The 57,671-nt window shown below is 37.1% G+C and carries 55 protein-coding genes, 1 tRNA gene, 3 pseudogenes and 1 riboswitch (1 of these 60 running past the window's edge); of the genes and pseudogenes, 45 read left to right on the top strand and 14 right to left on the bottom strand.

From position 1 onward, the window contains the following. Window positions 1–1,181, bottom strand: the 5' portion of a protein-coding gene (locus EJK17_RS02605; protein WP_103661531.1) for a uracil-xanthine permease family protein. 154 nt of this gene lie to the left of the window's left edge; the window shows 1,181 of its 1,335 coding nt (coding positions 1–1,181); it begins with the start codon at window positions 1,179–1,181; the stop codon falls past the left edge of the window. A gap of 195 nt (window positions 1,182–1,376) precedes the next feature. After that, on the bottom strand, window positions 1,377–2,588 hold the full coding sequence (locus EJK17_RS02600) for a multidrug efflux MFS transporter (protein ID WP_127796167.1): 1,212 nt from the start codon (window positions 2,586–2,588) through the stop codon (window positions 1,377–1,379). 60 nt (window positions 2,589–2,648) lie between these two features. On the opposite strand from EJK17_RS02600, the gene EJK17_RS02595 reads away from it, so the two are divergent. The 5 genes and pseudogenes from EJK17_RS02595 (at window position 2,649) to EJK17_RS02575 (ending at window position 8,244) form a co-directional block, all read left to right on the top strand. Next, complete coding sequence (locus EJK17_RS02595; protein ID WP_103661529.1) at window positions 2,649–3,731, top strand: M42 family metallopeptidase; 1,083 nt, start codon at window positions 2,649–2,651, stop codon at window positions 3,729–3,731. A 118-nt stretch (window positions 3,732–3,849) separates the two neighbouring features. Further along, window positions 3,850–4,299 (top strand): MarR family winged helix-turn-helix transcriptional regulator, encoded by a 450-nt coding sequence (locus tag EJK17_RS02590; RefSeq protein WP_103661528.1) that lies wholly within the window; start codon window positions 3,850–3,852, stop codon window positions 4,297–4,299. Then, window positions 4,292–6,013, top strand: a pseudogene (locus tag EJK17_RS11965) (ABC transporter ATP-binding protein). The gene EJK17_RS02590 and the pseudogene EJK17_RS11965 overlap by 8 nt, the downstream one beginning before the upstream one ends. Before the next feature lie 30 nt (window positions 6,014–6,043). Further along, window positions 6,044–6,134: riboswitch (TPP riboswitch) on the top strand. 50 nt (window positions 6,135–6,184) lie between these two features. Then, complete coding sequence (locus tag EJK17_RS02580) at window positions 6,185–6,763, top strand: ECF transporter S component (protein WP_103661527.1); 579 nt, start codon at window positions 6,185–6,187, stop codon at window positions 6,761–6,763. A gap of 122 nt (window positions 6,764–6,885) precedes the next feature. Further along, on the top strand, window positions 6,886–8,244 hold the full coding sequence (locus EJK17_RS02575) for an MFS transporter (protein ID WP_127796166.1): 1,359 nt from the start codon (window positions 6,886–6,888) through the stop codon (window positions 8,242–8,244). Window positions 8,245–8,301: 57 nt separating this feature from the next. Here the strand turns inward: EJK17_RS02575 and udk are convergent, their stop codons facing one another. Then, the gene (udk, locus tag EJK17_RS02570) at window positions 8,302–8,931 is read right to left on the bottom strand and encodes a uridine kinase (protein ID WP_103661525.1); all 630 of its coding nucleotides are present in this window, start codon (window positions 8,929–8,931) and stop codon (window positions 8,302–8,304) included. Between the two features lie 264 nt (window positions 8,932–9,195). On the opposite strand from udk, the gene EJK17_RS02565 reads away from it, so the two are divergent. The 9 genes and pseudogenes from EJK17_RS02565 to EJK17_RS02525 all read left to right on the top strand — a co-directional run bounded on the left by EJK17_RS02565 (window position 9,196) and on the right by EJK17_RS02525 (window position 16,157). Next, window positions 9,196–9,936, top strand: coding sequence for an amino acid ABC transporter ATP-binding protein (locus EJK17_RS02565; protein WP_103661524.1), 741 nt, complete (start codon window positions 9,196–9,198; stop codon window positions 9,934–9,936). A gap of 9 nt (window positions 9,937–9,945) precedes the next feature. After that, window positions 9,946–10,758, top strand: a complete 813-nt coding sequence (locus EJK17_RS02560; protein WP_103661523.1) for a transporter substrate-binding domain-containing protein — start codon at window positions 9,946–9,948, stop codon at window positions 10,756–10,758. Between the two features lie 2 nt (window positions 10,759–10,760). Further along, the gene (locus EJK17_RS02555) at window positions 10,761–11,402 is read left to right on the top strand and encodes an amino acid ABC transporter permease (RefSeq protein WP_103661522.1); all 642 of its coding nucleotides are present in this window, start codon (window positions 10,761–10,763) and stop codon (window positions 11,400–11,402) included. 18 nt (window positions 11,403–11,420) lie between these two features. Continuing rightward, on the top strand, window positions 11,421–12,083 hold the full coding sequence (locus tag EJK17_RS02550) for an amino acid ABC transporter permease (RefSeq protein WP_103661521.1): 663 nt from the start codon (window positions 11,421–11,423) through the stop codon (window positions 12,081–12,083). Window positions 12,084–12,145: 62 nt separating this feature from the next. Further along, on the top strand, window positions 12,146–13,072 hold the full coding sequence (locus EJK17_RS02545) for an alpha/beta fold hydrolase (protein WP_103661520.1): 927 nt from the start codon (window positions 12,146–12,148) through the stop codon (window positions 13,070–13,072). A gap of 65 nt (window positions 13,073–13,137) precedes the next feature. Beyond that, on the top strand, window positions 13,138–13,605 hold the full coding sequence (locus EJK17_RS02540; protein ID WP_127796165.1) for a Dps family protein: 468 nt from the start codon (window positions 13,138–13,140) through the stop codon (window positions 13,603–13,605). A 98-nt stretch (window positions 13,606–13,703) separates the two neighbouring features. Continuing rightward, a complete protein-coding gene (gene rpiA / locus EJK17_RS02535; protein ID WP_103661518.1) occupies window positions 13,704–14,399 on the top strand; it encodes a ribose-5-phosphate isomerase RpiA in 696 nt (231 codons plus the stop codon). A gap of 108 nt (window positions 14,400–14,507) precedes the next feature. Beyond that, window positions 14,508–15,431 carry a nucleoside hydrolase gene (locus EJK17_RS02530; RefSeq protein WP_103661517.1) on the top strand — a complete coding sequence of 308 codons (924 nt, stop codon included), beginning with the start codon at window positions 14,508–14,510 and terminating at the stop codon, window positions 15,429–15,431. Beyond that, a pseudogene (locus EJK17_RS02525) lies at window positions 15,431–16,157 on the top strand (GntR family transcriptional regulator). The gene EJK17_RS02530 and the pseudogene EJK17_RS02525 overlap by 1 nt, the downstream one beginning before the upstream one ends. A 31-nt stretch (window positions 16,158–16,188) precedes the next feature. On the opposite strand, the gene EJK17_RS02520 reads toward EJK17_RS02525, so the two are convergent. Together EJK17_RS02520 and EJK17_RS02515 are read right to left on the bottom strand one after the other, a co-directional pair. Beyond that, complete coding sequence (locus EJK17_RS02520; RefSeq protein WP_103661516.1) at window positions 16,189–16,548, bottom strand: bacteriocin immunity protein; 360 nt, start codon at window positions 16,546–16,548, stop codon at window positions 16,189–16,191. Next, window positions 16,541–17,317, bottom strand: a complete 777-nt coding sequence (locus tag EJK17_RS02515) for a DeoR/GlpR family DNA-binding transcription regulator (RefSeq protein ID WP_103661515.1) — start codon at window positions 17,315–17,317, stop codon at window positions 16,541–16,543. The genes EJK17_RS02520 and EJK17_RS02515 overlap by 8 nt, the downstream gene beginning before the upstream one ends. Window positions 17,318–17,609: 292 nt before the next feature. Here EJK17_RS02515 and EJK17_RS02510 point away from each other — a divergent pair, with 292 nt between their 5' ends. The 10 genes from EJK17_RS02510 (at window position 17,610) to EJK17_RS02465 (ending at window position 28,653) form a co-directional block, all read left to right on the top strand. After that, the gene (locus tag EJK17_RS02510; RefSeq protein WP_103661514.1) at window positions 17,610–20,006 is read left to right on the top strand and encodes a phosphoketolase family protein; all 2,397 of its coding nucleotides are present in this window, start codon (window positions 17,610–17,612) and stop codon (window positions 20,004–20,006) included. Window positions 20,007–20,157: 151 nt separating this feature from the next. Continuing rightward, a complete protein-coding gene (locus EJK17_RS02505) occupies window positions 20,158–20,649 on the top strand; it encodes a PTS sugar transporter subunit IIA (RefSeq protein ID WP_103661513.1) in 492 nt (163 codons plus the stop codon). A gap of 96 nt (window positions 20,650–20,745) precedes the next feature. Beyond that, window positions 20,746–21,591 carry a patatin-like phospholipase family protein gene (locus EJK17_RS02500; protein ID WP_103661512.1) on the top strand — a complete coding sequence of 282 codons (846 nt, stop codon included), beginning with the start codon at window positions 20,746–20,748 and terminating at the stop codon, window positions 21,589–21,591. 8 nt (window positions 21,592–21,599) lie between these two features. Then, on the top strand, window positions 21,600–21,863 hold the full coding sequence (locus EJK17_RS02495; protein WP_103661511.1) for a hypothetical protein: 264 nt from the start codon (window positions 21,600–21,602) through the stop codon (window positions 21,861–21,863). A gap of 93 nt (window positions 21,864–21,956) precedes the next feature. Beyond that, complete coding sequence (locus tag EJK17_RS02490; protein ID WP_103661510.1) at window positions 21,957–22,613, top strand: nitroreductase; 657 nt, start codon at window positions 21,957–21,959, stop codon at window positions 22,611–22,613. 70 nt (window positions 22,614–22,683) lie between these two features. Next, window positions 22,684–24,039, top strand: coding sequence for a hemolysin family protein (locus EJK17_RS02485; protein WP_103661509.1), 1,356 nt, complete (start codon window positions 22,684–22,686; stop codon window positions 24,037–24,039). A gap of 97 nt (window positions 24,040–24,136) precedes the next feature. Further along, complete coding sequence (hpt, locus tag EJK17_RS02480; protein WP_127796164.1) at window positions 24,137–24,706, top strand: hypoxanthine phosphoribosyltransferase; 570 nt, start codon at window positions 24,137–24,139, stop codon at window positions 24,704–24,706. A gap of 384 nt (window positions 24,707–25,090) precedes the next feature. Next, on the top strand, window positions 25,091–25,645 hold the full coding sequence (locus tag EJK17_RS02475; protein WP_103661507.1) for a histidine phosphatase family protein: 555 nt from the start codon (window positions 25,091–25,093) through the stop codon (window positions 25,643–25,645). A gap of 80 nt (window positions 25,646–25,725) precedes the next feature. After that, the gene (gene ppsA, locus EJK17_RS02470; protein WP_103661506.1) at window positions 25,726–28,107 is read left to right on the top strand and encodes a phosphoenolpyruvate synthase; all 2,382 of its coding nucleotides are present in this window, start codon (window positions 25,726–25,728) and stop codon (window positions 28,105–28,107) included. Between the two features lie 90 nt (window positions 28,108–28,197). Further along, window positions 28,198–28,653, top strand: coding sequence for a DUF441 domain-containing protein (locus EJK17_RS02465; protein ID WP_103661505.1), 456 nt, complete (start codon window positions 28,198–28,200; stop codon window positions 28,651–28,653). 52 nt (window positions 28,654–28,705) lie between these two features. On the opposite strand, the gene EJK17_RS02460 is transcribed toward EJK17_RS02465, so the two are convergent. Beyond that, complete coding sequence (locus tag EJK17_RS02460) at window positions 28,706–30,028, bottom strand: APC family permease (protein WP_127796163.1); 1,323 nt, start codon at window positions 30,026–30,028, stop codon at window positions 28,706–28,708. Window positions 30,029–30,135: 107 nt separating this feature from the next. On the opposite strand from EJK17_RS02460, the gene EJK17_RS02455 reads away from it, so the two are divergent. The 4 genes from EJK17_RS02455 to EJK17_RS02440 all read left to right on the top strand — a co-directional run bounded on the left by EJK17_RS02455 (window position 30,136) and on the right by EJK17_RS02440 (window position 33,523). Continuing rightward, window positions 30,136–30,843 carry a GH25 family lysozyme gene (locus tag EJK17_RS02455; protein ID WP_103661503.1) on the top strand — a complete coding sequence of 236 codons (708 nt, stop codon included), beginning with the start codon at window positions 30,136–30,138 and terminating at the stop codon, window positions 30,841–30,843. Beyond that, entirely contained in the window at window positions 30,843–32,075 is a 1,233-nt protein-coding gene (locus tag EJK17_RS02450) for a DEAD/DEAH box helicase (RefSeq protein ID WP_103661502.1), read from the top strand. The genes EJK17_RS02455 and EJK17_RS02450 overlap by 1 nt, the downstream gene beginning before the upstream one ends. Beyond that, the gene (locus EJK17_RS02445) at window positions 32,072–33,400 is read left to right on the top strand and encodes a PTS sugar transporter subunit IIC (RefSeq protein ID WP_103661501.1); all 1,329 of its coding nucleotides are present in this window, start codon (window positions 32,072–32,074) and stop codon (window positions 33,398–33,400) included. Before EJK17_RS02450 ends, EJK17_RS02445 begins: the two co-directional genes overlap by 4 nt. Window positions 33,401–33,449: 49 nt before the next feature. Then, window positions 33,450–33,523: transfer RNA gene (locus EJK17_RS02440), tRNA-Arg, on the top strand. Between the two features lie 47 nt (window positions 33,524–33,570). Here EJK17_RS02440 and EJK17_RS11720 read toward each other — a convergent pair. Further along, on the bottom strand, window positions 33,571–33,759 hold the full coding sequence (locus EJK17_RS11720; protein ID WP_103661500.1) for a hypothetical protein: 189 nt from the start codon (window positions 33,757–33,759) through the stop codon (window positions 33,571–33,573). 100 nt (window positions 33,760–33,859) lie between these two features. Here EJK17_RS11720 and wecB point away from each other — a divergent pair, with 100 nt between their 5' ends. Further along, window positions 33,860–35,008 carry a non-hydrolyzing UDP-N-acetylglucosamine 2-epimerase gene (gene wecB / locus EJK17_RS02430; RefSeq protein WP_103661499.1) on the top strand — a complete coding sequence of 383 codons (1,149 nt, stop codon included), beginning with the start codon at window positions 33,860–33,862 and terminating at the stop codon, window positions 35,006–35,008. Between the two features lie 18 nt (window positions 35,009–35,026). Here wecB and EJK17_RS02425 read toward each other — a convergent pair whose 3' ends face one another. Next, a complete protein-coding gene (locus EJK17_RS02425) occupies window positions 35,027–35,566 on the bottom strand; it encodes a GtrA family protein (RefSeq protein WP_103661498.1) in 540 nt (179 codons plus the stop codon). Then, a complete protein-coding gene (locus tag EJK17_RS02420; RefSeq protein WP_103661497.1) occupies window positions 35,559–36,005 on the bottom strand; it encodes a flavodoxin in 447 nt (148 codons plus the stop codon). Before EJK17_RS02420 ends, EJK17_RS02425 begins: the two co-directional genes overlap by 8 nt. A 142-nt stretch (window positions 36,006–36,147) precedes the next feature. Between EJK17_RS02420 and map the strand changes: the two genes are divergently transcribed. The 5 genes from map (at window position 36,148) to EJK17_RS02395 (ending at window position 41,546) form a co-directional block, all read left to right on the top strand. Then, on the top strand, window positions 36,148–36,975 hold the full coding sequence (gene map, locus EJK17_RS02415; RefSeq protein ID WP_127796162.1) for a type I methionyl aminopeptidase: 828 nt from the start codon (window positions 36,148–36,150) through the stop codon (window positions 36,973–36,975). 9 nt (window positions 36,976–36,984) lie between these two features. Beyond that, on the top strand, window positions 36,985–37,899 hold the full coding sequence (locus tag EJK17_RS02410) for a YihY/virulence factor BrkB family protein (protein ID WP_103661495.1): 915 nt from the start codon (window positions 36,985–36,987) through the stop codon (window positions 37,897–37,899). Window positions 37,900–37,999: 100 nt separating this feature from the next. After that, window positions 38,000–39,166 (top strand): thiolase family protein, encoded by a 1,167-nt coding sequence (locus EJK17_RS02405; protein WP_103661494.1) that lies wholly within the window; start codon window positions 38,000–38,002, stop codon window positions 39,164–39,166. Next, on the top strand, window positions 39,163–40,377 hold the full coding sequence (locus EJK17_RS02400) for a hydroxymethylglutaryl-CoA reductase (protein WP_127796161.1): 1,215 nt from the start codon (window positions 39,163–39,165) through the stop codon (window positions 40,375–40,377). Before EJK17_RS02405 ends, EJK17_RS02400 begins: the two co-directional genes overlap by 4 nt. Beyond that, complete coding sequence (locus EJK17_RS02395) at window positions 40,377–41,546, top strand: hydroxymethylglutaryl-CoA synthase (protein WP_103661492.1); 1,170 nt, start codon at window positions 40,377–40,379, stop codon at window positions 41,544–41,546. The genes EJK17_RS02400 and EJK17_RS02395 overlap by 1 nt, the downstream gene beginning before the upstream one ends. Here the strand turns inward: EJK17_RS02395 and EJK17_RS02390 are convergent, their stop codons facing one another. Continuing rightward, window positions 41,547–41,831 (bottom strand): hypothetical protein, encoded by a 285-nt coding sequence (locus tag EJK17_RS02390; protein WP_103661491.1) that lies wholly within the window; start codon window positions 41,829–41,831, stop codon window positions 41,547–41,549. Window positions 41,832–41,908: 77 nt separating this feature from the next. Between EJK17_RS02390 and EJK17_RS02385 the strand changes: the two genes are divergently transcribed. Beyond that, on the top strand, window positions 41,909–42,862 hold the full coding sequence (locus EJK17_RS02385) for an alpha/beta hydrolase (protein WP_369823597.1): 954 nt from the start codon (window positions 41,909–41,911) through the stop codon (window positions 42,860–42,862). A gap of 385 nt (window positions 42,863–43,247) precedes the next feature. On the opposite strand, the gene rlmD is transcribed toward EJK17_RS02385, so the two are convergent. Then, window positions 43,248–44,627 carry a 23S rRNA (uracil(1939)-C(5))-methyltransferase RlmD gene (rlmD, locus tag EJK17_RS02380; RefSeq protein ID WP_103661489.1) on the bottom strand — a complete coding sequence of 460 codons (1,380 nt, stop codon included), beginning with the start codon at window positions 44,625–44,627 and terminating at the stop codon, window positions 43,248–43,250. Window positions 44,628–44,752: 125 nt separating this feature from the next. Here rlmD and recX point away from each other — a divergent pair, with 125 nt between their 5' ends. Beyond that, the gene (gene recX / locus EJK17_RS02375) at window positions 44,753–45,568 is read left to right on the top strand and encodes a recombination regulator RecX (RefSeq protein WP_103661488.1); all 816 of its coding nucleotides are present in this window, start codon (window positions 44,753–44,755) and stop codon (window positions 45,566–45,568) included. Between the two features lie 13 nt (window positions 45,569–45,581). After that, window positions 45,582–46,061 carry a hypothetical protein gene (locus EJK17_RS02370; RefSeq protein ID WP_103661487.1) on the top strand — a complete coding sequence of 160 codons (480 nt, stop codon included), beginning with the start codon at window positions 45,582–45,584 and terminating at the stop codon, window positions 46,059–46,061. Window positions 46,062–46,070: 9 nt separating this feature from the next. Here EJK17_RS02370 and EJK17_RS02365 read toward each other — a convergent pair whose 3' ends face one another. Beyond that, window positions 46,071–46,532, bottom strand: coding sequence for a hypothetical protein (locus EJK17_RS02365; protein WP_103661486.1), 462 nt, complete (start codon window positions 46,530–46,532; stop codon window positions 46,071–46,073). A 105-nt stretch (window positions 46,533–46,637) separates the two neighbouring features. On the opposite strand from EJK17_RS02365, the gene EJK17_RS02360 reads away from it, so the two are divergent. Further along, window positions 46,638–47,507 carry a hemolysin family protein gene (locus EJK17_RS02360; RefSeq protein ID WP_103661485.1) on the top strand — a complete coding sequence of 290 codons (870 nt, stop codon included), beginning with the start codon at window positions 46,638–46,640 and terminating at the stop codon, window positions 47,505–47,507. Beyond that, entirely contained in the window at window positions 47,507–49,078 is a 1,572-nt protein-coding gene (locus tag EJK17_RS02355; RefSeq protein WP_103661484.1) for a peptide chain release factor 3, read from the top strand. Before EJK17_RS02360 ends, EJK17_RS02355 begins: the two co-directional genes overlap by 1 nt. A gap of 37 nt (window positions 49,079–49,115) precedes the next feature. Here the strand turns inward: EJK17_RS02355 and EJK17_RS02350 are convergent, their stop codons facing one another. Together EJK17_RS02350 and EJK17_RS02345 are read right to left on the bottom strand one after the other, a co-directional pair. Beyond that, complete coding sequence (locus EJK17_RS02350) at window positions 49,116–49,397, bottom strand: DUF1827 family protein (protein ID WP_103661483.1); 282 nt, start codon at window positions 49,395–49,397, stop codon at window positions 49,116–49,118. Between the two features lie 138 nt (window positions 49,398–49,535). Continuing rightward, window positions 49,536–51,767: an ATP-dependent Clp protease ATP-binding subunit gene (locus EJK17_RS02345; RefSeq protein WP_103661482.1), complete on the bottom strand. Its 2,232-nt coding sequence runs from the start codon at window positions 51,765–51,767 to the stop codon at window positions 49,536–49,538. Between the two features lie 177 nt (window positions 51,768–51,944). On the opposite strand from EJK17_RS02345, the gene EJK17_RS02340 reads away from it, so the two are divergent. The 6 genes and pseudogenes from EJK17_RS02340 (at window position 51,945) to EJK17_RS02315 (ending at window position 57,263) form a co-directional block, all read left to right on the top strand. After that, the gene (locus tag EJK17_RS02340) at window positions 51,945–52,127 is read left to right on the top strand and encodes a hypothetical protein (protein ID WP_103661481.1); all 183 of its coding nucleotides are present in this window, start codon (window positions 51,945–51,947) and stop codon (window positions 52,125–52,127) included. 114 nt (window positions 52,128–52,241) lie between these two features. Continuing rightward, complete coding sequence (locus EJK17_RS02335) at window positions 52,242–52,508, top strand: phosphocarrier protein HPr (protein ID WP_005718606.1); 267 nt, start codon at window positions 52,242–52,244, stop codon at window positions 52,506–52,508. Further along, complete coding sequence (gene ptsP / locus EJK17_RS02330) at window positions 52,508–54,241, top strand: phosphoenolpyruvate--protein phosphotransferase (RefSeq protein ID WP_103661480.1); 1,734 nt, start codon at window positions 52,508–52,510, stop codon at window positions 54,239–54,241. The genes EJK17_RS02335 and ptsP overlap by 1 nt, the downstream gene beginning before the upstream one ends. 236 nt (window positions 54,242–54,477) lie before the next feature. Beyond that, entirely contained in the window at window positions 54,478–54,876 is a 399-nt protein-coding gene (gene spxA / locus EJK17_RS02325; protein ID WP_103661479.1) for a transcriptional regulator SpxA, read from the top strand. Between the two features lie 105 nt (window positions 54,877–54,981). Then, window positions 54,982–55,677, top strand: a complete 696-nt coding sequence (locus EJK17_RS02320; RefSeq protein ID WP_103661478.1) for an adaptor protein MecA — start codon at window positions 54,982–54,984, stop codon at window positions 55,675–55,677. Between the two features lie 236 nt (window positions 55,678–55,913). Further along, window positions 55,914–57,263: pseudogene (locus EJK17_RS02315) on the top strand (IS4 family transposase). Window positions 57,264–57,671: the final 408 nt, after the last annotated feature.

Raw genomic sequence — 57,671 nt, 5'->3', positions numbered from 1 at the left:
GCACCACCGATACCGATAACTAAGATAACTGAGGCAATTAACATATTACGCTTTTCACCAAAGTCGATTTGATCATCAACTAAGATCTTTAAACCGTTAGAAGCAATTGTCCCAAAGAGTAAGAAGGAAATCCCACCAATAACTGGCATTGGAATTGATTCAATTAAAGCGGCTAATTTACCGACGAAACTGAAGATGATGGCACAAACTGCAGCTCCTGCAAGAACCCAAACTGAGTGAACCTTAGTCATAGCTAACACACCGATGTTTTCACCGTAAGAAGTGGTAGGAGGACCACCGATGAAACCGGCGATAATTGTGGAAATACCGTCCCCCATCATTGTTCTGTGCAAGCCTGGATTCTTGAAGAAGTTCCGTTTAGTTAATGAATTAAGCACCATGATGTGGCCCATGTGCTCTGTCATCGTTACGAAGGCGATCGGTGCCATGGCTAAAATAGCGGCTGGATACCATTTGAAGTGGTAACTAATGCCCATGACATCAAGAGGTGGAAGCGAGAACCAGGCAGCTTTTTCAACTCCAGAGAAGTCCACAATGCCGAGGCAGCAGGCTAAGATGTAACCACAAATGATGCCGAGCATGATGGAAACTAAACTAGTGAAGCCCTTGAAGCACATTTGGAAGATCAAAGTCATGACCAGAGTAAAAATGGCCACGCCGAAGTAGGTTAAGTCATACTTTTCATGGTTCATCATGGCGTCATTAGCAGCCGTAGTAGCAAGTGACAATCCAATAACGATAATAATCGGTCCGACCACGATTGGTGGTAAAACTTTGTTAACCCAGCCAGAACCAATCTTAGCGATGACTAAGGCCACAACTACATAAACTAAACCAGATGCAATTGCACCTTGAGCAACAGCTGGATAGCCGTCTGCTTTCATCAAGGCTTGCATGGTAGCAACAAAGGCAAAACTAGAACCAAGATATGCTGGAATCTTGAAGTGGGTCAAGAGCATGTGAACTAAAGTACCAACCCCTGAAGAAAGTAGGGCAATACTTGGACTAATTCCAATTAAAATTGGTACTAATACAGTAGAACCAAACATCGCAAACATGTGCTGCAATGATAGTAGTACTCCTTGGCCAAATTCTGGCTTTTCATAGACGTCTAGAATCGCGTCCGGATTACGAAAGTTTTCTTTCGCGTTTTTACTCATACTTCAAACTCCTAACTTTTTCTTAAAGGATGACCTAAGAAAAAGACCACCTTAGACGCGTAGTCTAAGATGGTCTCCTGGTTATGGTGTATGAAAAACACTAACGCAGACTTCCTTCTTAGCCTCACGGGACTAATTTAAAGGTCATCACATTTGTTGCTTTATATTTAACTAGCTTCTTGGTAGTTTGTCAACCTATTTTAAATTTTTGATGACATTAATCCTAAATAGAAGAAGGTTAATGACGACCAGCCCGGCAGTAACAATAAAGACCATGCTGTAACTAGAAAAGCCTGAAACGGTTGATCCTAACAGGGGTCCAATAATATTCCCAGTGTACATAGCCGATTGATTCCAAGAAAAAATTCTTCCTGTTACTTCAGCTGGAGAATTCTTCGAAAGTAAAGTCTGAACTTGTGGGAAAAGGCAAGCATCAGTAAAACCAACTGAGAAGCGTAAGATTCCAAGTTGCCAGGCATTTTGAACGAAGGCTGTCAGTAAGAAAAGTACCGTTGCACCTAAGAAACCAGCGATGATAATTTTGTGGGTTCCGATTTTGTCACCTAAGAGACCTAAACGAGAAGCTACTAAAAAAGTGGCAATTCCTGGTAAGGCGGCAATGATCCCGGAAATGAACGTAACACTGCCTTGGTTATGCATTAATTGCTTAACATAAAGCGAAACAATCGGATTAATGGAATTATTAGCTGCTTGAATAATTAGCGTGGTTAATAATAAACCAAAAATTAATCGAGGACTGCGTAAGGACTTAATAACACCGCTGGCTTTGTCCAATTTCTTTTCAGTGACAGGCTTAAAGTCATCTTCGTGGACAAAGAAAAGCGAGAGTAAAAATGAAATTAAAAGTAGACCACCAGTGATAAAGAAAGTTACTCGATATGAGAAAACTGAAGCCAAAAAACCGCCCAGCATTGGTCCAAGTAGTGTTCCCGCCGTAACGCTTGAGCTCATCGTTCCCAGAGCTTGTCCAGCATGATGCTTCGGTGTTTCAGTTGCAATTAAGGTATTAGCATTAGAAACAAAGCCAGCGAAGACTCCCTGCAACATCCGCAAGAAGAATAACTGCCAGACATTAGTAACTAAGCTCATAGCACCAATGACAAAAGCCATCCCGAAAGAAGCATGTAAAATCATGAGCTTGCGGCCTTTTTTGTCGGCTAATTTACCCCACCAAGGAGAGATAATGGCCGAGACAAAGAAAGTACCTGAATAAATAAAGCCTGACCAAAAGTTAAGTTCTTGATGGCTAAAGTTTCCTAAAGTCCCGATATATAGCGGTAAAAATGGCATTACTTCAGAGAAAGCAATCCCAGCAATAAAGACAGCAATTGATAAAACAAATAAATTTCTTTTCCAAATTGGTTTAGTAGTTGAATTAGTTTTCATAATACATATATTTTAATACAATAGAAGGTAAAATTAGTTCTGTTTTTGAAAGGAAAAAAGATGCAAAAAGAGCAAGAAATTGAAATGTTAAAGGCATTTTCTGATGCAAATGCTACATCTGGCTTTGAAGAAGAATTCGTTAAATTATTTAAAAAGCAAGTTCAAGATACTGCTAATGTTGAAGTTGACGGGATGCTGAACGTTTATGCTAATAAGAAAGAAAATAAAGGTGATCGTCCAGTAATTCAGCTGGATGCACACTCAGACGCAGTTGGCTTTATTACGCAAGCTGTCCGGCCAAATGGTTTGATTAAATTTGTTCCCCTTGGCGGATGGGCTAAATATAATATTCCCGCATTAAAAGTTAAAGTTAGAAACCGTGATGGTGAATATGTTCCAGGAGTTGTTGCTACTAAACCACCACACTTTATGACGGCAGCAGAGCGCAATAGCGTGCCCGATGTGGCTGAGATGTCAATTGATGTTGGTTCTTTGAGCCGGGAAGAGACAATTAAGGACTTCAAGATTGATACTGGCTGTCCAATCTTTGTTGACGTTAAGTGTGAATATAACGAACGCACTGGACTCTTTTTTGGTAAAGACTTTGATGATCGATTCGGTGCAGCTGCAATGGCGGATGTACTCGACAACTTAAAGGGTGAAGAAACTAACTTTGATGTAGTCGCTGCTTTATCTAGCCAAGAAGAAGTTGGCCTGCGTGGTGCTTATGTGACTGCTAGAAAAGTTAAACCCGACGTTTGTTTAGTTTTAGAGAGTTGTCCAGCTGATGATACTTTTACTCCAGATTGGTTATCACAAACCGGTCTTAAACGTGGACCAATGCTAAGAGATATGGATACCACCTTTTTGCCTAATCCAAAATTCCAGCAATATGCATGTGATTTAGCTGATAAGAATGGCATTCCATATACCCGGTCAGTTCGTACTGGTGGCGGACAAGATGGAGCTGCAATTTATTATGAAAATGGGGCACCAACTATTGTTATCGGGATTCCAGTTCGCTATGAACATTCACCATACTGCTTCAGTAGTTATCATGACTTTAAAGCTTCTGTTAATTTAGCCACCGCAATCATCCGGGACTTAACTAAAGAAAAATTAGCTAGTTTTAGTCAATTCTAACCAACTGACAGGGATCAAATTAGTGTTAATCACTAGTTTGATCTTTTTTTGTTTTGACAATAGTCCGCATATGTACTATTATTATATTTAAGCAAATTAGTATCTGTGAGGACTAACTATGAAAATTTCAATTACGGAAAAAGTCACTACAGCCATTGTACGTGGTAGCAAGGGGTATGAACAATGGAATAACCAGCATCATTTGCCTGACTACTTAGCAATGATTCTCTATGAATTATTGATGCGGCAAGAATTGACGCAAAAAGAATTAACTAAACTTAGCGATATGCCAAAGCAATCAATTAATAAGGGGATAAAGCTTCTACAAAAGCAAGGATATTTGGCATTAAAAGTTAATCCTAAAGATAAGCGTGCTAAGTTGTGTCATTTAACACCTGAAGGGAAAAAGTATGCCCAAAAGAAGATGCAACCTTTATTTGATTTAGAAGAAAAAACCGCCCAAGAAATGGGAGCGGCTAAAATGAAACAATTACTTGACCTAACTGAAGAATGGAACCAGATCTTTTTTAAGTATTTAGCAATGCAAGAGGAGGAAGATAATGCGTAACTTTAAAATCTTAGTTCCACATCTAAAGCACTATAAAAAAGATGTCATTTGTGCTTTGCTAGCAATTATCGATTCAGCTTTTGCTAGTTTATATCAACCAAAATTATTGGAAAATATCCAAAAAGCCATTATGGCTGACCAAAAATAAATAGTAGTCCAGGATGGAATAATTTTGATAGCTTTAGGTCTGATTGCAATTGTGAGCGGAATTGTAAATGTTTATTATGCGGCTCGTATTGCTCAGGGTGTTACCAGTGATTTGCGTGCAGAAACTTATGCTAAAATTCAAAGTTTTTCTTTTGGTAATATTGAAGAATTTTCAGTAGGTTCGTTAACTACGCGGTTAATTAACGATATGAACCAGGTTATGAATATGATTATGCAGCTGTTCATGCAGCTTTTAAGAATGCCAATTTTAATTGTGGGTTCCTTTATCTTCTGCATAGTTATTATTCCTCGTTATTGGTGGGTCACGGTTTTGATGGTTGCTTTGATTGTCGAATTTGGTGTGATTGTGCTCAAGAAAATGAGAGCTTTATTTGGTAAATTTCAGGAAAAAATGGATCAAATTTTCAATCAAGCGCAAGAAACTTTACAAGGAGTTCGTGTCGTTAAGTCCTTTAATCAAGGTCCGCAAGAGGTTAAAAAATTCGATCAAACTTCTGATAAGTTAAACGACTACAATATTGTGATTGGTTACTGGTTCTCTTCAGTAATGCCAGCCTTTCAATTAATTGCTTATTTGGTAATTACCTTAGTTGTCTTTCTCATTGGACGGGCAATTGCCAGCCATCCTACAGATGTTACTGTGATCAGTCCATTTGTTAATTATATTTTGACCTTACTTTGGACAATTATGATTGCAGGGATGACAATGATGCAGTTTGCGCGGGCGCAAATATCTTTAGGCAGAATTGGCGAAGTCCTAGCAACTCAGCCAGCGGTAAAGTTTAATGAAGCAGCCAATAAAGATGAATTAGGTGGCAGTGTTGAGTTTGATCAAGTTACCTTCACTTACCCTGGCAGTAAGCAGCCAACTTTGGAAAATATTAGTTTTAAAGTTAAGCCTGGTCAGATGGTCGGAATTGTTGGTGCTACAGGGTCTGGGAAGACAACCATTATGAATTTACTTAATCGCTTCTATGATGTTGATGCAGGAAAAATTACCTTTGATGGGACTGATATTCGCCAAATTCAATTAAGTTCCTTACGCAGCAATGTAGGAATAGTTTTACAGGATTCTGTTTTGTTCAGTGGTACCATTGCAGATAATATTCGCTACGGAAAACCTAATGCCACAATGGATGAAGTTGTTGCTGCCGCTAAACAAGCTAATATTCATGATTTTATTATGAGTTTACCTCAAAAATATGACACCTGGGTTAGTGATAGTGGGTCAGTTTTCTCAACTGGGCAAAAACAGTTAATTTCGATTGCGCGGACTATTTTGACCAATCCGCCATTCTTGATTTTGGATGAGGCTACTTCAAATGTGGATACAGTAACCGAAGAAAAAATTCAAAAAGCGATGGCTGCGGTTATTGCCGGTAGAACTAGTTTTGTCATTGCTCACCGGCTAAAAATGATCCTTAATTCCGATAAAATTGTCATTTTAAAAGATAGAGAAGTTATTGAAGCTGGCAATCACCAACAGTTAATCAAAGAAAGAGGTTTTTATTACAAACTTTATACTGATCAAATGGCTTTTGATTAAGTGTGGTATACTTAACACATAAGTAAATATTTAAGTCACTAGGGGTGCTGGAAAGCTGAGATAAAACCCTTTGAACCTGAACAAGATAATACTTGCGCAAGGGAAGTGTTAAAATTTGAGTTTTAAACTACTCCTTTTGACTTATTAGATTAGTTAAAAAGGAGTTTTTTCATGTTTAAAAGATCTTCCAAATGGGATGTTAAAGCAATTATTTTAGTTGCTCTGATCGGAATTATTATGGGGGTTATCTACACTTACGGTTTTAATAATGTGTATAACTTAACCAAACTAGCGCTGTTACCCACAGGTTATGCACCAGTAATGGACATGGCTTTTTCTGGACTATGGTATATGGCGGCACCATTAGCAATGTATTTTGTGCCGACGATTGGTTCAGGTACTTTAGGTGAGTTACTTGCTTCGGTTGTTGAAATGGCAATCGGTGGTCAGTGGGGAGCCTTAACTATGCTTGAAGGTTTGATTCAAGGGGCCACTAATGAAATTGGCTTTTTCCCTAAAAAGAGTCGTTATCAAAACTTTTCTTGGGCAAGTGTCATGACTGGTGCCTTTTTTGCTAATTTAGGTGGATATATTCCACAGTATTTCTTATATGGCTGGTATAAGTATTCTGTTAATTTGCAAGTTGCCATGTTTATTGCAGGTGTGATCTCGGCGTTATTATTTGATGGTGTTTTAGTTAAGTTAATTACTAATTTGTTTGATCATGTCTTACGACCAGAAAGTAATTAGTGAAAGATTAGTGAAAAATAATAGTTATTTTAATTTCTCTGCGAAGCATTCAATAAGTGATAAAATTAAATATAACTATTCTGTTATCGCTTACAGTGTTGAATGATTGAAAGAAGGATTAGATGACTAAAGAAGAAAAAGAAGTCGTCCGACAGTGGAATCCTCGTTATAAAAGAAACGTCTATATTTATCTCTGTATTTACGGAATTTTAGGCGCAGTTACTGGGATTACTAATGATGCGGCTTTATCATATTATAAAATTGTCGCTCCTCATCTTATTTCGGGGTTAAATATTTTTAATGCAGCGACCGCTATTTTGATGTCACTGATGATCACGACCGTTCATAAATGGGGTTATCGTAAAATTTTATTAGTTTTACCACCAATGACCGCGATTTTTATGGCCTTGACTTGTGTAACAACTAACCAAGCAGTAATTATGATTGCTTATACCATTTCTTGGACTGCCATTGGAGTTTATGATCTGATGTATCCATTGATGTGGACGTCATATGTTCCAGGTAAGATTAGAACTAAGATGTTCTCAGTGGTCATGATCGTTAACTTGATCACGCAAACCATCTGTACTTTTTTGGGTGGGAAAGCCATCGTGCTTTTCTTCAGTATGATTAGAAAAATTAGTTATGGCGAAGCTTCAACTTTGTCTGCTAGACCTGAAACAATGGTAGGTCAAACTTTAGTTGACTATACTAATTCATATCGAATTTTATTGTTAATCACTGCTGCAGTTACGATGTTGGCTTTTATCTTGGCTTTATTTATTAAGGATATTCCAAGTGATTATCGTTCAGAAGGTACAGCTTCCAATACTAAAACCGATAAAAAGGCAATGTACAAGAAATTGCTTAACAAAAAAGCAGTTATGTGGATTGCTTATATTGCGGGAGTTCAATTAGGTGCACGATTAATTGCAGTTTATGTTCCAATTTATTTGAATAATTACTTACATATTCCGCGGGATGTAACTTCGACAATTAATACTTTTGTGCAAGCCGCAATGTTAATTGGTTATTTCTTTGCCCCATTCTTAGAAAAGAAATTAGGTGCGATCGTTTCCGTAGCGGCCGGAACTTTAACTTGTGTTCCAGTTATGTTGCTGTTAGCTAATGGCCGTCACCTCGGTAGTGGCATGGTATTATTCGTCATTGTTGGTATTTTGCTCTTCTTGAGAACTGGATTAGCCAATGCGACGATGCCAATTCAACAAGAAGTTCAAATGGTCATTGTTGATAAAGACTTGCGTCCAGCCTTTACAGCGGTAGTTCAAATTGCCTATGCCGTAGTTGGGGTAATCGATGGTTTGTTTACCGAATTTTACTTGTTCAATACGCAAGACGGCTATGCTAATGCTTATTACATTGCTGCAGTAATTTATGTTATTGCCAGTGTGGTATTACTTGTCTTCTTTGCTAAGAAATATAATCGAATTTTGGAAACTAGTCACCAGCAAGAAGAATGATCTTTTTCAAACATAAGAAAAAAGCGCTCAAACTTTAATCAGTTTGAACGCTTTTTGCTAACCTAAAATTGATTTAATTTTAGTGGTTAACATGTCGATGGCAACATTATTTGCTCCGCTTTCAGGAACAATAATATCAGCATACCGTTTAGTAGGCTCGATGAATTGATGATACATTGGCTTAACCGTACTTAAGTATTGGTTAATTACTGAATCAAGTGAACGGCCTCGTTCTTTCATATCACGTTCTAAACGGCGAATGAACCGAATATCATCGTCCGTATCAACATAAACTTTGATATTCATTAGATTACGAATTTCTTCGTTAAAGAGAACCAGAATTCCTTCTAAGATGATGATATCAGCTGGCTCAACATGAATGGTTTCATCACTACGAGTATGCGCAGTGAAATCATAAGTTGGCATTTCGATTGGCTTACAATGAAGCAGTTGATTTAATTGTGCTTCAAGTAATGGCATATCGAAGGCATCAGGATGATCGTAATTAATCTTCATGCGGTCTTGCATTGATACGCCAGTATTGTCTTTATAATACGAATCTTGCGTCATAATCATAATTCGATCATTATCATGAATTCGTGCAGCAATTTCATGAGCGATGGTAGTTTTACCACTACCAGACCCACCGGCAATCCCAATAATCACAGGCTTATCAAGTTTTTTCATTCTTTTCTCCTTTGTTTTCATCACCTAACATCTTAACGGTTAACTATAGTAAAAACAACACTTTCGCTGGAGTTTTCAGAAAAAATCGCTCGCCTAATCGATACGTACATTTTAAATAAAATACGCATAAACATCTAGCAAATAGCAGATCATTTATCGAATAAAGTTTAAAAATGTGTGTAATTGATTTGGTATAGCTTTTTAATATTAGCGAAAAAAGGTAAAATAATAATTAATTAATTTTAACAGAAAGGTTTATAGAGTATGACACCGATTATCGAATTTCGTGATGTAAATAAATATTATGGCAAGTTACACGCGTTAAAGAATATTAACTTAACAATCAATGAAGGTGAAGTTGTTTCAATTATTGGCCCATCTGGTTCAGGGAAAAGTACTTTGATTAGAACTATGAATGGTTTAGAAAGAATCAATAGCGGTCAATTAATTGTTACTGGCCATGATTTAGCTGATAAAGCAACTGATATTAATAAAATTCGTAAAAATGTAGGCATGGTTTTCCAGAATTTCAATCTATATGAAAATCACACTGTGCTTGAAAATGTCACTTTAGCACCAAAAATTGTGTTAAAACGTCCAGATGATGAAAATAAAGAAATTGCGATGCGTTATTTAGAAAAAGTTGGCATGGCCGATAAAGCCAACGCTTATCCACGACAGGTGTCAGGTGGGCAGAAGCAGCGAGTGGCAATTGCTCGTTCTTTAGCAATGCATCCTAAAGTGATTTTATTTGATGAACCAACTAGTGCTTTGGACCCAGAAATGATTCAGGATGTATTAGATGTCATGAAGTATGTTGCTGAACAAGGGATTACGATGGTTGTAGTAACTCACGAAATGGGCTTTGCACGTAAAGTGGGTACGCGTTTAATTTTCTTTGACAAAGGGGAAGTTTTAGAAGACCGCAAACCTGAAGAGTTTTTTGCTCATCCTGATACTGAACGTGCTCGTGATTTCTTGAGTAAAGTTATTTCCAAAGATTAGGTGATAACAATGAGAAAAAATAAACGAATTATTTTACTTGTTGTTAGTCTTTTGCTTGTTCTGACTTTGTCGGCATGTAAAAAGGATGAGGGCAATACTTATCAACAAGTTAAACGTGATGATGCGATTACTTGGGGGATTCGAGCAGATACGCGGTTATTTGGTTTGACTATCATTCGCACTGGTAAAATCGAAGGGTTTGAAGTTGATTTAGCCCAAGCATTAACGAAACAAATGTTAGGCAAAAAGGCCAAGGCTAACTTTGTAACGACTACAGCTAACACGCGAATTCCATTATTAAAGAATCACAATATTGATGCAGTATTAGCCACGATGACGATTACGCCTGAAAGAGAAAAACAGGTTACTTTTACTAAGCCATACTTTCCAGCTGGATCATCATTATTAGTCCCTAAATCTAGCAAGATTACTAGTGTACGACAATTAAATGATCAAACTGTCTTAGCAGTTAAGGGAACAACAGCTGTTGATGATGTGCATAAGTTTGCCCCTAAGGCTAGAGTTTTACAATATGATGATTATGGCCAAGCAATGTCAGCTTTAAAGGCTGGTCAAGGTGTTGCTTTGACTACTGATAATGGGATTTTAGCCGGAATTGCACAAGAAAATCCGGGTTATAAGTTAGTTGGTGGCGTTTATGTAAACGCACCATACGGGATTGCTGTTAATAAAGGGCAAAAACAAATGGTTGAACATTTAAATCAAGCTCTTGCAGAATTAAAAGCCAATGGCATTTATCAAAAATTGCTTGATAAATGGTTCAAAGGCATTCCTGGTTTTAACGTGAAGGAGATGAATTAAAAGTGTGGCAAATAATCACTAACAATTGGTCAGCCTTTCTAATGGGCTTTTGGAATACAATTTTGTGCAGCATTATTGCCTTATTCTTCAGTTTAATTCTTGGCGTAATTTTTGCCTTATTAGAAGTTGCACCACCTAAGTTCGGGCGTGTGATAGCTAGGATTTACGTTGAAATTTTTCGTAATATTCCCTTATTGGTTATCGTGATGATCTTTTATTTGATTGTTCCCCGCTTTATTGTTAAATTATCAGGCTTTCAAGCCGGAACAATTGGCTTAACGCTATACACTTCAGCTTTTATTGCTGAAACGGTTAAGTCAGGAATTAATTCGATTGGAGAAGGGCAAATGGAAGGTGCTCGCTCCAACGGCATGACCTATATTCAGGCGATGCGCTATGTCATTTTGCCGCAAGCAATGAAAATCGTAATTCCACCATTAGGTAATCAGTTTGTCAACTTGATTAAGAATTCATCTGTTTTAGCTTTTGTTGCCGGATTTGATTTAATGTATCAAGCGCAAATCATTGCCTTTGCAACGCTAAAGACGATTGATACCTATGTGGTTGTTGGTTTATTTTATTTGATTTTGACCATGCCACTTAGCTACTACATGCGTTACCTTGAAAAGAAATTTGCAAACTAGTGTAAGAAAGGAAGAAAAATGGAAACTTTTATTCATGCTTATTCATGGATTGACATTCGCTTCTTATTACAAGGTTTGTGGGTGACAATTTATGTTTCATTGATTTCAATTGCCTTGAGTTTTATTGTGGGGTTATTCTTAGGCTTGATCCGCTATATGGATATCAAAAAGTTTAGAATTTCCGCAATTGTCGGCTTTATCATTGACCTGATTCGTAATTTACCATTACTGTTAATTATTTTCTTTACCTACTTCGGTTTACCGCAATTAGGCATTGTTACTAATCCGGTTACGGCCTCAATTATTGCCCTGGTAATTTTTGAGGGAGCAATGCTGGCGGAAATCGTTCGAAGTGGGATTTCCTCAATTGATCCTGGACAAATGGAAGGTGCCAGATCTAATGGGATGACTTTTGGTCAAGCGATGTTTCATGTTGTGCTGCCACAAGCCTTACATAATATGATTCCAGCCTTGTTATCGCAATTTGTCTCTTTAGTCAAAGATACCTCTTTGGCAACAATCATCGTTTTGCCGGAATTGCTCTATCATGCGCAAATTATTTACAGTCAAAATACGACTTATTTAATTCCAATGTATGTCATTATTGCGATCATGTACTTCATTGTTTGTTTCTGCTTATCACTTACTGCTAGCTATTTGCAGAAGCGATTCCAAAATTAAGTTAAATACTAACTACATGGTAAAATGGACCTGTAGTTAGTATTTTTTTGTGGTAAATAAAGATGGATGTTAATAAGCAATTAACAGATTTAGAGAGAATAAAATTAACGCAAAAATCATATCAAGAATTAGCTTTAGGTGAGCGAATTACAATCGGTGATCATTTTATTGGGATTGTTAGTAATTCAGTGTACGCCAGTGACGGGATGCGAGCCTTTGTCATCACTAATCCTAATGAAGTGACTATTTTGTATAAGGGTTCCTATGGCTTAGTGAAAGGTAATCCTACAACTTGGCGAGATGAATGGCTAAATACTAATATTCCAATTTTATTAGCTTTATTAGCAAATGAGCGACGTGTTCCCAGTCAACTAAAGAGTGCAGCAGAGCTTTTAAACCGGACAATTAGCCAGTTTAAAGGACAACGGGTTTATCTTTATGGACATTCATTAGGAGCAATTAATGCTCAGTATGCCTTGGCTAATTGTCACCACCCAGAAGCTATTGCCGGTGCATATCTTTATGAAGGAACTAATATCTGGTTATTACTTGATCAAAAGCAGCGCCGCCGAGTAAGTGAAATGCGGTCCAAGATTTATAACTATGTTGATATTTATGATCCAGTAACTTTAGGCATTACAGCTTCGCCTCATATGGTAGGCAAGTTGTGCTATGTTGATAGTAAACAAATGAAGCCAATTAAGCAGCATATGTGGGGTGGTTACCAATTTGATGAGCAAGGAAATGTAAAACTTCGGGCAGTTGATGAGGCATTCTTAGAAGAAAGTCGAAATGAACACCGGATTCTAAGACGCTCAAACGATCTTGCTAATACTCTGGAAAGAATGGGACAAGGCGATTCAATTAGAAAAGTGGCCTTGGACAAGCTAAATACATTGCAACAAAAATTACCTGATCATCGTGGTATTGCCAAATTAACCTCTTTGATTGATAAAAGCTCTTTTATAAAAGATAACAAGCATTCTTGATGCAAATCAAATTTGAAACTGCCATCATGACATTAAACAAGTTGTTGTTGAAAAAGAGGTAAAATATGAAATATCCAGAAACAAAAAAGGTTTTAAATCAATTAGTCGCAGACTTAACGCAAATGCACATGGTTGTTCACCAACATCACTGGTATATGCGTGGTGAACGTTTTCTTAAGTTACACCCATACCTCGACCACGTTATGGATGAATTAGCTGACCAACTTGATCAAGTTTCAGAAAGATTAGTTACTTTGGATGGTTCACCTGTTTCAACTTTAGGTGAAATTGTCAAAATGACTAAGATTCCCGATGAAAAAGGTAACTGGGATGAAACAATTAATGAACGCTACGCCAAAATTATTGATGGTTACCACTATCTTGATAAATTATACGAAAAGGGAATTGAAGTTAGTGCTAAGGAAGGCGACGATTCAACTAACGATATGTTAATTGCCTTCCATACTGCTGTTGAAAAGCGGATTTGGATGATGTCAGCTGAAATCGGCAAAGCTCCAGAAATTGATCAATAATCGCCAACTTGTAATAGTAAAATGTCTAGGAAAATACTTTCCTAGGCTTTTTTGTTATAATTGAGTCAAAAAAGTGATTAAGCATTGTGGAGTCAAAAATGAACAAAGAAGAGCAAGATAAATTAAAAAAAGAAGCTGCTACTAAAGCTGCTCAAATGGTCAAAAATAACTCTGTTTTAGGTGTCGGAACTGGTTCAACAGTTGCCTTTTTTATTGATGCTTTAGGTGAAAGAAAGGCTAAAGAAGGCTTAACTTTAAAGCATATTGTAACTACTAGCAACCGGAGTAAAAAACAACTTGAAGGTTTAGGCTTTAAAGTCGATGAACTTTCAGAAATTGATCAAGCTGATTTAACCGTTGATGGTGCTGACCGGGTAGCTGATAATTTAGACGGAATTAAAGGTGGCGGCGGTGCTTTAACTTTGGAAAAGAATGTCGCTATTAATTCTAAAAAGATTATTTGGATTGTGGATGAATCAAAACTGGTTCATCGCTTAGGTGGTTTTCCATTGCCTGTTGAAGTCTTACCAATTTCTTGTGAACAAAACTTTAAGAAGTTTGAGCAAGAAGGTCTAAAGCCGCAATGGCGCATGGATGAAAATGGGCATCGTTACGTAACTCACTATGGTAACTACATCATCGATTTAGCTGCAGATCCAGTACCAGCCCCACACGGCTTAGCAGATTATCTTGACCACACAGTTGGCGTAGTTGAACATGGTTTATTCCTTGATATGTGTGACGAAGTTATTATTGCTCACAGCGACGGCACGATTGAAGATAAGAAAAAGTAAAAAAGACCGGTTTTTTGAAAAAGTTGGTGCGCACCAGCTTTTTTATTGCCTTAATTTTTCTATAATTGGTATTAGGAATTACAGGAAGAAAAAAGAGAGGAAGATTTGATGACTAAAAAGCCATTGATTATTAGCACCGATCCAGGAATTGACGACATTGCCGCAATGACGATCAGCCTCTTTGCTAAAGAATTAGATGTGAAAATGATTGTGCCAACATGGGGCAATGTTGCACTTGAATATACTTTACAAAATACTTTAAATTTAGAAAAATTCTTACATACTGAGGTACCAGTAGTTGTAGGAGCTAATCAACCATTAGTAAGGCCGGCGATTAGTGCTGATTCTGTTCATGGTAAGACCGGGATTGCTGGTTTCGAATTTCCAGAAGCTGATCAAAGCTTGATTAAGCCAGGACTGGCTGCCACGGTGATGCATGATGCAATTATGACCAATCCTGAAAAGACAACTTTACTTGGAATCGGACCATTAACGGATTATGCTCTGCTTTTTAAGCAGTACCCAGACGTTTTGGAAAAAATTGAGCAGGTAATCATCATGGGTGGTAATATCGGTCACGGTAATCACGGACCATTTTCTGAATATAATATTGCAGGGGATCCTGAAGCAGCGCAAATTGTCTTTCATAGTGGTTTGCCAGTTAAAGTTGCGCCACTTGAAGTTGGGAATAAAGCTCACTTAACTCCCGAACAAATGCAGGCAATTAAAGCTTGTGGTGAAGTTGGGGCAATGTTATATGCAATGTTTTCTAATATCCATGAGCCTGATGGCGATCCACGAATTAAGATTTATGATCCAACTGCAGTGGGGATCTTGCTAGCACCAGAGTGCTTTGTCATGAAAAAGGCTAATGTTGAAATTGAGTTAGCTGGTCGTTATACATACGGCGCTAGTGTGATGGACTTTTTAAGTGATGACACTAATGCCGAAATTGCAGTGGATGTGAAGACGGATAAATTTGCAGCTTGGTTTATTCAGAGTATCAAGCAAGCTGAGCAAGGAAGAAAATAATGGCTGATTTTGTTTATCGGAGCGTTATGCACGATATTAAACAGAAGATTTTAAGTAATAGTTATGATGGGATGCGCTTGCCAGATGAGCGCAGTTTAGCAGAATACTATCAAGTTAGTCGTTCCTCAATGAAACGCGCACTGGGTTTACTAGCTGATGAGGGAATCGTCTTCAAAAAAAGAGGTAGCGGGACCTTCATTAACCCTTTATATTTAAAAAATCAGGCTTTATTTAGATATGAAGGGTCAAATTTAGGATTGACAGATAGTTTTCGTGTCCCTGGTAAAAAGCAAAGCATTAAATTATTGGATTTTCATGTTATTCAAGCTACACCGGAAATTGCTCAAGATCTATTTTTAAACGAAACCGATTTTGTTTATGAATTTAAACGTTTACGGTTACTTGATGGACAACCATTTTTAATCGAAACGGGTTATCTGCCAATAAAAATCGTTCCAGAATTAAAAGCTGAAATACTTCAAAGTTCTTTATTTAATTATTTGCAGGACGAAAAAAATAAGACGGTCACGAAGGCCTTCTTAAATATTACGGTTGAGCCATCAGACCAAGAGGATCAGATCGAAATGGCCCTTAAGCCAGTTGAGCCGGTTGGGAGTCATGGAAGGGATTTTCTTTTTAGACGATGGTACACCGTTTGAAGTGTCTAATATGCGGGTACATTATCGGTACATGCGCTTTAATACTTTTGTAAATGTTAATCGATAATAAAAAAGCGGGCTTTAGCTCGCTTTTTTCATTAAATAAATTGATTTTCACTATCTAGTGGACTGAGATAAACATAATTAAGATTAATGTGTTTAGTGATGTCAGTTAATTTTTTCATCCAAGATTGTTGTTCTTTGGTTAAAGGCAAGTGGTTAAGACAAACCCGGGCTTGAATGTACATCACCAATTTACTGGTATAGGCCAAAGGATGATCATGACTATCAAATTTACGCATTACTAAGCCAACCGCATCACGAATTTGCTTATAGCGATGAATGTTTAATTCATTGTACATGTTACTAGAAAAACTCCGATAAAATTGATCCAAAATTTGATAAGCTTGCCCAGTTAACTGGGTTTTAGCTGTTTTATGAGTGAAAAGTTTAAGCATAGTGGTCTCCTTTCATAACCGAGATAATCTGTGTTTGTTTTTTAAAAATTTGACGTCGTTCTGGTGCTAACGGCATGTCGGTAATCACCACATCAATTTGATCGAGAGACGCAGAACGGTAAGGGGAGGAATTATGATTAGTAAATTTGTAATTTTCGGCGATTAATACTACTTGTTTCGCATGGTTAACAGCTGCTTCAATCATTTCTGCGTCTTGCAAAGACGGAGTATAAATTCCATCATTTCTAACTTTAGAAGCACCGACAAAAGCAGTATTGAAGTAAAAACGATTCAGCTCATTTAAGGACGACGCAGAGAAGATATAACGTTCCTTTTTACGAATTTCGCCACCCAATAAGATTACTGAAGGTAATGGTTCTGCCATTAAGGCTAAAGCATTATCAATTGAATTAGTGACAATTTGTAAATCATTGCCACCAAGTTGAGTGCAAAGATGACGTAAAGTAGTTGATGGCCCAATAAAGTCACATTGTCCAGGATGGATAAAGCGTTTGGCTTTGTGAGCCATTTTTTCTTTTAATGGAGATTGAATTTGATTTCGCATTAGAAAACTTGGAACGTCATTTTGGTCAATGGCCATTAAACCGCCATGAATGCGAACAGCTTGTCCAGTTGAAGTTAAGCGTAAAACGTCACGTCTAGCCGTATCAAAAGAAACATGAAAATGATTAGCTAAATCACGAGTAGAAAGTTGCTGCTGCTTAGTTAACATTTTCTTGATCATTATTAAACGCTCTTCTTGATTCATTTTTCTTCCTCCAAAAATAAATTAACATTTTTTCAACTTTAAATACTTATTTTATCAGTGTTTTAGCAAGAATGATCAGTATTTGTCAGTAAATACTGATGTAAATTCTTAACCACTTAATATTTAAGCTTGATTTAAAAGGATTTATGCTTTCGGAATCAAGATAAATCCTTATTGATAAAATTGGGTGGTACCAATTTAAAAATAAGTTGAACTTTTAGGCAAAAATGGTATGATAAGAGTGTAAAGAAAAACGGTTTCAAAAAATAGAATCTGTCTATAGGAGGACATTATGCCTGTTGATTACGATTCAAAAGAATATTTAAAGAGCGTTGATGCCTATTGGCGTGCTGCTAACTACTTATCAGTTGGTCAACTTTTCTTAATGAAGAACCCACTACTTAAGACTCCTTTAGTAGCTGAAGATGTTAAACCTAAGCCAATTGGTCACTGGGGTACAATTGCTCCACAGAACTTTATTTATGCTCATTTAAACAGAGTATTGAAGAAATATGACTTGGATATGTTCTACATCGAAGGTTCAGGTCACGGTGGCCAAGTAATGGTTTCTAACTCATACCTTGATGGTTCATACACTGAACGTTATCCAGAAATTACCCAAGATGAAAAGGGTATGGCTAAATTATTTAAACGCTTCAGTTTCCCAGGTGGTGTTGCTTCACACGCTGCTCCTGAAACACCAGGTTCAATTCATGAAGGTGGGGAATTAGGTTACTCCCTTTCACACGGTACAGGTGCGATTTTAGATAATCCTGATGTCATTGCTGCAGTAGAAATTGGTGATGGTGAATCAGAAACTGGTCCACTTGCAGCTTCATGGTTCAGCAACAAGTTTATTAACCCAATCAAAGATGGTGCTGTTTTACCAATCTTGCAAATCAACGGTTTCAAGATTTCTAACCCAACAATTGTGGCCCGCATGAGTGATGAAGAATTAACTGAATACTTCCGTGGCTTAGGTTGGGATCCACACTTTGTTTCAGTCTTTAAGGGCGGACGCTTTGATGGTGAAAAAGATCCAATGCAAGTCCATGAAGAAATGGCCAAGACCATGGATGAAGTTATTAAAGAAATTAAGGACATCCAAAAGCATGCGCGTGAAAATAACGATGCTACTTTGCCACATTGGCCAATGATCATCTTCCAATGCCCAAAGGGTTGGACTGGTCCAAAGAAGGATCTTGATGGTAACCCAATTGAAAACTCCTTCCGTGCTCACCAAATTCCAATTCCAGTTGCTCAAGGCGATATGGAACATAAGGAAATGCTTGAAGATTGGCTTAAGAGCTACAAGCCAGAAGAATTATTCAATGAAGATGGTTCACCTAAGGAAATTGTTACCGAAAATACCGCTAAGGGTGACCACAGAATGGCTATGAACCCTGTAACTAACGGTGGTAAGAATTCAAGACGCTTGAACTTGCCAGACTATCGGAAGTTTGCGTTGAAATTTAAGCCAGGCCAAATGGAAGCTCAAGATATGGTTGAATGGGCTAAATACTTAAACGAAATTGCTAAGCTTAACCCTGATACTTTCCGTGGCTTTGGTCCAGATGAATCTAAATCCAACCGTTTGTTTGAACTTCTTGATGATCAAAAACGTCAATGGGAAGAAGATATTCACGAACCAAATGATGAAAACTTGGCTCCAAGTGGTCGAGTAATTGACTCACAATTGTCAGAACACCAAGATGAAGGCTTCTTAGAAGGATACGTTTTGACTGGTCGTCACGGCTTCTTTGCCACTTACGAAGCATTTGGCCGTGTAGTTGACTCAATGCTTACACAACACATGAAGTGGCTTAGAAAAGCTAAGGAACAATACTGGCGTCATGATTACCCATCCCTTAACTTTGTTGCTACTTCAACTGTATTCCAACAAGACCACAACGGTTACACTCACCAAGATCCAGGTATCTTAACTCATATGTTTGAAAAGAACCGTCCAGACCTTGTTCATGAATACTTACCAGCTGATACCAACTCATTATTAGCTGTTTCTAACAAGGCTTTCCAAGATCGTGAGTGTATCAACATTTTAGTAACTTCTAAGCAACCTCGTCCACAATGGTTCTCAATTGAAGAAGCTACTAAGCTTGCTGATAAAGGCTTGAGCTACATTGACTGGGCTTCAACTGATAAGGGTGCTAAGCCAGATGTTGTCTTTGCTTCAACTGAAACTGAACCAACGATGGAAAGTTTAGCTGCGATTGATATCCTGCATAAGCACTTCCCAGACCTTAAGATCCGTTACATTAACGTAGTTGATGTGATGAAGTTAATGAGCCCTAAGGATAATAAGAATGCAATTTCAGATAAAGAATTTGATCGTCTCTTTCCAAGTGATGTACCTGTAATCTTTGCATGGCACGGCTACAAGACGATGATGGAATCAATCTGGTTTGCTAGAAACCGTCATAATGTTCACATTCACTGCTACGAAGAAAATGGTGATATTACTACACCATTTGACATGCGGGTTTTGAACCACCTTGATCGTTTCGATTTAGCTAAGGATGCTGTTGAAAGTATTCCAGCTTTAGCAGGTAAGAATGCTGATTTTATCAATGAAATGGACAACTTACTTGCTAAGCACCACCAATACATTCGTGATAACGGTAAGGATATTCCTGAAGTTACTGAATGGAAATGGGAAGGCCTTAACTAATTAACAGAGAATAAATTTAAAAATGTCTGGAAAATATTTCCCAGGCATTTTTTGTGGTTCAATTATGAAAGGGCTTTTATAAAAGCCGACGGTTATGATATGATTAAAGTACTGTGATTGCAATTTGAAAAAGATTTAGAGGTAGAAATAGATGTTTAATTTCTTCAAAAAACATAAAAAAGAAGAAGAGCTAAACGTTCAAGCTGTCGTTGATGGAAACGTGATGCCGATTACAGCGGTAAAGGATGATGTTTTTTCAACTAAGATGTTGGGCGATGGTTTTGCTATTAAGCCAAGTAACGGACAAATTTTTGCTCCTGTTGCCGGCGAAATTTCTACGCTCTTTCCTACTAAGCATGCGATTGGCATTAAGACAAATGAGGGCTTAGAGGTTTTAATTCACTTAGGTCTAGATACAGTTGAATTAAAAGGCATGCCTTTTTCAGTTTTAATTGAGCAAGGTGACCAAGTTAAAGCTGGTCAACAATTGGGGACAATGGATTTAAAAAAGATTAGTGACCAAGGCTATGATGATACTTGCATTGTCGTTTATACCAATATGGATCTACTTAAGTCAGTCTCACCAATTGAAGGGCAAGCTGTGCAACATGGTCAAGTAGTTCAAAGCATTCAATTCCAATAGTGAATAAAAAAAGATTGAAGGCTTAATTTCGTGGGTGAAATTAAGTCTTCTTTTGTTTTAAAATTAAAGTATTATTTAGTTTAAAGAGGTGGTCATGTGAAGAAAGGGCTTATCCTTGAAGGTGGCGCAATGCGGGGCTTATTCACCGCTGGTGTGCTTGATGTGTTAATGGAAAATCAGGTTAAATTTGATGGTGCAGTCGGTGTCTCAGCGGGAGCTGCTTTTGGTGTAAATTATAAATCTGGGCAAGTGGGGCGAGTATTACGCTATAATTTGCGTTTTGCTGGTAAGCCATATTTCACCAGTTGGAAATCTTGGCGGCATTCAGGTAATTTGTACCATGCCAATTTTTGTTACCATATTTTGCCAGATAAATTAGATAAGTTTGATAAAAAAGCTTTTATGGCTAATCCAATGGAATTTTGGAGTGTAGCAACTGATGCTGCCACTGGCAAGGCTAATTATCATCTATTAAAAGATTGTGGTTATGCCGATTGTGAATGGATTAGAGCTTCGGCGTCAATTCCATTTTTTGCCCATCCGGTTGCCATTCAAGGCAAATTATATTTTGATGGTGGTGTATCCGATTCAATTCCGGTTGCTTTTGCGGAACAGCGCTACGATAAGAATTTATTAGTGACTACCCAACCAAAAGAATACCGCAAGGGTAAGGATAAATTATGGCCAATTGAAAAATTAGTTTTACACAAATATCCCGCAGTTTTGGACAAGATCAAAACTCGCAGCGAAGATTATAATCGGGTTTTGGATAAAATTGATGCAGATGAGAAGAGCGGTAAACTATTTGTAATTCGTCCACCCCAGCCATTGTCGATTGGTACCTTGGAAAATGACCAAGCCGAAATTAAGCGAGTTTATCAAATTGGTCGCAAAGTCGCAGAAGAAAAATTAACAGCAGTAGAAAAATATCTTGAGGAATAAGGAAAGTAATGAAGAATTATCGTCCAAGTACTAAAACAGTTGTTGTCGGTTTAGTCTTAATGGTAGTTGGAATTTTATGTTGGGGAATTATGGCCCCACTAAAAGAAAATCCACACTTTTTCTTCTTGTTCCCATTGGGCTTATTATTGCTATGTCTTGGCGGATTAGAATTGACAATTACTGCCTTAGTTACAATGCATAAAAATGATTTAGCTTTTAGGCAAAATGAAAAGGCCAAAAAGGCTGCTGAAGAAAAAAATAAGACAAAATAAGAGGTTATTTCCACCTTCTTAAAGGATTTTCTTTATAATAAATATTGAAAAGAATTATGAGTTAAAATTTATCAAATAAAGGAAGAATAAGTAATGAGATTTAATGAAGTATATGAAAGTGAAAGAGCTACCCGTCGCTTCACTAATCGCAAAGTGTTGGATCGAGTCTTAGAAGAAATCGTCAAAGAAGCACAACATTCACCATCCTTACTTAATTCACAACCATGGCGAGTTTATGCAGTTACTGGCGATAGCTTAAGCAAGATTAAAGCCAGCTTTAAAGAAAAAGCTAAAGCAGGTGAAGAGGCTAACGAAGATTTTGCCTCAATGTTATCTTTGAATTGGGATACTTTTCCAAGTCAAAATATGGCAACAATGGGTGCGTCACAAACTTATTTCTTTAGAAATAAAATGGAACTCTTCAATAAGTCAAACAATGAAATGTTTAATGCGCCAGCAATTTATTATTTGACGATTCCAAAGAAATCTCCAGCTTGGTCTGTATTTGATTTAGGGATTTTTGCACAAAGCTTAATGTTATGTGCTATTAATCATGAATTGCATGTGATGCCTGCGCATTCTTTAGTTTCATATCCTGATGTTATCCATCAATATGCGGGCATTCCCGAAACAGAAGCAATCAGCATGGGCATTGCTGTCGGCTATAAAGATCGCGGCGCTGAAGTTAATGATCCGAAGTTTTTCCCACCACGTTTACCACTTGAAAAGATTTACAAGTTAATCAAATAAAAGAGTTTAAGAATGGTAGAATAAGGGATGTAAACAAACTTAAGAGATTAATAAAAAGGTGACAATAACTTTGAGTGATCCTGAAATAATAGAAAATTTAGTTGCCACTTTAGTTATTTTTGTCTTTGCGGCATTCTTCGTAGCTGCCGAATTTGCTTTGGTGCAAACTCGTGCTAGTCAATTAGAAGATATGCTAGCCAATGGTCAAGGCAATCAAAAAAAGCTAAAGCGCGGCTTGCACATGGTGCATAATTTAAATGAATATTTGTCCACTACACAGGTGGGAACAACTTTAGTTGGTGCCATTTTGGGTTGGTTCTCAGCTGATACCTTTGCGGCACTTTTACAAAAGCTGTTCAATTTAACTCCGATGAATCCATCGTTGGTTAAATCAGTGAGTGCGATTCTAGGCTTGATTTTATTGACTTATTTAGAAGTGGTAGTCACTGAAATTGTGCCTAAGAATATTGCTATTGATATGCCAGTTAAAATCCTGATGGGGATTATCACACCACTGCAATGGTTTCATACCTTAGTTTATCCATTTGTTTGGCTCTTAAATAGTAGCTCTAATGGCTTATTAAAGTTATTGGGCTTCCAATCAGCTGATGAAGAGAATCAAATTTATTCTCAGTCAGAAATTATTAAATTATCAAGAAACGCAGTTCATGGTGGTTCTCTTGATAAGTATGATTTAACTTATATGGAGCGGGCCTTTGAGTTAAACGATAAAGTTGCTAAGGATATTATGACTGATCGAACGCAATTAACGGTGCTTGACTCAACTGATAGTGTTGAAGAAGCTTTAAAGATGTATCTGAACGAAGGCTTCAGCCGTTTCCCAGTGGTTCGTGATCATAATAAAGATGACGTTGTCGGTTATGTCTATGCTTATGACGTAGTTCAACAAGTTCAGCTTGATAAAACCGTGCCAGTAACCAGAATTATTCGGACAATTATTACTGTTCCAGAGTCAATGCCAATTCAAGATATTTTGCATTTGATGATCAAAAAGCACACGCCAATTGTGTTGGTTGTTGATGAATACGGTGGTACGAGTGGTATTGTAACTGATAAAGATATTTATGAAGAGCTCTTCGGTTCAGTTAAAGATGAGATCGATGATGTTTCTGATGACTATATTATCAAAGATAAAGAGGGCAATGTTCATGTCTCTGGTAAAACTACTTTGTATGACTTTGAACGTTACTTCCATGCCGATCTCAAGGCCTTCCAAGACAGTGATATTATCACGATTGGTGGGTATATGATGGAACATTATCCTGATTTGAAGAAGGATGAAACTGTTGAACTTGAAGGTTATGAGTTTAAGTTAGACAGCATTGAGCAAGGCTTTATGCGTTGGTTTATTGTTAAGCCAAGTAAGCAAAAAGAATTGGCTAGTGTTGATGAAAAAGATAAGTAGTAAAAGAAAGCGTTATTAAGGCGCTTTTTTATTTAAAGATGTTATAATTTCCTTTATTAAAGAGATTATTATATTTAGTAAATTGAAGGGTAGATAAATGGTTAAAGGCGACAAGATTAACGATATTATTGATCACAAGTTGTTTTCTGAAGATGATATTCACGAAATGTGTGTCCGTTTAGGTAAGCAATTAACTGAAGATTATGCAGGAAAGCGTCCTTTGGTTGTCGGTGCTTTGAAAGGTGCAATTTACTTTTTAACGGATTTAACTAGACAAATGGATGTAGCACATCAATTGGACTTTTTAGATGTTTCTAGTTATGGCGATGGTTTTGAATCAACTGGAAAGATTAAAGTTGTCACTGATATGTCAGCCGATGTTAAGGATCGTGACGTATTAATCGTTGAAGATATCGTTGATACTGGTTTGACTTTAAAGTTTATGAAGGACTTAATCAAAAAGCGTGGTGCAAAGAGCGTTAAGTGCTGTGCGATGCTTAATAAAGAAGCTTGTCGTGAAGTTGACGTTGATGTTGATTATTATGGGTCAAAAGTTGGCAATGAATTTGTAGTTGGCTTTGGCTTGGACTTCTTGAACATGTATCGTAATATCCCTTATGTTGGAGTATTAAAGCCAGAAGTAATTCAAAAGTACGTTAATAAATAAGCATTAATAAGCAATAAGAATTGGAGAAGAATTTGGTAATTTTGCCAAATTCTTCTTTTTTGTTTAAAAAACACTAACTTAAAGATAGTTTTAAAAGAATGAGATTAATTTCCTAAAAAGTCAAAAATATCATTTGATCTTAATTTTCCAATAACTGCCAAAAATAAACCGGTCCAACTATGTCTATTCGTGCACATGGCGAAAAGACTGAGACAAGGCGGTTCTTTAGAAACTGACCAAAGTCTTTTTGATTTAAATCACAAAATTGGTATATATTGATAAATATTACTCATACATGACGTTAAGCGATTTTATGTATTATGCGGTATGCTTCAGGCGTTCACAAGATAGATTGATTTAGAGGGAAAGCAGGAATGCAAACTAATGAGAACAATATATCTAGTGCGTCATGGACAGACCTTGTTTAATGTTCATCATAAGATTCAAGGGACTTGTGATTCGCCACTTACTGCTTTAGGAAAAGCGCAAGCACAAGCCGTTCGCCAATATTTTTTACAAGAAGGAATTAACTTTGATGCGGCTTTTTGTTCAACGCAAGAAAGAGCTAGTTCGACTTTAGAAATTATTACTAATCACCAAATGCCATACACTAGGCTATATGACTTGCATGAAAAATCTCATGGTGAATATGAGGGACAAGATGAATTCATGTTACCTTGGCGTCGTGGATTTAGTAGGATTAACGCTGCGATGGAGGCAGATACTTGTGTTGAACAGCGAATGGAAAAAGCAATTACCCAAATTATTGATACCACTCGTAACCATGACACAATCTTGGTGGTAGGTCATGGGACAGCGCTGAGATTGTTTACTCAAGCAGTAAATCCGAAATTTAAGGAATATGACAATTGCGGTGTCGTAAAAATGACAGCAATTGATGATCAATTGAAATTTATTAACTATGTTGCCCCCAGCTAAAGATGTCGTATTAAATCCTAACTTGAAGTCAGAAAAAATACCAAATGCTTTTGTCCGGTAATTAAAGAAAAGAGATCAAAATGAACGCAAACAAACAGAGTTATATTTTATGGTTTGATGAATTACATCGTGATGATGTTGATTTGGTAGGAGGAAAATCCTCTTCTTTAGGCGAATTAACTTCTGAAACCAATGTGCCAGTACCGTATGGATTCGCAACTACAGCCACTGCTTATCGACATTTTATGAATTATTCCAATCTTAATCAAAATATTGATAAATTACTGGCTGATTTAAAGGATCCAGAAAACTCAGAGGAATTACATTATATTTGTTCAAAAATCAGAAAGTTAATGATTAGTGCACCAATGCCAGAGGATTTAGCACTTGATATTGGTTGTGCTTATGATGAATTGGCTCAGCGGATGCGGCAAAACGAACCGTTTGTGGCAGTTAGATCAAGCGCTACAGCCGAGGATTTGCCTGATGCTAGTTTTGCTGGGGAACAGGATACATATCTCAATGTTCATGCTAGAGAACAAGTTTTGCAAAAAGTACAGGAATGTTATGCCTCACTATTTACAGATCGAGCAACTTACTATCGGATTAAGCAAAATTTCCCTCAAGAAAAAGTAGCTTTGTCGGCAGCCATTCAGATGATGGCCTTTTCAAAGGCAGCGGGAGTAATGTTTACTGTTAATGTGGCTAATGGGGACGATACGAAGGTAATGATTGAAGGCTCCTGGGGTCTTGGTGAATATATCGTTTCTGGAACCGTTACTCCAGACAATTATGTGATTGACAAGAATACCATGAAAATCACTGATAAAACCATTACCAAAAAAGAAATTGAATTAGTCCGTTTGCCTTCAGGAGGAACGATTCAACAGAAAGTTGATGATGAGCGCGTTGAAGCTCCAGTGTTAACCGATGCTCAAATTGTTGAATTGGCAGGATATGCCAAAGAAATTGAAAAGCATTATGGCTGCTATATGGATATGGAGTGGTCGCTAGATCAGGATAATAAATTATGGTTAGTACAGGCGCGACCTGAGACAGTTTGGTCACGTAAGAAGAAAACGCAAGCTACTGAACAAGGAGAAATTGAAATGACGTCAGAACAAAAAGTATTATTAAAAGGTTTACCAGCTTCCCCTGGTGTAGCTTCAGGGAAGGTTCACATTATTGATGATCCAAAGGATATTAATGAGTTTAAACCGGGCGAAATTCTAGTTACTTTAATGACTTCTCCTGATTGGGTTCCTGCGATGAAAAAAGCAGCAGCGAATATTACCAATAATGGTGAGATGACCTGTCATGCAGCAATTGTCTCAAGAGAAATGCAGATTCCATGTTTAGTAGGAACAGTTAGTCGCGGCTTAGCAGCAACTAAAGCTTTAAAGAATAATGAAGTAGTAACCGTTGATGCTAAGAATGGTGTGGTTTATGCTGGTGTAGTTGAAAAGGTAGTAAAAAAGCAGCCGGTTAATAAGACTAGTTCAGAAGTAGTTGAATATTATCCACCAACGGCAACTGGCATTATGATGAACTTAGGTGATCCCGATTTAGCAGAAAAGTATGCTAGTTTACCTGCAGACGGTGTTGGATTAATGCGGGAAGAATTCTTATGGACAACCTATATTCATCAACACCCACTTTATTTAATAGAAACCGGACATCCAGAAAGAGTGGTCAATGAATTAGCAAATGGTATTGGTAAGGTTGCTCGCGCAATGGCACCAAGACTAGTAGTCTTACGTTTCTCAGACTTCAAGTCCGGTGAATATCGTAATCTTAAAGGCGGGGATAAATATGAGCCACATGAACCTGCTGACCTTCTAGGCTGGCGTGGTGCTTCACGGTATTATGATCCAAAATATATTGAAGCCTTTAAGTTGGAATTAGCAGCGGTTAAAAAGGTTCGCCAAGAATTTGGTTTAAAGAATTTAAATGTTATGATTCCATTCTGTCGCACGATTGAAGAAGCACGTAAGGTAACGGAAATTATGCGTGCTGAAGGCTTAGTAAGAAGTGTTGACTTTAAGGTTTATATGATGGCTGAAATTCCTGCCAATATCATTCTAGCTGATCAATTTAATCAATATATTGATGGCTATTCAATTGGTTCTAATGATTTAACGATGCTCTTGCTGGGATGTGACCGTAATAATGATGGAATTTCGCATTTATTTGACGAAAGAAACTTAGCGGTAAAAAGAGCAATTCGGCACTTAATCAAGGTCGCTCATCAAGACGGAAAGACTGTTTCCATTTGCGGACAAGCTCCTTCTGAGTATCCAGAATTTACTGAGTTTTTGGTAAGAAGTGGAATTGATTATGTTTCAGTCAACCCTGACATGGTTAAAGCAACTAAGAAGAATGTAGCTCATTATGAGCAAAGAATTCTGCTTGATCAGGCAACAGGTTTAGGCAGAAAAGATCAGACTGACTACAACTGGTAACATACTTTTCAGTTTGAATATTTGGTTTTAAAAAGATTAATTGTTATCCTAGAATAATAGTTAATCTTTTTTTAGTGGGAGTAGAACTGTATGGAAAGTTGGTTATTCTTAGCATTAATTTTAGTTGTAGCCTTAGTAGGACATAATATGTCATTAATTATCGCTACTGGGGTAGTGATGGTCTTAAAATTATTACCATTTGCTAGTAAATGGTTACCAGTGATTGAAGCCAAGGGTATTAATTGGGGTGTGACTGTAATTTCGGTTGCAATTTTAATTCCAATTGCGACAGGACGGATTGGCTTTAATGACTTAATTAAGGCTTTTAAAAGTCCAGCTGGTTGGGTAGCTGTAGCTGCCGGAATTGCCGTTGCTATTTTGTCTAAATATGGTGTTGATCAATTAGCTGCTGTGCCGCAAGTTACAATTGCTTTGGTCTTAGGAACAATTATCGGGGTAGTAGCCTTTAAAGGGATTGCGGCCGGCCCTGTGATTGCGAGTGGGATGACGTATTTAGTAGTCACGCTCTTTAATTTACATTTTTAAACGAAAAAAGTGAGTGGAAAGAAACTTCTGTTTCTGACCACTCACTCTTCTTTTAGTTCATCAAATTATGATTTTTAGCGTTTTGTTTCTGCTTGTAATAGTAAATTGGTAAACCCAAAATAGTTAAGCCAATTCCAATCAATGATAAGAAAAATTGGTTAATAATTGTTGAGACGATAATAAAGATTCCACCAACAATTGACACTAATGGAATTACCGGATACCAAGGAACCTTAAAGGGCCGCTTTAATTCTGGTTCGCGCTTGCGCAAAATGAAAACGGCAATTGACAGCATGGTTGTAAAAGTCCACATGACAAAAACTAACATATCCGTTAAAACGGTAAAGTTTCCCAGTAAAATCATGATAATCGCAATACTGTCGACAATGATTGCACCAATGACTGGGACACCAGTATGAATGTTAGCTTTACCAATTTTATTTGAGTAAGGGAGCAAATTGTCTTGTGCCAAAATATAAGGTGTTCGCATCCCCGTTAACATAAAGGCATTAACAGCACCATAAACAGAAATTAAGATACCGATAGTTACTAGTTTACCTCCGAATTGGCCGAATAATTTCATGGAAGCTTCAAAAGCAGCATTATTGTTGTTTACCAAATCTGGCAGTGGTAAAACGGTGAGGAAGGTATAATTGATCAGTACATAAATGACGGTAATTATTGAAAGGCCAGCAATGATTGCTCGTGATAAATCCTTTTCTGGATTTTTAACTTCATTAGCTAGATTAGTAACCACAATCCAACCTTCAAAGGCAAATAAAGCAGAAAGTAAACCTTGGCTTAATCCGCCAGCGAAGTTTTGTCCTGCGCCGACCGTAAGTGGAAAAAGATTAATGCTGATTTGGTTTTGATTAAATAAACCCCACAGAATAATCACGGCAATTGGGATGATTTTTAAAACGGTGATGACTGATTGCATTTTGCTTGAAAACTTAGTCCCAATTAGATTGATGCCTAGTAAAATTAAAACCAGTAGAATGGCTACTAAATTTGCGTACCGCGCAGGGATATCAAATAATGACACAAATTGAACGCCAAAGATGGAAGCTAAGGCTCCAATTTGAGCGGGGAAGTAAACAATCATTTGTGCCCAGCCAAATAAGAAGCCGAAGACGCGACCATAAGTGTAATCAAGATACTTAATGGCACCGTTCATTTTTAAACTAGCAGCGATTTCAGAAACAGTTAAACCTGAAGCAATGGAAACAATTCCTGCTAGAATCCAGACGAAAAGTGTCATTGAGGTACTGCCAGTTTGAGCAGTAATGGTACCAATCTTGAAAAAGACACCGGCGCCAATCACTGAGCCAACTACTGTAGCTAAAGCTTGAAAAAAAGAAATTTGTCTGTTCATTAAATTACCTCATAAAAGTGTGGATACAATTGAATCCATTATACAGGATAAACAGGGCTTGGTATAGTTTCAAAGATTGGTTAAAATAGTATCTTGAGGAGGACAAGATGAAAAGATTCAGGCATAAATTAACCTTACCGATGATCTTAACTTTGCTAGTTTTAGCAATTGCTGGTCTTTTCATCGGTTTTTTCAATTTTAAGCATCAGACTACGCAGCCAAGTAATTCTAATTCCAGTGCGTTAGGTATTGAACTTAATCAAGATGTGGATTATGTTGATTTACATAAGTTACAAGCCAATGGCATTTCTTTTGTCTATTTGCGCAGCACACAAGGAAGATCATATTTTGATGAAAATTATTTAGCCTATCGTGACCAAGTTTTAGGAACAAAATTAGCTTTTGGTACGGAAGTTTATTATAGTAATGAGTCGACTGCTAATCAGCAGTATAACTTTTTTATCAAAAAAGTTGGCTTAGAAACTGGTAGCTTACCGGTTTTAATTACTCCGGCTGTTAATAGTAGAAATGCAAGTTACTTACGGTCAATGGGCAGGTTTAGTCAATTATTGCAATGGCAGGGTAAAAAGATTGTTGTTGCAGTAAGTAGCCGCTATCGTAAGTTTTATCCAGCAGGTGTGCAGTTTATGGCTACTGGGAAGCGGCAACCTGATAAGTTAAAGTATGCCTTTTGGCAATATACAACTGATGGCCGCGTTAAAGATGTTAGTGGATTAGAAAAAGGTGTAACAATGTATACCTATAACGGTACAGTTGCACAATATAAACAGAAGTATGGGCAGTTAACACAATAATGTATCAAGAAAAGATTAAAGCAGTTCTACAAAAAGAACATAAAGATCAACCAACAATTATTCAAAAAGAAACGTATGAAGCAATTCGCAATGGTGCTAGCTTAGTTGCTTTAGCTAAAACAGGGACAGGCAAAACTTTGGCTTATGCCTTGCCAGTTCTAGAAAAGACGAAAATTGGTGCCGCTAATAGTGCAATTTTTATTGCGCCAACGACAGAATTAGCTGTGCAAATCCGTCACGCAATTAATCCATATTTAAATGCCTTAGGGTTACACGGCGTTTCCTTAGTAGGGGCTGGTAATCGGAAGCGTCAAGAAGATAACTTGAAGAAAAAACATCCTGAAGTAGTTGTTGCTACTCCCGGACGGTTTTTTGATTTTTTCTCAAGTGGTCGAATTAAAATTAATCAAATTAAGACTTTGGTGATTGATGAAGCTGATGATATTTTAGAATTTACTAAGATGGAATTATTAAGTTCTTTAGGACAAAATTTAGCTTCAAGTGCCCTGATTCTTTTATTTGGTGCGACCGATTCAGAGATTACGCGGGAAGCTGAAAGTGTCTTTAATCGGACCTTTTTGTTAATTGATGTTCGTCCGCAGCAAGAATCAACAACTAAGCATTATTTTCTGCAAGTTGATAATGCTCATAAAATTGAATTTTTGCAAAGAATGACCAAACTTGATAAGTTTAAAGGAATTCTCTTCTTTGATTCAAATGAAACAATGATGCGGTTTGCCGGGATTTTTGGTCATACTAAAACTAAATTTGAATTGTTAGCTAATGAATTTGGCAAAGAAAGACGTGAGCGAGCCTTGCGTAATTTAGCTCAAGGGAAGACCAACTTGCTTTTAGCAACGGATTTAGCGGCTAGAGGCCTCGATATTCCAGGTTTAACCTATGTCATTAATTTTGAAATTCCGAGTGAAGTTAATACTTATCTGCACCGGGCTGGCAGAACAGGTCGGATGAATAAAGTAGGCTATGTTGTGACTTTAGGGGATGACCATGATTTCCGTGATTTAAGAAAATTGCTGGCAGATCAAGTTGAGGTTACGCGAGTTTATTTTGCAGGTTTTCATTTAACAGACAAAAAGCCTAAGAAAAAGTCCCAAGAGCAAACTCCAACTGTTAAACAGCAAGTTAACACAAAAGGAAATAAAAAGAAGAAAAAGAAACGGCGTAACAAGAATAAAGGGTATCATCCCCACTATTTGAAGGTGAAGAAATGAGTCGATTAGTCAAGTGGTTAGAAGATTATATTTTACCGATTGCCAATCGACTAGCACAGGTTAGATGGTTAGTTTCTTTACGGAATGCTTTTATTTCGGTGATGCCGATTACTATTGCGGGTTCATTAGCGGTTTTAATTAAAAGCTTAATCAGCGTAGCTAAAACTCAATTGGGTTGGGATACTTTTGCGACAGTGCTTCATCCTTTACTAGGTATCAGTAATATTGTTTGGCGTGGGACCTTTTCTTTATTTGCACTATTTTTAGCAGCAGCCTTAGGTTACCAATTAGCGAAAACCTTTGAAGCTAATCGCTTGGCAGGGGCTATTATTGCGCTTGCTTCCTTTATGATGAGTGTGGCAAATTTTGTCCAACTTTCATCTGATGGGAAGACAATGACGGTCCAGCATGCGTTTGATATTTCCCAGTTTTCAACCACTGGTATTTTTACGGCGATCTTGTTTGGCTCAGTTGGTTTTGCGATTTATGTTTTATGCTACAAAGCGCGGTTAATTATTCCGTTAAAGGCCAATCTGCCTCATGCTGAACAGGCTGCTTTTGATTCGCTTTTACCAGGGATGATTGCCATTTTTAGTATTGGCGGTATTAATTATCTTTTTCAACTAGGAACAGGAACCTATTTTGGTAACTGGTTATTGCATTCAATTCAAGTGCCACTGATTAAAGCTGGGCAAGGCTTTGGCATGGTTATTTTAGTAACTCTGTTAATTCAAATCTTTGGCTTCTTTGGTTTAAATGGATTGAGCGTTTTAGCTCCAATTGTTGATTCAATCTGGTTGACTGCTCAAAATGTCAATGTCACGGCTGCTAAAAGTGGAAAAGTCCCGCAATTCTTATGGGTTAGAGGGTCGTTTGATGTCTTTGCTTGGTTTGGTGGGACTGGCGGTACTTTAGCCTTAATTATTGCCTTGTTTCTTTTTTCTAAACGCAGTGATTATCGCACGATTGCGAAGGTGGCCTTGGCACCGGGAATTTTTAATATCAATGAGCCGGTAATTTACGGGTTACCGGTAGTTCTTAATCCGGTTTACTTTATTCCGTTTGTTGTTGCACCAATTGTTAATGTGGCCTTTTCTTATTGGATCACCGTGATGGGCTTAGTCAATCCGGTTCAGGTAGCAGTTCCGTCAATTGTGCCACCAGTGCTTGCACCATATCTAGCTTGCAATTATGATTGGCGGGCGATTGTTTTAAGTTTGCTTAATCTGGTTATTGCAGTTTTAATTTGGATGCCGTTTGTTTTTGCGGCTGATAAGATTGCGCCAGTTGAACAATCCAAAACTTACTTTAATGTGGAATATTAATGAAAATGATTAGCTTTTATCAAGTATTTTTGATAAAGTTAATCTGTATGGTCCTGTAGCTCAGCTGGATAGAGCATCGGTTTCCTAAACCGTGTGTCATGGGTTCGAATCTCATCAGGATCATTAAATTAAAAACGTGCCTGGAAAAGTACTTTTCCAGACACGTTTTTTTAGTTTAAAGGATGAAGCATACTCATTGTGACTAAGCCCCAAACAACAAATACACAAATAAGTGCAGTATAAAGTAGTCGCCGCCGGGTTTTGGCAGGGCGTTTTTTATCTAAACCAAAAACCAAGCAGAACGAGCCCACAAGAATAAAAAGGGCAGCTGTTAAGAGATAAGCAAATCCTAAATTCATCAATATCCAACTTTCTAAATAATCTACCTCAATTAAACCATATTATGTTGAATCAGGTTAGAAAAATCAGTAAGATTAAAGTAATTAAATGGAGGCTTTTATGAAAAAAATTAAGGTAATGACTGTTTTTGGTACGCGGCCAGAAGCAATTAAGATGGCGCCATTAGTTTTAAAATTGCAAAAAAATGAGTGCTTCGAAGAAGTGACAGTAGTTAGTGCCCAACACCGGGAAATGTTAGATCAGGTTCTGGATATCTTTAAGATTAAACCAGATTATGATTTTAACATTATGCACCAGAATCAAACTTTGGCTGATATTACGTCCAAAGTGTTACTTGATTTAACTAAAGTTCTTGAACAAGAAAAGCCAGATATTGTTTTAGTCCATGGTGATACCACCACTAGCTTTGCGGCCGGTCTAGCTACCTTTTATGAGCAAATTACTTTGGGCCATGTGGAAGCAGGGCTGAGAACGTGGAATAAGTATTCACCGTTTCCAGAAGAAATGAACCGGCAAATGACTGATGACTTAACTGATTTGTACTTTGCGCCAACTGAACTTTCTAAGAGTAATTTACTGAAAGAAAATCACAAGGCTGACAATATCTTTGTCACAGGTAATACGGCAATTGATGCCTTAGAGCAAACTGTGCAAAAAGATTACCATCATCAAGTCATGAATGAAATTACTCCAGGCAATCGCGTGATCTTAGTAACAATGCACCGCCGGGAAAACCAAGGTGAACCAATGCGTCGCGTCTTCAAGGTCATGAAGCAAGTGGTTGATAGTCATGATGATGTCGAAATTATTTATCCGGTCCACTTATCACCAAGAGTGCAGGCGGTGGCTAAAGAGGTCTTGGGTGGCGATCCCCGGATTCACTTAATTGATCCACTGGATGTAGTTGACTTCCATAATCTAGCTAAGCGTAGTTACTTCATTATGACTGACTCTGGCGGCGTTCAAGAAGAAGCTCCAAGTTTGGGGAAGCCGGTTTTAGTTTTGCGTGATACCACTGAACGTCCAGAAGGTGTGAAAGCTGGTACTTTGAAATTAGTCGGCACGCAGGTTGATTCTGTTAGAGAGAGTATGCTGGAATTATTGGAAAACAAGGCTGCTTACGAAAAAATGGCGAATGCCAAGAACCCATATGGAGATGGGCATGCTAGTGAGCGCATTATGGACGCAATTAGCTATTACTTTGATCAAGAAAATCAAACCAAGCCAAAAAATTTTGAATCAAGATAAGCAAAAAAGCTGGGAAAATTATTTCCCAGCTTCTTTTTGCTTTTGTACGTGTTTGTCTTTTTGTTCTTGGATGCGAATTTTAGCCCGTTCAATCATCGTGTGCTCTTGCTTTTGGAAGACGGATCTAGTCGTCAAATAATTAAAAATACCGACTAAAATTTGATCAATAATCTTAACTAGTAAAGCATTTAAGTGTAACCAAGATAAGCCGACTAGCATAATCAACGTATCGGGAATTAGACTGATGATCCGGTAAGTGAAAAAGACAATCAGTTTATGCCAAGTTGAGTGATCGTGATCAACATTATTAATAAAAACAGCTTTTTGATTGAAATAAAATGAAGCCAAATTAGAAATAATAAAGGCAACCGTATTAGAAATTACCACTGCACTATGCCACCATTGGTGCAAGATCATGAAGGCAACGGTGTTAATTAGGGCTGCTACGAATCCAAAAATCATGTAGACCCATAAATTTCGGTGTCGTTTAACGAGTTTTTGACCTAAAACTCTAATATTTGCTTCATCAGAGACAACTTTTTTAAGATTTTTATGCATTTAACTTATCATTCATTTCTTCTGCAGCAGTATCGATTTGGTCAATATCGTCATCGTCAGGGGCATTTTCAATGGTTACGGCTGGGACAATTTCAGTAGCGCCGCATTGTTTAAAGGCCTTTTCGAAGTCAAAAACATTTTCACAGAAGTGTTCACCATAAGTCTTATCGCCTGATCCCATTACAGCGAAATACTTGCCATTAAGGTCTAATTCTTTAAGTTGGGCATAGAAATCAGCCGTTTCATCGGTCATTTTACCTTCACCATAGGTATAAGTAATCATAATGCAAAGATCTGCATCTAAGTAGTCGGTAGCATCAGTAAAGCTAACATCACTGGAGTCTACTTCAAAACCATAGTCTTGTAAATCCTCTTCTAGCATTTCTGCCATATCTTCATCATTTCCAGTCATGCTCGCGTATACAATTTTTGCCTTCATGAGCCATACCCTTTCTAGCGTTTTTTAACTATCATTATACCTAAAAAATTGAAAAATTCGTAATGCTTTAGTAAAGTTTTAAAAAAAGAGTTTAAAAAACGTTATAATAGAACTAACTATTTTTTTAGAGGAGCGAAGAAATTTGATTACAATTAAATCTGTACGTGAACTTCAAGGTATGCAAAAGTCAGGTCGACTTCTTGCTTCAATGTTTGAAGGATTGCGTGATGTTATTAAGCCTGGAATTTCTACTTGGGATATTGAAAAGTGGTGCCAAAAATATGTTAAATCAAAGGGTGGCCGCCTTTCAGAACAAGGTTTTGAAGGTTACAAATATGGTACTTGTATTTCAGTTAATGATGAAATTGCTCACCAAACTCCAAGAAAAGATCGAATTTTAAACGAAGGTGACATCGTTAAAGTTGATGTTACTTGCAATCTTAATGGTTATGAAACTGATTCATGTACTACTTATCCAGTTGGTAAAATTTCAGAAGCTGATCAAAAGTTAATTGAAGTGACCAAGAAGGCAATGTACTTAGGAATTGATCAAGCAGTGCTTGGCAATCGTATTGGAGACATTGGGGCTGCAATTCAACATTGGGTTGAAGATAAAAATCATTATGGTGATGTGCGTGAATTAGTGGGTCATGGTATCCAACCTTCAATTCACGAAGATCCAGAAGTACCACACTGGGGTAAAGCTGGTCATGGTTTGCGTTTACGTGAAGGTATGACAATTACTTGTGAACCAATGGTTGAAGCGGGTGGCGATTGGCATATTGACCAAAGAACAGTAGATGATCCAAATGATGATTGGGTTTACTACGCAACTCCAGATGGTTCCAACTCTGCTCAATTTGAGCACACCTTTGCAATTACTAAAGATGGTCCTAAGATCTTAACTTTGCAAAAACCATACGATGGTTATGAAAAATACTTGCCTCACTTCGATGAAATGGATGATTAAGGTTTTTGGATGAATTTTGCGGATATTCGCACAAAGCTAAATCGCTTTTATAAAGTATTATCAGCGACAATTTCCGAAGGTGAAGTTTTAGCTAGTGCAATTGTGATTGCCTACTACATTTTATTTTCAATCTTTCCAATTATCATTATCATCGGAAATGTTTTGCCACTTTTTCATATTGATACTAAGCCAATCGCGAATTATTTAAGTTTGATTTTCCCGCAGCAAATTTCTACTTATATCATGCCGATTGTTAATTCGTTGCTGAAAAGTCAGTCAACTGGATATATTTCATTTGGTATTGTCTTTGCAGTATGGTCTTTTTCTAATTTGGTTAATGCAATTAGAATTGGGATGAATCGGGTATATGATGTACACCGAACAGAATTAAAATTGTCGCTACTTACTTTTTTGTGGACAAGATCATTTACTATTCTGTTAACGGCGTTAATGATTATCGTTTTTACCGGCATCAGTTTGATCTTGATCTTTGGACAACAAGTGTTAGATTTTCTTGAACCGATTTTTCGACTTTCAGTAGGCGAAATTAAAAAGATTTTTAGTTATCGTTATCCGGTAGTAATCATGATGATGATTTTGGCGGTAGCTTATTTAAATTACGCTTTGCCAAATATCAAAGTGAAGAAACGGGTAATTTGGCCAGGAGTTTTTACGACTGTTATTGGCTGGTTGGCCTTATCTTATGGTTTTAGTTTTTACTTACATAATTTTGCAATTAGTTGGGAAAACTACGGCATTATTGGGACTTTCATTATCTTTATGCTATGGTTGAACTTAGCTTCATTATTACTCTTATTTGGTTCGAGTATAAATGCAACGATTGCTAAAATTAGGTATGGTCAGATTGAATTTTCGGCAGGTAATTTGGCTTCATATATTCAAAAAAAGCGGCATCAAAAGTAGCCCAATAAAAGTTATGTAAGAGAGTTTTCTGCATAGCTTTTTTCTTTTTGCCAAAGATTAATTATAATTAGTAAGGAAAAATTTTTTGAAGGGATTTTTTATGAAAGAGATTTATATTGTAGCAGCTAAGCGGACTCCTTTTGGCAAATATTGCGGCTTCTTCAGTGAGAAGAGTGCGGTTGATCTTGGAGTTATTGCTTTAAAGAAAACATTAGCAGCAATTAATTTGGATCCAGCTGAAGTCCAAGCAGTTTTAATGGGAAATGTTGTTTCTGCAGGACTTGGGGAAAATATGGCACGTCAAGTTGCGCTGAAGGCTGGTTTACCTGAAACAACGGTGGCTACTACGATTAATGACGTCTGTGGCTCAAGTTTAAAGGCTGTTAGACTGGCTCAAGGACAAATGGAAATGGGCGACTTAGACTTAGTAGCTGTTGGTGGTAGTGAAAGTATGACCAATGCTCCTTACTTAGTAGCTAAGCAAGATAAAGAAAATCCGGTCGGAAAACTTAAAAATGCTTTGTTTACTGACGGTTTAAATGATGCATTTTCTGGTCAACATATGGGAATCACAGCAGAAAATGTGGCACAAAGATATCATGTTAATCGCCAACAAATGGATGAGTTTAGTTTGCACTCACATCAAAAAGCAGTCAAAGCAATTGCAAGTAATGCTTTTGAAGATGAAATTTTACCAGTAACGATTGGTGAGAAGACTTTGACCCATGATGAGCCAGTCAGACCTGATACTAGTTTAGCCGCTTTAAAGCAGCTTAAAACAGTCTTTAAAGAAGACGGCATGGTCACAGCGGGAAATGCTTCACCTTTAACTGACGGAGCAAGTATGATTATTTTAGCCACTAAGGAAAAAGTAGCTGAATTAAACTTACACCCGATTGCCAAGTTAGGCGAATTTGCAGAAGCTGGCTTTGATCCAGACCTAATGGGCTATACTCCGTACTATGCTGTGCAAAAACTTTTGCACAAGACGCATCATACTGTGGATGATTATGACATTTTTGAGATTAATGAAGCTTTTGCATCTCAATCAGTTGCATTAGCTCGAGATTTAAAGATTCCAGCTGAGAAATTAAACGTTTTAGGTGGCGCTATCGCTTTAGGACATCCCTTAGGAGCTACTGGCACTAGATTAATTACAACTGCTATTAGCGCTTTAAAACAAAAACATGGTCAAAGAGCGTTAGTTACTTTGTGTATTGGCGGTGGACAAGCCATTGCTTATGAGATTGAATGTGTGGAAAAATGAAATTTTATCAATTAAAACCTGAAGAGCGTCGCAGTTTACTAGCGCAGGAGGGGATTGATTTAGCTCCGATTGACCCAGAAGCTTTGCACAGTTTAAACTTGTTAATTGAAAATGTGGTTGGTCAGGTACGTTTACCACTAGGTTTGGTGGAAAAGTTAATTGTTAATGGCCAAAGCTATTGGGTACCGATGGCTATTGAAGAGCCATCCGTGGTGGCTGCCGCTAATCATGGTGCGCATATTTTTGCTCAAAATGGCGGCGTTCAAGCGGTTAGTCATCGTCAAGGCATTTATGGGCAGATTGTGCTTAAGGTTAATGCTGATTTTGAAGCTAAACAATTAACTGAAAAAATTCCAGCTTTAATTACGACTACTAATCAGGAATTTGCTAGTTTAATTCGCCACGGTGGCGGTTTACGTTCAATTGAATTTAAAGTTAAAGACGATTTGCTTTATCTCAAAGTTTTAGTTCATCCAGCTGAAGCGATGGGCGCTAATAAGACTAATTCAATTTTGGAATATCTTAGTAAGCTGCTGGTTGAAGAAAAAGGTATTCAAGAAAAACTTTTTGCAATTTTATCTAATTATCCGAGTCAACGCACTACTGCTAAAGTTGCACTTGATTTTGCCAGTGTTGGTGGACGTAAAAACGCTGAACGGATTGCCTTATTAAGTCAGATTGCTCACAATAATGTTTATCGAGCAGTGACCAATAATAAGGGAATTATGAATGGTGTTGATGCTGTTTTGGTGGCAACTGGGAATGATTATCGCGCAATTGAGGCTGCTTGCGGAGTTTTAGCTAGTCAAAACGGTCGCTATGAGAGCTTGAGTACTTGGAAAATTGACAAGGAGCAGCTAGTAGGAGAATTAACCTTGCCCATGATGATTGGAACTGTTGGTGGCTCGATTAAGGCTAGAAAGGATATCCAACAAGCTTTTAGCTTTTTTAAGGGGAAAATTTCTAGTGCAAGACTCGGCGAGATTATTACTGCGATTGGGTTAGCCAATAATCTGACAGCGATGTTAGCAATTGCTACAACGGGAATTCAAGCTGGACATATGAAATTGCAGGCGCGAAATACAGTGGCCAGTTTAGACGCTACTGACACAGAAAAAAAGCTAGTTTTAAAAGAATTAATCAAGCATAAAAAATATTCACAGACTTTTGCACAAAAAATGTTGATAAAGCTCAGAAAGGAAGAGAAGTAATGCAAGTTGGGATAGATCAGATTGGAATGTACACGCCAAATAAATTTGTCGATATGGTTGATTTAGCTCATGCACGAAATGAAGATCCTAATAAATATTTGATTGGGATTGGGCAAAGACAAATGAGTGTTGCCGATGAAACCCAAGATGCGGTTTCAATGGGAATTAATGCTACTTTGCGCTATTTTGATCAAATTGATAAAGATAAAATCGGTTTGTTAATTTTTGGTACTGAAAGTGGTGTCGATCAATCCAAGTCTGCTTCTTTGTTTGTTAAATCTGCTTTAGGGTTAAAAGCAGATGTGCGTACTTTTGAAGTTAAAGAGGCCTGTTTTGGCTTAACGGCTAGTTTAATGACTGCGCGTGATTTTGTGCGAGTTCACCCAGATCAGACGGCAATTGTCATTGGTAGTGATATTGCCCGTTATGGAATTGGCACGCCAGGAGAAGTTACTCAAGGTGCTGGTAGTGTTAGTCTATTAGTTTCAAGCAATCCTCGGATTCTTTCTTTAAATAATGGTCATAGTGCTTACAGCGAAGATATTAATGATTTTTGGCGGCCTAATAATTCTAAAGTTGCCATGGTGGATGGAAAATATTCAACGCAAGTATATTTGGATTTCTTTGAAAAAACTTTCACTGCTTATAAAGAACAAAAGAACTGGCATACCCAAGACTTTGCGGCTATTATTTACCACTTACCTTTTACTAAACAGGGCCTAAAAGCAAATCGACTGGCAATTAAAGATCAAGATTCTGCAGTACAAGATTGTTTGCAAAAGAGCTTTGAAGCTTCTAAGTGGTTAAGTATGCGCATTGGTAATATTTATACCGCTTCGCTTTATCTGAGTTTATTAAGCTTATTAGAAAATGACAAAATGGAACCTAATTCATTAATTGGTTTGTTTTCTTATGGCTCAGGCGCCATGGCTGAATTTTTCTCAGGTAATTTAGTAGATGGCTATCAAAAACAATTAAATCCCCGTGTTGACCAAGCTTTACTTGACCGCCGGCATCAATTAACTGTGGCAGAATATGAAAAAATCTTCACTCAGGCTTTACAAGATCCGGCTAATAATGTTGAACTTGAAAGTGATGAAGAAGTAGGCGTTTGGTACTTTGCTGGGTTAAAAGATAATATTCGGCAATATCGCCGGGTAAAAGCATAGTTACATTACCGTAGCTTGTCCTTTTTCTAAGGTTAAATGTAAACCATAAATGGGGTATTGCTGCTGATCAATTAATAAATAGATGCTTAAATGTCGGTGATGAATTTTCTTTAAAAGAGCAATGATCTTTTGTTGGGTCATTGCTTTTTTTCCAGGCAAAAATAAACATTCATTTGCCGTTAAGGTAATTTTAGCTAGTGGAAGAATTTGATCTTTGTTTTTAATAAAAAAGGTGGTTTCAGGATTTAAGTTACTAATCATTTGTAAAAAATCAGGTAATTTCATTTTTTAGCTCTTTCCTATATGAAGCAGCAAGTGCTATACTTGTTAATATCGCTTTTTGAATAGAATAACTAATGGTGATTAATTTGAAACATAAAAAGCTCTTAATTTCCTTAGTAACTATTATAACGGTTTTAATAGTTGCCTTTGTTGGTGCCGGCTTCTATTTCTTTAATGTTGCGTGTGTACCTAGTCATAAATCTTTTATTAGCGCTAATACTAAAGTGGTTAAAAAATCTGATCCACTAGCTAAAGAAAAGAAATGGTATTTTGCGCAGCCTAAAAAGCATTGGTATCTAAAATCTGCTAGTCAAAATTATCGCTTAGACGCTAATTATTTACCAGATAAGAAGTCTAAGAAGACAGTCATTATTTTGCATGGCTATATGAAAAATAAAGATGAGATGTCAGCTTATGCGAGTCTCTTTCATCAATTAGGCTATAACGTCTTGTTACCTGATGCTCGCGCGCATGGTCAAAGCCAAGGAAAATATATTGGTTATGGCTGGATTGAAAAAGCAGATGTCAAAAAATGGGCTAAGCAGGTAGTTAAAAAGAACGGTCCACATAGTAAGATTGTCATTTTTGGGGTCAGCATGGGTGGTGCAACCACAATGATGACTAGTGGTGAAAAACTTCCTAAACAAGTTAAGGCGTTTGTTGAAGATTGTGGTTACAGTAATGTAAAAGCTGAAATTGAGCACGAAGCAAATTCCTTATACCACATGCCAGCTTTTCCCCGTTTTCCTTTAGTAGAAATCTTAAGTGGCATTAATCGGGTAAAAGTAGGCTACTTTTTAGGGGATGGTTCTTCTGTTAAGCAACTAGCCAAGAACAAACGACCAATGCTATTTATTCATGGAGCTAAAGATACTTTTGTGCCTACTAAAATGGTTTACGCAAATTATCATGCTAGCCGTGGTCCAAAACAGTTATGGGTTGTTCCTGGTGCTAAGCATGCCAAATCCTTTGAGACACATCCTAAGCTTTACCAGCAACACGTGGCAACATTTTTACATAAATATGTGAAATAAGCTGTTTGCAAGCGGTTACACTCGTGCTATAGTTAAAGTGTGGAAGGGGTAAAAATATTTTAACAATATAAGAATAAGTAAGTTTTTATCTCCAGAAGAATTGTATATTATTGTTGGAAAAAAGATTCTCTATAACAATTAGAGGTGTCGGCCTATTAGTAAAATTATCTTTATTACAATGGCTGTTTGCAAGAATTCCAATTTATAGAAATTACGTATTTACGTAAAACCCAAACAAGTGAATGTTAATGTTGGTTGCGACTAGCCATTGTTTAGACATAAATAAACAATTATGAATCGTGACTATCAATTGATGAGTTTACCTCGTCCACCTATTAAAAAAAACAGTTATGACCAGATGTGTCATAACTGTTTTTTTGCTCTTTTATTTTCTTAACACTAATTTAGCAATGCATTCACAACGTGGAGTTTGTGGTAACATATCAACGTTTTGAATTAACCGGACATCATATGCTTCAGAGAGTAAAACTAAATCTTGAGCAAGAGTTGATGGGTTACATGAAATATACACAAAAGTTTGCGGTTGAACGCGTAAAAGGGTCTTAATCAAACTTTTAGCCAAGCCCGTTCTTGGTGGGTCAACAATTAAAGCATCAATTGGTAAGCCACCTTTTTGGAGTTCTGGTAAGACTTTTTCAACGCTGCCTTGGAAATAATCAGCATTTTTAAGATGGTTTAACTCGACATTGTGCTTTGCATCTTCAACTGCTTCAGGGATGGTTTCAATTCCCACAACTTGTTTAACTTGATCAGCAGCTAAAATTCCAAGAGTTCCGACACCACTATAGGCATCAATTAAAGTTTGATCTGGCGTTAAATCCAAATATTTTAAAGCTTCCGAATACAAAGTTTTAGTTTGCACAGGATTTAATTGGAAGAAGGCGCGTGGTGATAAAGCGAACTTCTTACCTAAAATTTCTTCCGTAATTGTATTTTTACCAGCTAACTTTTCGGTTTTATTGCCCCAAACTTGTGGATTACGCCAATCAGTTTCATTTTGAAAGACACTGACTACGTTAGGTAATTTCATGATTTCATTACTTAAAGCCAGTAAATTCTTAATTTTGTGGCCAATCGTGATCAAAGTGACTTGAATTTCCCCAGTTGCTTCAGATTGACGGACTACGACAGTTTTAATACCGTCTAAATGTTTGCGGCGATCAGCAATGAAGACGTGCAATTTGATGATTAAATCTTTAATTGCTAGTTCAGTTTTTTTGGTGTCTTCGCTTTGGGTTGGCATAACAGGTAGGTCAATTAGTCGGTGAGAATTAGGTGCAAATAATCCTAATTTGACCTTACCGTGATTGCGTTCGATTTGGTACTGAGCTTTATTGCGATAATGCCATTGATCAGGAGCTGGCAAGGTATTCTTGATTTTATATTTGGCATAACCACGGGGATGATATTTCTTTAAAGCTTCAAGCACGTTATCCTTTTTAAATTCTAATTGTTTGTCATAAGATAAGTGTGCTAACTCTAAACCGCCAATTTCAGGATCCACGTCTTTAGGAAAGTCGACGCGGTCAGGACTCTTTTCTTTAATTCGGATTAATTCACCTTGAAGGTAGTGAGGATATTCTTTGACAATTTTGGCGACAACCACTTCTTCTGGTAAAGCACCAGGGATGAAGATAATCTTCTTGCGGTAATAACCAATTCCTTCACCGTTAATCCCTAAGCGTTTAATAGTAATAATGACATCTTTTTCTTTGGGTTTATTCTGATTAAAATTTCTACGCATGTTAATTCTTTCTACAATAATCTTTTTGACAATTTAAATATCATTGTACAACGTTAAAAAAGTTCTTAGCAAGGATTATTATTTTTTGTTAGCATAGTTGTGAATAGGTTAGAAAGGGTGAAAAAATGGCAATCATTACCAAAGTTAGTGCCCAGAAAAGACCGGGTCGTTACAACATTTTTTTAGATGGTAAATATGCATTTTCTGCTAGTGAAAAAACACTGGCTGAATTTATTCTGCTTAAAGGAAAAGAATTAAGTGAAGAAAAAGTCACAGCAATTAAGCAGTTTGATGCAGATGCTAAGGCAAGTGATTTAGCGGCACACTTTTTAAGTTATGAACCGCGAACGATTTTTGAAATTTTACAGTACTTAAAAAAGCATGAGATTTCTGATGAAGCGGCTAAGAATGCGGTTCAAGAACTAGAGGCGCTTGGCTATTTAGATGATCGTCAATATGTGCAATTATTTATCAAAAATAATTTGCGCGTCGGTAGCGATGGCCCTAAAACTTTGCAAAGAAAGTTAACGCAAAAAGGCGTTGATCCAGAAATTAGTGCTACTGAGCTTGAGGAAGTTAGTGATGAAGACTGGGTTGAAATTGGTCAGCGGGTCGTTAAGTCAATGAAGCATCAGGTAGGCAAGTTATCCGAACGTGAATTAAAACAAAAAATCAAAACTAAATTGCTGACCCATGGATTTGATAGCAGTCTTGGAGATTTAGTAATTGAGCAACTAGATCTTGCCCCTAGTGAAGATGAACAGTTAGCCGCGCTAAAAAAACAGGGAATAAAGGCTTATAAGCGGTTCAAACGTTTTGATGAACGTGAACGAAGGTTTAAAATTAAAAGGTATTTGTTTAGTCATGGCTTTTCTAGCGGGGAAATCGACGCCTTTTTAGAGGGTGAAATCATTCCCCTAGAAGAATTAGATGAATATTAAGGAGTAAAAAACAATGGCAGATAAGAAACTACAATCATTAACCTTTATTGGTCGTCCTTTTCCAGATGGAATGATGGATGCTCAACGGACTTTTTCTAAGAGTAACTTGGAAATGGAGAAGGACGAAAATTTCCAAAAGTTTTTAAAGGATAACAATTTAGCAGATCACCGGACTGTCATGATCGACTTTGGTCCTGATCACTTTATGTACTGGTATGGGATCGTGACCGATCAAAAAGTTGAAGTGCCGAAGGGTTTGATGAAATTTGTTCTACCAGAAGCTGAAGTAGCCCAAGAAGAGAGTAATGGTAATTTAACTAACTTCAATTTACCGCTCAACTATATTGTGCCAACTTTCTTTAAAGCTTTAACTGATCGCGGAATTGAAGTTTATGAAAATCCTGGTGATAGTGAAACGCCATATTTCTTACAAGACTTAAATTTGACCACAAAAAAACTGGTTCAGACTTGGTATCTGAAAGCCAGTAAATAAGTTGGGTAATTAGTGTTGTTTAGGGTCAATTGAAAGGTTGTCATATTCAACATAAGCACCTAAACAGGTGGAAATAAACATAATTAATAAGACAATTCCAGTAGCTGTTCCGACAATCGCATCTAAAGTTAAAAAGTCGCGAACAACAATTGTTGCTAGTAAGCACAAGATAAAATCAAGTATGACATTGGCAAATAATAGCCAATAACGCCGACGAATACTGAAAAAGCGCAATAGTTGTTTGAGCAAACCGTCTTGCGTTTGCATAGCTAATAAGTCGACTGGGCGCTGAATAGTTGCTTTGATGGCAAACATGATCAAAGAGCCAACGAAAGCACCGATCAAGGTTCGCATAAGCTCAGCTGAGTGTAAAACTAATGCATTATAACCAATACCGATGATAGCTAAGCTACAAAGATAAGGAATTAATAGTAAAAAAGTAAAAACTAGTAAAATATGACTTTTCTTCATAAGATCCATCCTCGCTTCTTTATGAGTATTCTATCATATTAAACTAGTAAACATGCTATAATATGAGTATTTAAAGACTTTTCATAGAAAGAGAGTAAAGCAAATATGACTAGTGACCCGGAAGCCGGAGGATTATTTAGCCGTTTAAAAAATAAGTTTTCTGGCGAGAAGGCTGAAGGAACAAAGGATCATTTGTTCCAGGAAATTAATGACCTCCATGAGCAAAAAAAGATAACTGATGCCGAATATTTAATGCTGGAGGGTGTTTTAGATATTCAAAGTAAATCTGTACGTGAAATCATGGTTCCGCGAACAGATGCCTTTATGGTGGACGAAGAAGTTCCTTTTAGTCAAAACTTAGATTTAATTTTGCAGCGGCCATATTCGCGTATCCCTGTTTATCAAAAAGATAAAGATAAGATCATTGGTGTTATACATATTCGCAGCATCCTAAGAGCAGCCCGCAAACAGGGCTTTGATCAGATTGATTATCAGGATGTAATGGATGAACCATTATTTGCACCAGAAACTGCTGATATTAGTGAACTTTTGACTGAGATGCAACAAACTCAACGGCAATTAGCAGTACTATTAGATGAATATGGCGGAGTTGTGGGGATTGTAACCATTGAAGATTTGGTTGAAGAAATTGTTGGCGACATCGATGATGAGGTTGATCACGCAGAAGTTTTATTTAATCAGATTGCTAAAAACAAATACATTATCTATGGCAAGATGCCGCTGGATGATTTTAATGAACAATTTAACACGAATCTTGAAATGGATGATGTTGATACAGTCGCTGGTTATGTAATAACCCAATTAGGAGTTATTCCCGCTAAAGGTGAAAAGCTGAGGGTTGAATTACCTAATAAAATGGTATTAACAACTGGTAGAATGAAGGGGTCAAGATTGTTAACGTTAGTTTTAACGATCCCCGAAGATGAAGTAAAGGAAGAAGAATCGAAGGATTAATGGATAAAGAGTTGTTAGATAAAGTTAAGAAGAGAAGAACGTTTGCGATTATTTCTCACCCGGATGCCGGTAAGACGACAATTACGGAACAATTATTGCTTTTTGGTGGGGTAATTAGAAAAGCCGGAACTGTTAAAGCGCGTAAGACTGGTAATTATGCTACTAGTGACTGGATGGAAATTGAAAAAAAGCGTGGTATTTCAGTTACTAGTTCCGTTATGCAGTTTGAATACCAAGGCAAGCGGATTAATATTTTGGATACTCCAGGTCACCAAGATTTCTCCGAAGACACTTATCGGACTTTGATGGCAGTTGACTCGGCTGTCATGGTAATTGACTCTGCTAAAGGTATCGAACCACAAACTAAAAAGCTGTTTAAGGTTGTAAAACAAAGAGGTATTCCAATTTTTACCTTTATGAACAAACTTGATCGTGATGGTCGTCCGCCACTAGATTTAATTGCTGAATTGGAAGATTTGCTCGGTATTGAGGGTGTAGCCATGGACTGGCCAATTGGTTCCGGACAAACTTTAAAGGGTTTGTATGACATTGCTAATAATCGAGTTGAACTTTACCACAAGGATGGGGCAGATCGCTTTATTCCGCTTGATAAAGATGGTAAGTTGCCAGCTTCTGAAGCACTTAGTCAAGGTCCACAATTCCAAGAGACTTTAGATGATATCGATTTAATTAAAGAAGCAGGAAATACCTTTGATCGCGAAAAGATTGCAATGGGTGATCAAACGCCAGTCTTCTTTGGTTCTGCTTTGACTAATTTTGGGGTTGAAACTTTTTTGAATAGTTTCGTTAATTTAGCACCATCGCCAGAAAGTCATACAGTTAATGAAAATGAAGAACTAAGTCCTGAAGATTCAGAATTCTCTGGTTTTGTCTTTAAGATTCAAGCTAATATGAATCCGCACCACCGTGACCGAATTGCCTTTGTTCGGGTAGGTAGTGGAGAATTTAAGAAGGGGCTTGATGTTACCTTAGCTAGAACGGGTAAGCCAATTCGTTTGAATAATGCAACAGAATTTATGTCTAGTGAACGAGTTCAGGTTTCAGATGCGGTTGCTGGGGATATTGTTGGTTTGTATGATACTGGTAATTTCCAAATCGGCGACAGTATTTATTCAGGCAAGCGCAAGATTGTTTATCCACCACTTCCAGAATTTACGCCAGAGCTCTTTATGCGGGTAACTGCTAAGAACGTGATGAAGCAGAAGTCATTCCATAAGGGAATGAACCAATTAGTCCAAGAAGGGGCCATTCAACTTTATCGTAATTACCAAACCGATGAATATATTTTAGGGGCCGTTGGTCAGTTGCAGTTTGAAGTTTTCAAGTTCAGAATGCAAAATGAATATAATTCAGAAGTTGAAATGAGTAGCATCGGGCATCGCGTAGCGCGCTGGATTGATCCAGAACAATTAGATCCGGCGATGTCTAATTCGAGAAACTTATTAGTTAAAGATCGTTACGATAATCCGCTCTTCTTGTTTGAAAATGAATTTGCAGAACGCTTCTTTAAGGATAAGTATCCAGATGTGAAGTTAACTGAAAAGTTGTAATAAAAAAACTCCTAGGATTTTAATCCTAGGAATTTTTTTATTTATCAATATGGATTTCAACAATATGCCGACTTTTATCAACTGTTAAATTATAAGTAGTATCGGTATTTTTAACTAATCGCTTAATCACAAATTCAACTTCATTTTCACGAATTCGGCGATCGTGATTTTCTAAAGCAATTCCAATAGCAGTTTTACTTTCAGTGTATATAACGGAAGTATTACCTAAAGAATAAACCTTAACATAAATTGCGTCAGTTGTGTTTAACTGACTGTGAACCAACTCAGCGTAGCTATTGGTTACATCTATTAAGTGCATGTAATTCACCCATTTCTGTTCTATATAAATCCTAACTTTAGTATACTCTAAATTCACAAAAGTTTTAGAGTAAATCCAGAAAAAAATGATGGGGAAACATTTTCCTCATCATTTTTAAAACTATTATTGATAGCAGTCTTAGTTATTGTCTGAGGCTGAATTTGTTGCAGTTACTGCTTGATCCTGATCTGAAATAGTAATTTTACCATCAACGACATCAGCTAATAGGTTCTTGCTTTCTGGATGATCAAGCTTGAAATCAGCTACATTATCTTCAATTTCTTCTTGAATTGTCCGACGAAGTGGACGAGCGCCCATTGCAGGGTTAAAGCCGTCGTCAACTAATTTCTCCTTAGCAGCGTCAGTAACATCAATATGCAAACCTTGGTCCTTAACCATGTTGTTAGTATTGTTAAGCATCAAGTTGACGATCTTAATCAAATCATCCTTAATTAATTCGTTAAATTCAATGACATCATCAAGTCGGTTCAAAAATTCCGGCTTGAAGAATTGGGTCATTGAGCTTCTAGCAGAATCTTTTTCTTCATCGCTATTTTCTGCAGCAAAACCAACACTGGCATTTTTAATACCTTGACCTGCATTAGAAGTCATGATGATGATAGTGTCTTTGAAGGAAACTGTTCGTCCTTGTGAATCAGTTAAACGGCCATCATCCAAAATTTGTAAGAAGAGGTTCATGACATCAGGGTGAGCCTTTTCAATTTCATCTAATAAAATTAGACTATAAGGATTGTGGCGAACTTGTTCAGTTAATTGACCAGCTTCTTCGTAGCCAACATAACCAGGAGCAGAACCGATTAACTTAGAAACAGAATATTGTTCCATATATTCTGACATATCAAATCTAATCATGGCATCTTCTGAACCAAACATTTGCTTAGCTAATTGTTTAGCAAGTTCAGTCTTACCAACACCTGTTGGTCCAACAAAGAGGAAGGAGCCAATTGGACGACCAGATTTATTAAAGCCAATTCGGTTACGCCGAATAGCACGAGCTACTTTTTCAACGGCTTGATCTTGCCCAATAACATGAGCTTTCAAGTCACTGGCTAAGTTTTGCAATTGATTTTCTTCTTGTTTTTGAATATCACCAACAGGGATGTTGGTCTTTTCCTCAACAATTTTATCCATGATCTTATCAGTGATGATTGGAGCTTTATCAGGATCAACTTTTTGGCCCTTCATCTTGTCATACTTTTCAATTTGATCACGGTAGTAAGCTGCCTTTTCATAATCTTCATTCTTCAAGGCATCTTGTTTCAATTGTTGAGCAGCATTGATGCGTTCGATCATCTTATCCTTATCGATGTAAGGAATAGTTAAGTTCATTCTTGAACCAGCTTCATCTAACAAGTCAATTGCTTTGTCGGGTAAGAAGCGGTCTTGAATGTAACGAGCTGATAATTTGGCTGCAGACTCAATTGCAGCATCAGTATATTTAACATGGTGGTAGTCTTCGTAACGCTTTTGGATACCTTTCAGAATTCTGATAGTTTCATCAATTGAAGGTTCTTTAACTTCAACCGGTTGGAAACGTCTTGCTAAAGCAGAATCTTTTTCGATTTCACGATATTCTTTGATCGTGGTTGCACCAACTAGTTGTAATTCGCCACGAGCTAAGGCTGGTTTAATAATATTACCAGCATCCATACCACCTTCGGCGTTACCAGCACCAACGATTTCATGAATTTCATCGATGAACAAGATAATGTCGTCGTGACTCTGTAATTCTTTAATTAACTGTTCCATTCTTTGTTCAAATTGACCACGAATACCAGTCCCCTGAACCAAAGAAACCACATTTAATGAGATAATTCGTTTATCTTGCAATTTAGCAGGCACAGAACCATCAACAATTTGTTGAGCTAAACCTTCAACTACAGCAGTCTTACCAACTCCAGCTTCACCGATTAAAACAGGGTTGTTCTTAGTTCTCCGGTTTAAAATTTCAATTACGCGGGCAATTTCTTGATCACGACCAATAACTGGATCAATCTTACCTTTTTTAGCTAGAGCAGTTAAGTCTGTTCCATATTGATCAAGCAGAGAACGGTTATTATTTTGACCGCCACCATTGTTGCCACCGCCCATTTGCATTGCTGGGCCTTGATTTTCATTATTGTTATTAGCGGCATTGCGACCATTTCCGTTTAATGCATTAAATAAGTCATCAAAGTCGCCAAAAAATTCATTATTATCATTATTCATGTTAATATTACCTAAATTTCCTTGTTGATTTCTTAATTCTTGATAACATTGTTGACATAGATCAATCTCACGGCTGGCGCCATTCACCTTGGTATAAAGATGAAGGGAAGCAGGCCGCTGATGACAGTTTTGACAAAGCATTTATTTACCGCCTTTCGCTTTGAGCTTATACAAATTGTATGATTAGCACTCTACAAAGTCAAGTGCTAAGACTTGAAAAACTTATTATTTGTAAGCTTTATTTTCTATTTAAATTTGTTCACTAAAAAATTTTTTCTGTAAAATATAAATAAGGAAATAAAAGAAAGGAAGAATATCTTGGATTATCAAAAAATTCTTGAGCAACTAATTAGTGGAGAACTTAAGGAATATACGGTTGAACCAAAGAATGCTTTTGAATTTCAAAAGGCTTTGCGTAATTTTGGGAAACGGCAAAACATCAATGGAAAGGCCGAAAGAGGCGGCAATATTGTCTATACAGGTGCGAATAGCGATGACTAAATGATGTAAACTGTTACAATATTGTTGTACAAAACGGAAAAAAATGATAATCTAATATCCGAATGGGTATTTTATTACCAGTTTAATTTTTTCGATTTAAAGGAGATATTCAAAATGGAAAAACGCGATTTTCACATTATTGCAGAAACAGGTATTCACGCACGTCCAGCTACTTTGTTGGTACAAGCTGCTTCAAAGTTTGGTTCAGACGTTAACTTGGAATACAACGGTAAGTCAGTAAACTTGAAGTCAATCATGGGTGTCATGTCACTTGGTGTTGGTCAAAACGCTGACGTTACTATCACTGCTGAAGGTGATGACGAAAAGGACGCTTTGGACGCAATTGCTGATACTATGAAAAAAGAAGGTTTAGCTGAATAATGACCAAGACTTTAAACGGAATCGCTGCCAGTGACGGTATTGCTGTTGCTCCAGCATATCTTCTTGTTGAGCCTGATCTTTCATTCACTAAGTCATCAATTAGCGATGTTGATTCAGAAGTTGCTCGCTACAAGCAAGCTGTAACTGATTCAACTGCTGAAGTTGAAAAGATTCGTGATGTTGCCAAAAAGAGTTTGGGTGAGGAAGAAGCTCAAGTTTTTGAAGCTCACTTAATGATTTTGAATGACCCAGAATTTACTGGTGCCATTGAAACTGAAATTAAGAACTCAAAGGTTAATGCTGAAGCTGCTCTTGATGAAACTGCTCAAAAGTTCATCGGCATCTTTGAAGCAATGACTGATAATCCATACATGCAAGAACGTGCAGCTGATGTACGCGATGTTTCTAAGCGTATTATGGCTCACCTTCTTGGAAAGAAGTTGCCAAACCCAGCATCAATTGATCATGAAGTTATTGTGGTTGCACATGACTTAACACCAAGTGATACTGCTCAACTTAACAAGAAATATGTTAAGGGGTTTGTAACTGATATTGGTGGACGTACTGCTCACTCAGCAATTATGGCTCGTTCATTGGAATTGCCTGCTGTTGTTGGTACTGATTCAATTACTAAAGATGTTAAAGACGGTCAAGATTTGATCGTTGATGGTTTAGATGGTGTTGCTATCATTGAACCAAGTAAGGAACAAGTAGTTGAATACAAACACAAGGGTGACGCATTCCTTGAACAAAAAGCTGAATGGCAAAAGTTGAAGAACGAACCTTCAGTAACTGCCGATGGCAAAAAATTCACTATTGCGGCTAACATTGGTACTCCTAACGATATGCCAGGTGTTCATGAAAATGGTGCCGAAGCTGTTGGCTTGTACAGAACTGAATTTTTGTACATGGACTCCTCAGACTTCCCAACCGAAGATGACCAATTTGAAGCTTACAAATCAGTTATCGAAGGCATGAATGGTAAGCAAGTTATCATCAGAACGATGGACATCGGTGGTGATAAGCACCTTGATTACTGGGATTTGCCACAAGAAATGAACCCATTCTTAGGTGTTCGTGCTATTAGACTTTCACTTAAGAACGAAGAAATTTTCCGTACTCAATTAAGAGCTTTGCTTCGTGCTTCTGCTTATGGTAAGTTGGGAATTATGTTCCCAATGATCGGTACTTTGGCAGAATTGCGTCAAGCTAAGGCTATCTTAAATGAAGAAAAGGAAAAGTTGGTTGCTAAGGGAGTTAAGATCGGTGATGACTTACAAGTCGGAATGATGATCGAAGTTCCTGCAGCTGCTGTTTTAGCTGATCAATTTGCTAAGGAAGTTGACTTCTTCTCAATTGGTACTAATGACCTTATTCAATACACTATGGCTGCTGACCGTGGTAATGATAATGTGTCATACTTGTACCAACCATATAACCCATCAGTTTTACGTTTGATTAAGCACACAATTGATGGTGCTCATGAAAATGGTATTTGGTGTGGTATGTGTGGTGAAGCTGCTGGTGATAACACCATGTTCCCAATTTTGCTTTCAATGGGACTTGATGAATACTCAATGAGTGCAACTTCAATCTTGAGAATCAGAAGCTTAATGAAGAAGTTAAGTACTGCTGATTTGAAGGAATTAGCTAACCAAGCTTGCTACGTATCAGAAACTGCTGAAGATAACGAAAAACTAGTTAATGATTTAATGGCAAAGCTTACTAAGTAAGTTAAACAATACTGTTAAGTAAAAATACAATCCAAATATGGATTGTATTTTTTTGTTTTAAACTTTTAAAACAAAAAATTCACACTTTCTTCACGAAAGGACTGTATTCTTAGATATATAAAGAATACATAACAAAAGTTATAATAAGCTACTTACAAAAAAGAAGTAGATGTGTTATACTACTAGTGTAAGGACAGAAAAGTATACAATTATTTGTTTCAAGGAGCGTGAACTATATGGTAGATTTATATGTTTCTCCTAGCTGCACTTCATGTCGCAAGGCTAAGGCTTGGCTAAAAAAGCATGATATTCCTTTTAAAGAAAGAAATATTTTTTCTGAACCGTTGACCAAAGATGAATTACTTCAAATCTTGCGTATGACTGAAAACGGCACTGAAGAGATTATTTCTACTCGCTCAAGAGCTTTTCAACAATTAAAAATCGATTTAGACGATTTATCAATTGATCAGTTACTTGATCTCGTAGAAAAGAATCCAAGTTTATTAAGAAGACCGATTATTATGGATGATCGGCGCTTGCAAGTTGGTTATAACGAAGACGAGATTCGGAGATTTTTACCTCGGAAGGTACGTCGGTTAGAATTAGCTGAAGCTCAAAAAATTGCAGATTTATAAAAATAATTTAAGCGCTAGTTGGTTAACTAACGCTTTTGTTTTAAGCAAAAGTGAATAGATTTTGTTATACTATAAACAGCGAATTCATGTATGGAGGTGAAAGCTATGCAGGTAGATCACATTGATGAAAATACTATTCGGGTAAAGATTAGCAAGGATGAATTGGCAGAACGCGGTATTCGAATGCTTGATATGCTTAATAATCGCAGTAAGATTCAAAATTTCTTCTATTCAATTTTATCTGAAGTTGATACCGACCATAGTTTTGATAGTGGAGCACCAGTTTCTTTTCAAGTAATGCCTAATACCAGTGGACTTGAGTTGTTAATTACCAAAGTAAGAGACGACGATACTTTTTCAAAGATGCTTGGTAATAATGATGATGATAGTTTGCAAGGGCATGGCTTTGATGATCTTGATGAGCCGCCTACTCATCAGGAAGTTGAGCGGGTAAATCATGCCTTTAAGCCGCGTGAGACTGGTGATCAAGCTAAAAGTTCGACTAAGCGTGCATATCGGTTTAATGATTTAAGCACAGTAATTGAATTAGCCGATAATTTACATGCTTCAGATTTAGCTTCCAATTTATATTATGATCAAGGAAAATACTTTATTGAGTTAGCTTTTGTTAGCGATGAATATCAAGAGTTAAAGCCGATAGATGCGTGGGCAATTGCCAACGAATATGGTATCAAAATTAATAAACAAGAAATGCAAAATATTAAGCGTGTAGGAAAATGCTTAATGCATCAAGACGCTTTAGGAAATATTCGCCATTACTTCATTAACAAGCAAGTATAAAAGTTAAGAATTAATAAAGAAAAAGAGGACGAGCAAAAAACTCAATGTCATTAAGTTAAGACATTGACAAATTCATTCGCTTTTATAGAGCTAAAATCAATAATGATTTGAGCTCTTTTTTTATTATTTCGACCTTTTTCTTCGTAAAATAAAAGAGGAAGGATAGGCCCCCTTCCCCTCTACTTAAATTATTATTCGGGTCTTTCAAATAATCACATAGAAAGTCAAGTGTTATTATGAAAAACCTTCATATCAATATTTTAAAGCGCTTAGATCGAATTATCAATGAAACAGCAGAGCATATTCATGACTTTATCAATTCGCCATCAGCTTTTACTAGAAAACGTAAGCTCGATGCCTTCACTTTAATTAAAACCACCCTTAACATGCAGGGAAACAGTTTGGAAAAAGAACTGGATGATGCCTTTGAAGATGAAGATAAGTTAATGACGGCGTCTGCTTATGTTCAACAAAAATCTAAGCTGACATCTAAATGCTTTGAACATATTTTAAAGATGTTTAATCAAGAATTGGTTAATCTCCAGCTTCTTGATCATCAATATCGTCTTTTCGCTATTGATGGATCTGACTTTAACCAGCTCTTTAATCCTAATTCTAAAACTATAATAACCAACCAATTCCCTCAGCCAATTTGTCAGCTGCACGTTAATGCTCTCTATGATTTGCTTAATAATACCTATCATGACTGTATTTTCCAACCTAAAGCTAAAATGGACGAACGTACAGCAGCTATTGACATGCTTAATAGATTAGAATGTGGTCCATACATTGTCACGATGGATCGTGGCTATACTAGTTTTAATATGATTGAAAACTGTAATCGCATGCCTAACTGTTACTATGTCATTCGTACTAAAACGGGTAGCGGTGGAATTAAAGAAATAGCCTCATTACCAGACCAGGAATATGATGTCGATATTGGATGTAGAATTACCATTTCTCATCGATATTATGTTACTCATCATCAATATGAAAACATTCACTTGGTAAAGCATAAGAAAAAACATTATAAGAAATTTCGCTCCAAGAATACCGAAGATGCTCGTTGGGACTTTGAAGATTTCTGTACAGTTAAATTTAGAGCTTGTAAGTTTAGAATCAATGATCCAGATTCTGGTAAAGCGGAGTGGGAAGTTGTTTTAACTAATTTGGACCGAAAAGATTTTCCATTATCACGTATGAGAGACCTGTATCATCTGCGCTGGGGTATTGAAAGCTCATTTAGAAAATTAAAATATGATTTAGGCTGTGTTCAATTTCACTCTAAGCAAGACGACTTCATCGAAATGGAAATTTTAGCCCATATGATTATGTTCAATGTAAATAGTCAGATAAGCTGACAGGTTTATTTGCCACAAAAGCATTGTAAGTATAGGTATATTGTTAATTTCAAAATGGCTTGTTCCATCATTCATAAACACTATCTTAAATCTTCATCTGATCAAATCTTCCTTAAGATATTGAGTAGAATGAGACATTATGTTATTCCAATTCGACTGGGACGTAAGTACACCAGAGCTATGAAAGTCCAACCGCCAGTTTGTTTTATTTATCGAGTTGCTTAAAAAAGATTAGTTATCTTAGGATAGCTCTTTTTGTGTGCAAAGAAAGCAAAAAAGAGCTCAAATCTTTATTGATTTGAGCTCTATAAAAGCAAATGGATTTGTCAATGTCTTAACTTAATGACATTGACCGCAGGGTTGTCAGATTGTTTTTAAAGAGGATGTTCTTAGCTATGATGAAAAGAAACATTCTAATATCGGTACCTGGTTTTATAACTGGCAGTTAAAGCAAGGCGCAAAAAAACAATTAAAACAAATGAAAAATAATGTCTTAGCCTATGCAAAATAAACATTCTAAGCTAAATAGTGAATTAGTTATCCGACGGGATAATTGATTCACTATTTTTGTTCTCTTGTAGAATTAAAGTAGTAGTAAAACGATATGCCCTGTCGCTTTTAGACACTTGATGT

The organism is Lactobacillus xujianguonis (genome assembly GCF_004009905.1).
Taxonomy (GTDB): Bacteria; Bacillota; Bacilli; order Lactobacillales; family Lactobacillaceae; genus Lactobacillus; species Lactobacillus xujianguonis.
The sequence above is the reverse complement of the archived record's forward strand: the minus strand, read 5'-3'. Positions and strand labels throughout refer to the sequence as shown.

What these genes read in the sequence shown, in the direction of transcription:
- EJK17_RS02600 (WP_127796167.1), bottom strand. Translation starts at nt 2,588, where the DNA reads ATGAAAACTAATTCAACTACTAAACCAATTTGGAAAAGAAATTTATTT.
- EJK17_RS02595 (WP_103661529.1), top strand. Translation starts at nt 2,649, where the DNA reads ATGCAAAAAGAGCAAGAAATTGAAATGTTAAAGGCATTTTCTGATGCA.
- EJK17_RS02590 (WP_103661528.1), top strand. Translation starts at nt 3,850, where the DNA reads ATGAAAATTTCAATTACGGAAAAAGTCACTACAGCCATTGTACGTGGT.
- EJK17_RS02580 (WP_103661527.1), top strand. Translation starts at nt 6,185, where the DNA reads ATGTTTAAAAGATCTTCCAAATGGGATGTTAAAGCAATTATTTTAGTT.
- EJK17_RS02575 (WP_127796166.1), top strand. Translation starts at nt 6,886, where the DNA reads ATGACTAAAGAAGAAAAAGAAGTCGTCCGACAGTGGAATCCTCGTTAT.
- udk (WP_103661525.1), bottom strand. Translation starts at nt 8,931, where the DNA reads ATGAAAAAACTTGATAAGCCTGTGATTATTGGGATTGCCGGTGGGTCT.
- EJK17_RS02565 (WP_103661524.1), top strand. Translation starts at nt 9,196, where the DNA reads ATGACACCGATTATCGAATTTCGTGATGTAAATAAATATTATGGCAAG.
- EJK17_RS02560 (WP_103661523.1), top strand. Translation starts at nt 9,946, where the DNA reads ATGAGAAAAAATAAACGAATTATTTTACTTGTTGTTAGTCTTTTGCTT.
- EJK17_RS02550 (WP_103661521.1), top strand. Translation starts at nt 11,421, where the DNA reads ATGGAAACTTTTATTCATGCTTATTCATGGATTGACATTCGCTTCTTA.
- EJK17_RS02545 (WP_103661520.1), top strand. Translation starts at nt 12,146, where the DNA reads ATGGATGTTAATAAGCAATTAACAGATTTAGAGAGAATAAAATTAACG.
- EJK17_RS02540 (WP_127796165.1), top strand. Translation starts at nt 13,138, where the DNA reads ATGAAATATCCAGAAACAAAAAAGGTTTTAAATCAATTAGTCGCAGAC.
- rpiA (WP_103661518.1), top strand. Translation starts at nt 13,704, where the DNA reads ATGAACAAAGAAGAGCAAGATAAATTAAAAAAAGAAGCTGCTACTAAA.
- EJK17_RS02530 (WP_103661517.1), top strand. Translation starts at nt 14,508, where the DNA reads ATGACTAAAAAGCCATTGATTATTAGCACCGATCCAGGAATTGACGAC.
- EJK17_RS02520 (WP_103661516.1), bottom strand. Translation starts at nt 16,548, where the DNA reads ATGCTTAAACTTTTCACTCATAAAACAGCTAAAACCCAGTTAACTGGG.
- EJK17_RS02515 (WP_103661515.1), bottom strand. Translation starts at nt 17,317, where the DNA reads ATGAATCAAGAAGAGCGTTTAATAATGATCAAGAAAATGTTAACTAAG.
- EJK17_RS02510 (WP_103661514.1), top strand. Translation starts at nt 17,610, where the DNA reads ATGCCTGTTGATTACGATTCAAAAGAATATTTAAAGAGCGTTGATGCC.
- EJK17_RS02505 (WP_103661513.1), top strand. Translation starts at nt 20,158, where the DNA reads ATGTTTAATTTCTTCAAAAAACATAAAAAAGAAGAAGAGCTAAACGTT.
- EJK17_RS02495 (WP_103661511.1), top strand. Translation starts at nt 21,600, where the DNA reads ATGAAGAATTATCGTCCAAGTACTAAAACAGTTGTTGTCGGTTTAGTC.
- EJK17_RS02490 (WP_103661510.1), top strand. Translation starts at nt 21,957, where the DNA reads ATGAGATTTAATGAAGTATATGAAAGTGAAAGAGCTACCCGTCGCTTC.
- hpt (WP_127796164.1), top strand. Translation starts at nt 24,137, where the DNA reads ATGGTTAAAGGCGACAAGATTAACGATATTATTGATCACAAGTTGTTT.
- EJK17_RS02475 (WP_103661507.1), top strand. Translation starts at nt 25,091, where the DNA reads ATGAGAACAATATATCTAGTGCGTCATGGACAGACCTTGTTTAATGTT.
- ppsA (WP_103661506.1), top strand. Translation starts at nt 25,726, where the DNA reads ATGAACGCAAACAAACAGAGTTATATTTTATGGTTTGATGAATTACAT.
- EJK17_RS02465 (WP_103661505.1), top strand. Translation starts at nt 28,198, where the DNA reads ATGGAAAGTTGGTTATTCTTAGCATTAATTTTAGTTGTAGCCTTAGTA.
- EJK17_RS02460 (WP_127796163.1), bottom strand. Translation starts at nt 30,028, where the DNA reads ATGAACAGACAAATTTCTTTTTTTCAAGCTTTAGCTACAGTAGTTGGC.
- EJK17_RS02455 (WP_103661503.1), top strand. Translation starts at nt 30,136, where the DNA reads ATGAAAAGATTCAGGCATAAATTAACCTTACCGATGATCTTAACTTTG.
- EJK17_RS02450 (WP_103661502.1), top strand. Translation starts at nt 30,843, where the DNA reads ATGTATCAAGAAAAGATTAAAGCAGTTCTACAAAAAGAACATAAAGAT.
- EJK17_RS02445 (WP_103661501.1), top strand. Translation starts at nt 32,072, where the DNA reads ATGAGTCGATTAGTCAAGTGGTTAGAAGATTATATTTTACCGATTGCC.
- EJK17_RS11720 (WP_103661500.1), bottom strand. Translation starts at nt 33,759, where the DNA reads ATGAATTTAGGATTTGCTTATCTCTTAACAGCTGCCCTTTTTATTCTT.
- wecB (WP_103661499.1), top strand. Translation starts at nt 33,860, where the DNA reads ATGAAAAAAATTAAGGTAATGACTGTTTTTGGTACGCGGCCAGAAGCA.
- EJK17_RS02425 (WP_103661498.1), bottom strand. Translation starts at nt 35,566, where the DNA reads ATGCATAAAAATCTTAAAAAAGTTGTCTCTGATGAAGCAAATATTAGA.
- EJK17_RS02420 (WP_103661497.1), bottom strand. Translation starts at nt 36,005, where the DNA reads ATGAAGGCAAAAATTGTATACGCGAGCATGACTGGAAATGATGAAGAT.
- EJK17_RS02410 (WP_103661495.1), top strand. Translation starts at nt 36,985, where the DNA reads ATGAATTTTGCGGATATTCGCACAAAGCTAAATCGCTTTTATAAAGTA.
- EJK17_RS02405 (WP_103661494.1), top strand. Translation starts at nt 38,000, where the DNA reads ATGAAAGAGATTTATATTGTAGCAGCTAAGCGGACTCCTTTTGGCAAA.
- EJK17_RS02400 (WP_127796161.1), top strand. Translation starts at nt 39,163, where the DNA reads ATGAAATTTTATCAATTAAAACCTGAAGAGCGTCGCAGTTTACTAGCG.
- EJK17_RS02395 (WP_103661492.1), top strand. Translation starts at nt 40,377, where the DNA reads ATGCAAGTTGGGATAGATCAGATTGGAATGTACACGCCAAATAAATTT.
- EJK17_RS02390 (WP_103661491.1), bottom strand. Translation starts at nt 41,831, where the DNA reads ATGAAATTACCTGATTTTTTACAAATGATTAGTAACTTAAATCCTGAA.
- rlmD (WP_103661489.1), bottom strand. Translation starts at nt 44,627, where the DNA reads ATGCGTAGAAATTTTAATCAGAATAAACCCAAAGAAAAAGATGTCATT.
- recX (WP_103661488.1), top strand. Translation starts at nt 44,753, where the DNA reads ATGGCAATCATTACCAAAGTTAGTGCCCAGAAAAGACCGGGTCGTTAC.
- EJK17_RS02370 (WP_103661487.1), top strand. Translation starts at nt 45,582, where the DNA reads ATGGCAGATAAGAAACTACAATCATTAACCTTTATTGGTCGTCCTTTT.
- EJK17_RS02365 (WP_103661486.1), bottom strand. Translation starts at nt 46,532, where the DNA reads ATGAAGAAAAGTCATATTTTACTAGTTTTTACTTTTTTACTATTAATT.
- EJK17_RS02360 (WP_103661485.1), top strand. Translation starts at nt 46,638, where the DNA reads ATGACTAGTGACCCGGAAGCCGGAGGATTATTTAGCCGTTTAAAAAAT.
- EJK17_RS02355 (WP_103661484.1), top strand. Translation starts at nt 47,507, where the DNA reads ATGGATAAAGAGTTGTTAGATAAAGTTAAGAAGAGAAGAACGTTTGCG.
- EJK17_RS02350 (WP_103661483.1), bottom strand. Translation starts at nt 49,397, where the DNA reads ATGCACTTAATAGATGTAACCAATAGCTACGCTGAGTTGGTTCACAGT.
- EJK17_RS02345 (WP_103661482.1), bottom strand. Translation starts at nt 51,767, where the DNA reads ATGCTTTGTCAAAACTGTCATCAGCGGCCTGCTTCCCTTCATCTTTAT.
- EJK17_RS02335 (WP_005718606.1), top strand. Translation starts at nt 52,242, where the DNA reads ATGGAAAAACGCGATTTTCACATTATTGCAGAAACAGGTATTCACGCA.
- ptsP (WP_103661480.1), top strand. Translation starts at nt 52,508, where the DNA reads ATGACCAAGACTTTAAACGGAATCGCTGCCAGTGACGGTATTGCTGTT.
- spxA (WP_103661479.1), top strand. Translation starts at nt 54,478, where the DNA reads ATGGTAGATTTATATGTTTCTCCTAGCTGCACTTCATGTCGCAAGGCT.
- EJK17_RS02320 (WP_103661478.1), top strand. Translation starts at nt 54,982, where the DNA reads ATGCAGGTAGATCACATTGATGAAAATACTATTCGGGTAAAGATTAGC.